Source organism: Streptosporangium sp. NPDC051023 (assembly GCF_040689595.1).
In the GTDB taxonomy this organism is placed as follows: domain Bacteria; phylum Actinomycetota; class Actinomycetes; order Streptosporangiales; family Streptosporangiaceae; genus Streptosporangium.
On the sequence record NZ_JBFBCE010000022.1, the window covers coordinates 57483 to 113734 of the forward strand.

Genomic DNA, 56252 nt, shown 5'->3' on the forward strand with positions numbered 1-56252 from the left:
CCTGGCCGCCCTCCCCGATCCGGCCGACAACGCGGAACTGCCCAAGCTGGCGCGGTTCCCCCGCCTCCAGCGGCGCGATCTGCGGCATCATCGTCCTCTACGATTCGGTGACTCCCCGACGAGCCAAACTTTACGACCCCGCGGCTCCATCTCCGCCGCGTTACGCGCAGGTGCCCCCATCCCGTACGGCCCACGCCCCGGCTGTGACAGCCCGGAGCAGGAGACATCGGACACGCCGACCCACCCGATTACCGACAAATCGCCTCAAGATGGCGCTCCACGCGCTTAGATCGCTACCGTTGACCGTTCCCTCAGTCAAAGCCGGAGCCAATCCCCAATGCGCCGATACACCGGTTATCGCGACTTCGTCCAGCGCGATCAACGTTCCCTCGTCGGCACCGCCCTGCTCCTCACCGGCAGCCACGAGCGGGCCATCCGGCTCGTTCTGTCGGCCCTGCGCTCCGTCGGGCTGAGCTGGCCTCCGACCCTCTGGGAGAACCCGACAACCCACGCCCAGATCACGATGTACCGCCGCTACCTGCGGCGACCCGCCTCGACGGGAGCGACCGCCCTGCTGCGGCTCCCGCCGAGGCGGCGGGTGCTCGTGGTCGCCTGCCTGCACGACGGCAGGACGCGCGAGGAAATGGCGACCGTCCTCGGCCTCCCCCTGGAGACCGTGGAGTCGGAGGTCAAGGAGGCGGTGACCGCGCTCAGCAAGGGCGACGCGAAACGGCTGACCGCGAGGCTGGCGGAGACGGCGGGCGAGGCCTCCGTTCCCGACCTCACCGCCAGGTCCGTGCGCGCGCTGCGGCGGCGCCGTACCAGGGGGACGGTCCTGACCACGGCCGCGGCGCTCGTCCCGATCGGTCTCATCGCCGCCTTCACCCTGCTCCAGCAGGGGCAGGTGTGGAACTCGGCGCTGGGCGAGCGCAACCAGCCGCCCTCCTCGCAGACGACGAACGGATCCAACGCCATGCGGGTCGTCTCGACCCCGGGCCCCGGCACGGGATTTCGGCCGTGGCAGACCCCCCGCACCTCCTTCACGATCCGCTACGCCGTACCGGGCAAGTGTCCGGACGACGGCGCGTCGACCGACGGCAAGCCGGCGCCCTCACGGGCGGGGAAGGTCACCTGCGCGGGCTGGACGCTGAAACTGGCAGGCGGCGACGAGGGCCGTCCCGCGCTCGAGTCGGTCGAGTGCGAACGTCCCGGCCACTGCGAGTCCACGGTGAACGTCCCCGACGCGGCCCAGCATCTGGCGTACGGCGACGACTGGAGCTACTGGCGCCTCGCGCCCGCCATCAGCAGGGACGGGCGGCGCATCGCCTACCTCAGCGCGGCCGAGGGGAGGTATGTCGCCCATGACCTGCGAAGCGGCGAGAAAAAGTACCTGTCCCCCGCGCTGGTCCCCGGCGACACCGAGACGGGCACCGGGGTGAGCGTCTCCCCCGACGGCCGCCTGTTCACCGTCGCGCTGGGCGGGCGGCGGCTGCGGACCGACTTCGCCACCGGGAACGTGACGTCCCTGCCCGCGGGACGGGCGACGGCCGTCGAGCGGTCGGCGGACTGGCTGCGCCAGAACTACCAGGTCTGGCGCGACTCCCCGAGCGGCAGATACTCGGCCGCGATCAGAACCGCGAAGACCGGCGGCGACAGCCTGCACATCATCGACGCCAGGACCCGTCAGGTGTTCAAGGACCTGCGGCTTCCCTCACTGGGAGACCCGACCTCCGGCGAGGTCGTCGGCTGGCTGAACATCCGCGAGGTCGTCGTCAAACTGACGGACAAGGCCGAGGGGGACCTTCTCGGCTTCTTCAGGGTCGACGCGGTCACCGGACGGATGCACCGGGTCCCCGGTCTCCCCGACGGAGAGTCGGTCGTGCTCGGCGCCCTGACGGGGCCGTGAGACGGGAGACGGGCGGGAAAACGAGAAGGGCCGCCGGAGGCGGCCCTTCCGCGAGACGACGGCTTTAGGCCATCTTCTTCTTGAGGTTCTCGTCAAGGGCCGCCAGGAAGTCCTGGGTGGTCAGCCACTTGGCGTCGCCGCCGACGAGGAGGGCGAGGTCCTTGGTCATCTGACCGCCTTCGACGGTCTCGACGCAGACCTGCTCCAGCTTCTCGGCGAAGTCGATCACCGCGGGGGTGTTGTCGAGCTTGCCGCGGTGGGCGAGACCCCGGGTCCACGCGAAGATCGAGGCGATCGGGTTGGTGGAGGTGGGGTTGCCCTTCTGGTGCTCACGGTAGTGACGGGTCACGGTGCCGTGGGCGGCCTCAGCCTCGACGGTCTGGCCGTCGGGGGTCAGCAGGACCGAGGTCATCAGGCCGAGCGAGCCGAAGCCCTGCGCGACGGTGTCGGACTGGACGTCACCGTCGTAGTTCTTACAGGCCCAGACGTAGCCGCCCTCCCACTTGAGCGCCGCGGCGACCATGTCGTCGATCAGGCGGTGCTCGTAGGTGATGCCGGCGGCCTCGAACTCGGCCTTGAACTCGGTCTCGAAGACCTCGGCGAAGATGTCCTTGAAGCGGCCGTCGTAGGCCTTCAGGATCGTGTTCTTCGTGGAGAGGTAGACCGGGTAGTTGCGGGCCAGGCCGTACCGCATGGACGCCCGCGCGAAGTCGCGGATCGACTCGTCCAGGTTGTACATGGCCAGCGCGACACCGCCGCCGGGGAAGTCGTAGACGTCGAGCTCGATCGGCTCCGAGCCGTCCTTCGGGGTGTAGGTGAGGGTCAGCGTGCCCTCGCCGGGAATCTTCAGGTCGGTGGCGCGGTACTGGTCGCCGAAGGCGTGACGGCCGACGACAATCGGCTTGGTCCAGCCGGGGACGAGCCTCGGCACGTTGGACATGATGATCGGCTCACGGAAGATGACGCCGCCGAGGATGTTGCGGATGGTCCCGTTCGGGGACTTCCACATCTTCTTGAGGCCGAACTCCTCGACCCGGGCCTCGTCCGGCGTGATCGTGGCACACTTGACGCCGACGCCGTACTGCTTGATCGCGTTGGCGGCGTCGATCGTCACCTGGTCATCGGTCGCATCACGGTGCTCGATCCCGAGGTCGTAGTACTTCAGGTCGACGTCCAGGTAGGGAAGGATCAGCTGGTCCTTGATGAACTGCCAGATGATCCGGGTCATCTCGTCGCCGTCAAGCTCGACGACGGGACCCTCTACCTTGATCTTGGGCATGCGTGGGGTTCCCCTTCTGAACTAACACTGGCCAGACAGTCCTTGAGGCTCACTGGCCGTTGAGGCTATCGGACGGGTTTGACTGTCCTGCGACGCCCCCGGTCATCCGCCGTATCGCGGCATGAGCCACGGATACTGCAGAAGCAACGAGCCGACCATCAGCGCGACGCCGAAGAGCGCCAGCGTGACGGTGTCGGTCGTTTTCCGCCGTACGGCGAGCTGCCCGCCTCCCGTGAGACGGAACAGCGCGCCCAGCGCCATGACGGCGCCGAGGGAGAATCCTCCCCATTCGGGGTCGACCAGGACAGCGAAGATCACTGCGAGGATGGCGCCCGCCAGCACCAGGGGATACGGACCCCAGCGGTTGCCGGCCGCGCTCGTCGCGCTCGCCGCGTTCACCGTGCGCTCCTGGGAGTGCCGGGCCCGGCGGCCCCCGGTGTCTCCGTGTTCCCGCACATCCGGCTCATCGCTCGCATCCATGCTCGCATCCGTTCGGGCACCCGTCGGCTCATCTCGCTTCTCGCACCCGGCTCATCGCTCGTCGATCGGCTTCCACTTCTGGTCGCGCTCGCCGATGTACTCGCTGTCCGGACGGATCAGACGGTTGTCGGCGTGCTGCTCGATGACGTGCGCGGTCCATCCTGACATGCGGCTGACCGAGAAGACCGGAGTGAACAGGTCGGTCGGGATGCCGAGGTAGTGGTAGACGGTCGCGGCGTAGAAGTCCACGTTCGGGTAGAGGCCCTTCGTCTCGAAGACGACCTCCTCCATCTCCTTGGACATCCGGTAGTACGTGTCGTCGCCCGAGGCCTCCGCGAGCTCCTGCGACATCCTGCGCAGGTGCGTGGCGCGCGGGTCCTCCGTCTTGTAGACCCGGTGCCCGAAGCCCATGATCTTCTCGTGGGCGGCGAGCCTGTCCCGCACGGACTGGGCGACGGCGCTCGGGTCGAGTGACTCGAGGGTGCGCATGACCTGCTCGTTCGCACCGCCGTGGAGGGGGCCCTTCAGGGTGCCGATGGCGGCCACGATGGCCGAGTGCATGTCGGACAGCGTCGCGGCGCAGACGCGGGCGGCGAACGTCGAGGCGTTCATGGTGTGGTCGGCGTGCAGGACCAGGCACGTGTCGAAGACCTCGACCTCGTGGCGGTCCGGGGTGCGGCCGGTGATCTGGAGAAGGAAGTTGGCCGCGACGCTCAGCTCGGGATCGGGCTCGGGGATCTCGGTGCCGGTCCTGGCCGCGTGGTAGCGAGCCACCAGGATCGGCTGCTGGGCGGTCAGTCTGGCGGCCTTGCGCAGGTTGGCCTCCGGGCTGTTGGAGTCCTTGTCCTGGTCGTCACCGGAGGCCAGCGAGACCAGCGTGCGCAGCGCCTCCATGGGCGCCTGCTTCTCCGCGATCTCCGGGATGTTCGCCTCTGCGAGCGCACCGAGGGTGCGCCCCCTGACGAGTTCCGCGCCGTAGACGGCGAGCTGTTCCCTGTTGGGGAGCCTGCCGTGCTGGAGCAGGTGCGCGGTCTCCTCGAACGTGGTGCGGCCGGCGAGATCGTGGATGTCGTAGCCACGATAGAAGAGACGACCGGCCTGCCCGTCGATGTCGCTGAGCGCTGTGGACGCAGCTACGACATCGGCGAGGCCTTTTGTGGGCTTGTCCGCCATGAGTGTTTCCTCCGCTTTTCTTCGACCGAAGTCTACCTGTGAGCAGGGGAAACCTTCCCGAGAGGTCCAGACCAATTTCACGTAGGATTCTCCTTCTGGCAAAGGCGATTCCCCATCCCCTCGTTTGGGTAAGCCGCAGCTGTAGGAATAGTTACGGCGGGCTACCTGGGGAGGAACTGCCGTGGAGGGGCCGTTCATACGCATCGAGGACACTGGCGAGGTGGTCCCGTTGCGCCCCGAGATCACGACGATCGGGCGTGGCCGGGGAGTAGACATCCGGCTCAACGATCCAAGTGTTTCCCGGCTGCACGCGGAATTCGTCCGGCGCGGTCCCTACCTGTATGTCGTTGATCTGGGCTTGTCCCGCAACGGCACACGGGTGAACGGCAGGCCGATTGCGAGGAGGGTGCTCGACGACGGCGACGTCGTCTCCTTCGGCGCCGCGAGGGGCAGAATCGGCGGAGTCCCGCGTGAGGACTTCGCTCCAGAGGTCGAGCTTCGCCGCGCGGCGGCTCCCGAGCTGACCCGGCGGGAGGTCGACGTGCTGACGTCGCTGTGCCGTCCCGCGCTCTCGGACGAGGCGTTCGTCGCGCCCGCGACGGCACGGGAGATCGCCGACGACCTGGTGGTGACGGAGGCCGCGGTCAAGCAACACCTGCTGCGCCTGTACCAGAAGTTCCGGATACCGGAGGGGACCAACCGTCGCACCAGACTGGCCAACGAGGTGGTCGCCCTCGGCCTGGTCAGGCCGACCCCGGTGGTGCCGCCGCAACGCGCGGCGGGCCCTGCCGAGGTCCAGGCCGCCGCCACCACGACCACGAGCCGCAGGGCTTCCTGAGCTCTGTCTCCGGCGACCCGTCCCACCCGGGCGGCGCGTTCTTCTCGGCATGCCCGCACTTCGGCGTGCCGCTCATCGGCGTGCCGGTGTCTCGGCACGCCGCCCTTCGGCATGCGCGTCGGTTCGGCATGCGCGCCGGTTCGGCATGCGCGCCGGTTCGGCGCGCTACCGGTTCGGTGTGCCGCCGGTTCGGTGTGCCGCCGGTTGCCTACCGCCGACGGCCTGCCGTCGGTGGCCTACTGCCCGGCGGCCTGCTTCTCCGCGGCCTCGACGACGTTGGTGAGCAGCAGGGCCCTGGTCATCGGGCCCACACCGCCGGGGTTGGGGGTGAGGAAACCGGCGACGTCCTTGACGTCGGGGGCCACGTCACCGGCGATCTTGCCGTCGACGCGGGAGACGCCGACGTCGAGCACGGCCGCGCCGGGCTTGACCATGTCGGCCGTGATCAGGTGGGGCACCCCCGCCGCGGCGACGACGATGTCGGCGCGCCTGACGTGGGCGGCCAGGTTCTGGGTGCCGGTGTGGCAGAGGGTGACGGTCGCGTTCTCAGAACGGCGGGTCAGCAGCAGACCGAGCGAGCGGCCGACGGTGATGCCGCGCCCGACCACGGCGACCTCCGCGCCCTTGATGGGCACGCCGTACTCCTGCAGCAGCAGGACGATGCCGTGCGGGGTGCAGGGCAGCGGCGCGTCGACCATGTGGACCAGGCGGCCGAGGTTGACCGGGTGCAGGCCGTCGGCGTCCTTCGCCGGGTCCATGCGCTCGATCAGCGCCAGGGTGTCGAGGTGCCGGGGAAGCGGGAGCTGGACGATGTAGCCGGTGCACTCCGCCGAGGCGTTGAGCTCGTCGATGACCGCCTCGACCTCGGCCTGGGTCGCGGTCGCCGGCAGGTCCCTGCGGATGGAGGCGATGCCGACCTCGGCGCAGTCACGGTGCTTTCCCGCCACGTAGATCTGGCTGCCCGGGTCGTCGCCGACGAGGACGGTGCCCAGTCCGGGGGTGACACCGCGCTCCCTCAGCACTGCCACCCTGGCCGTGAGGTCTGCCTTGATCTTCGCCGCGGTGGCCTTGCCATCCAGAATCTGCGCGCTCATGACGTCAATCCTTCCATGAGATCATCCGCGGCTCGCTTCCCTCCGCTCGATGATCCTGCGGGTGAAGGGGATGTACTCCACGATCTTCGCTCCCAGGTAGGCGGCGCCGAGGGCGAAGACGAGAAGCAGCCAGGGGCTCTGCCAGAACCCGTTCATGACCACGAAAGCATTCAGGACGGGACCGAGCAGGGGCATGGGAGATCTCCACGGGCACAGGGGAAGGAATGCTTCACCCTAACCGGGGTTCAAACCTTTTCCAGCCGGAAAATCGTGTCCGTTTCGCCACTTTCTTGTCTCCGGTTTACGGCTGCCCCACGGAGTGCGGCAGCCGTACGACCTGGGAAGATCCAAAAAATCAGTGGAAGAAGTGGCGGGTGCCGGTGAAGTAGAGCGTGATCCCGGCGGCCTCGGCCGCGGCGATCACGTCCGCGTCGCGGATGGAGCCGCCCGGCTCGACGATCGCCTTGATCCCGGCGCCGATGAGCAGCTCCGGGCCGTCCGCGAACGGGAAGAACGCGTCGGAGGCCGCGACCGAGCCCCTGGCGCGGTCGCCCGCGCGGGTGATCGCGAGCTGCGCCGAGTCGACCCGGTTGACCTGGCCCATGCCGATGCCGACGCTCGCGCCGCCAGAAGCCAGCAGGATCGCGTTCGACTTCACCGAACGGCAGGCCTTCCAGGCGAAGGCCAGGTCGGCGAGGACCTCGGCGGAGGCCGCGGGACCCGCCTTGAGCTCCCAGGTCGACGGGTCGTCGCCGGGGGCGTCCACCCTGTCGGTCGTCTGCACCAGCAGGCCGCCGTCGATCCGGCGGAACTCGGCCCGGTTGTCCGGCCCCTTCGGGCAGACGAGCAGGCGGATGTTCTTCTTCGCGGTGAGCAGCGCCAGCGCCTCGGCGGAGAAGCCGGGAGCCACGACGACCTCGGTGAACACCTCGGCGATCTGCCCGGCCAGTTCCTCGGTGACCTCGCCGTTGACCGCGATCACACCGCCGTACGCCGAGACCGGGTCACAGGCGTTCGCCCTGCGGTGCGCCTCGGCGACATCGGCGCCGACCGCGATGCCGCAGGGGTTCTGGTGCTTGATGATCGCCACCGCGGGGTCGGCGAAGTCCCACGCGGCCCGCCACGCGGCGTCCGCGTCGAGGTAGTTGTTGTAGGACATCTCCTTGCCGTGCAACTGCTCGGCGTTGGCCAGGCCGTCGCGCTGGCCGGAGTAGAGGGCAGCGCCCTGGTGCGGGTTCTCGCCGTAACGCAGCGGCGACCTGAGCGTCCACGCGGCGCCCATGTAGGTGGGCCAGGCGTTCTCCTCAGCGGCGTAGACGTTGGCGAACCAGGAGGCGACCGCCGTGTCGTAGGCGGCGGTGTGAGCGTAGGCGCCCGCGGCGAGACGGCGGCGCTCGGTGAGGGTGAAGCCGCCGACCGCCACCGCGGCGAGCACGTCGCCGTAGGCCGCGGGGTCGACCACGATCGCCGCGGTGCCGTGGTTCTTGGCCGCGGCGCGGATCATCGCGGGGCCGCCGATGTCGATCTGCTCGACGCACTCGCCGTCGGAGGCGCCGGAGGCGACGGTCTCCTGGAACGGGTACAGGTTGACCACGACGAGCTGGAACGGCTCGATCTCCAGCTCTTCGAGCTGCTTGACGTGGGCCGGGTTGCCGCTGTCGGCCAGCAGACCGGCGTGAACGCGCGGGTGCAGGGTCTTGACGCGGCCGTCCAGGCACTCGGGGAACCCGGTCAGCGACTCGACCGGAGTGACGGGGACACCGAACGAGGCGATCTTCGCGGCGGTGCCGCCGGTGGAGACGATCTCAACCCCGGCGGCGTCGAGACCACGGGCCAGCTCCTCCAGCCCGCTCTTGTCATACACCGCGATCAACGCGCGCCGGATGGCGATGCGGGTCACTTCGTGGTCCTCCTGTTTTGTTCAGGTTTTCCGGCCGCCCAGCTCATCCGCTGGGTCGTCCGAGACAAACGGTCCGTCCGGTAACCGTCCAGCCCTCGCGGGCCATCCGGCCGACGGTTTCGACGAGCAGGTTCCGCTCGACGGTCTTGATGCGCTCGTGCAACGTCTCCTCGTCGTCGCCGTCGAGCACGGGCACCGCCTCCTGGGCGACGATCGGCCCGCTGTCGACTCCCGCGTCGGCGAGTATCACGGTGCAGCCGGTGATGCGCACGCCGTACGCCAGCGCGTCGCGGACCCCGTGAGCGCCCGGGAAGGAGGGCAGCAGCGCGGGGTGGGTGTTGAGCACCGGGAAGGCGGCCAGCGTCGGCTGGCCGAGGATCTTCATGAATCCCGCGCAGACGACCAGGTCGGGACGGTACTCGGCGATCCGGGCGGCGATCGCCCTGTCCCAGGCGTCCCTGCTCTCGTGATCGGGCAGTTTCTCGACGAAGGACGGCACACCCGCGCGCTCGGCGCGGGCCAATCCCTCGATGTCGTGACGATCGGCTCCGACCGCCACGACGCGAGCCCCGTAAGCCTCGTCTGCCGAAGCGTCCAGTAAGGCCTGTAGGTTGGTTCCAGAACCAGATACGAGGACCACAAGCCGCGCGGCCTGGGATGACACCGACGCACTCCATTCGGACGGGGACTGATGCCGCTGCAAGGGTATCGGCCTGTGTGCTCGTACGACGCAAGGAGGTCAGTTGACGTCACCCGTCCAGGCACGGCCGGCGGAGAGCGCGGGACGGCGGGCCCTGTGGCTCGCGTTCGCCTCCGTGGTGATGACCTTCATGCTTCCCCTCGCGGGACTCGTCATGTCGGTTTTCGCGCTCGTCGTCTCGATCCGCGCGATCCCCGCCCTGCGCTCGGTGACCAAACCGGCCGGAATCGCCGTCGTCGGGATCGTCCTGTCGTCGCTGGCGCTGCTGGTCTCCCTCGGGGTGACCGCGATGCAGTTCTACTTCAGCAATGAGCTGGCCACGTACGCCGACTGCCGCGCGGGAGCGGGCACCGTCACCGCCCAGAACGAGTGCGTCGAGCAGCTCGAACGGGCGATGGAGAAGAAGATGCCCTTCGTCAGGCCCGGCGAGGTCCAGTTCCCCTTCCCGCCCTGACCGGTCCGCCTCCCCTCGGCCGGATTCGTCTCCCCGGCCGTCCGTGACAGCACCATGGGCGCCTCCGGTGAAGGCGCCCATGGTGATCTGCCGGGCCGGACCCCCGATGACCGGCCCGGCGACGGTTACCGTGATCGTCTAACCGGGGCTGGACGTGGGCTGGGACGTCTGCCACTGCAGTTGCTGGGCAGGGTTGTCCTTCCGCCAGATCTCCGTGCCCGTCTCGTCATAGCCGACGAGCTGGAAGCCTTCGAGGTAGATGTCACCGGAACGCCGGTAGGTTCCGGCGAACAACCGGATCCCGAAGCCCCACGAGTCGGCCCGCGTTTCGGCGATCTTCGACGTGCCGTCCTTGAACACCAGCGCGATCCGGGCGGTCCGGGCATCGGTGACGCCGAACCAGTGGCCGTCACGGTCCAGGAAGTCGACGGGGTACCTCCCACCGGCCGCGTCGGCCGTCAGGTTCTTCGCGTCCACCCCGTTCTGCCCGACCTCCTGGCCGTTCAGCGTCCAGATCAGCGTCTTGGTGCCGGAAAACGGGTAGACGCTGGCGACCATGCCCTCCGGCATGGTCATCGCGGTGCCGACGGGAGCGCCGGTCGCCATGGGCTGGTAGTGGTAGTCGTTCCTCACCCGCTCGACGACCCGTCCCGCGGCGTCGGTGAACTCGAACGCCGCCACCTGCGTCTTCGACGGCGCGGACACCGTCCAGAGCGACAGAGGCGCGCCCTCGGGACGCTGGATCTTGCCCGCGACCCTGATCCCGTCCTTCCCCACCGTCGAGACCCCGCTCACCCCGTCCCGCGTGGCCCCGTAGTACAGCACGGTCTCCGGCAGCGGCCACGCCACGGTCGATCCCGTGACCCAGGCCTGTTTCCGCTTGCCAAGGGGATCGCCGCACATCGCGCCGCCCGGACCGGTCCTGCCCTGCAGGGCCTCGCAGAACATGGGGCCGGTGTCGTCCTTCGCGTTCTCCGGCTTGGCGAACCACAGCACCATCGGCCTGTGCTCGGAGGGGTTGTCGAGAACCAGCCGGTCACCGAGCGGCGTCTTATCCTGCATGATCCCCTCGTAGATGTCCTCCTGCCCCTCTCCCGCAGGTTCCTCACCGGCGGGGGCGGTGCTGACGACGCCGGTGGTGACGCCGCCGCCCTTGCCGTTCTCCGCGGTCAGGAACAGCGGCACGGCCACCGCCGCCGCGGCCACGGGGATGAGCGCGAGCGGCCAGAACCGGTGGTAGGACGAGCGCGGCAGACGGTCACGCACCTCGCCCCACGCGTGGGCGCCGATCTCGTAGGTCTGGGCACGGGCGTCGAGCGCCGCGCGCAGACGATCCTCAAGTTCGTTCACCATGTCTCCTTCAGCGCCTTGCCGAGGGCTGCGAGACCCCGGCTGGCGTGTGTCTTCACCGAGCCGGGCGAAACGCCCATGGTCTCGGCGATCTCACGTTCGGACAGGCCCAGCCAGTAGCGCAGGACCAGCGCCTCGCGCTGACGGCGCGGCAGGCGGTCGAGGGCGGCGAGCAGTTCGCGATGCCTCTCCGCGACGAGCGTCATGTACTCGCCGTCGGGCACCGGGTCGGGTGGCTGCGGGCGGCGCAGCCGCACCAGCCGCAGATGACGCAGTCGCTTGCGGGTCAGGTTGCAGACGATCGCGCGTACGTAGCCGAGCGCCGCCCCGTCGTCCCGCAGCTTCCGCGAGTGCAGGCGGGCGAACGCCTCCTGGACGATGTCCTCGGGGTCGTCCGCACCGAGCAGCCCCGCCAGCCGTACCAGCGCGTGGTACTGCCCGGCAAACAGCTCCGCCAAGGTCGGAACCTCGGTCGCCGTCACGGATGTATCGATCACACCTGAGAGACCCCCACGGGGACGATGGGTTGACACCGGGGTGCGCGGGAAAGCGGGCCGCGGGTCCGCATATCATCGGCATCGGCGGCCAACGGCACACGGGTGGTGAGGACGACATGCGGCCTCGCGTGAACGCGATGCTCGACCACTGCACCCTCGAGGTCGCGATGACCGTCATCGGCGGGACCTGGAAGCTCAGCATCCTGAAGTACCTCTTTCCCGGTCCCCTCCGCTTCGGCGAGCTGGGGCGCACGATGCCGGAGATCACGCCGCGCATGCTGACCCGCCAGCTCAGAGAGCTTGAGGAGGACGGGATCGTCACCCGGACCGTCCACCCGGAGATCCCGCCGAGGGTGGAATACTCCCTGACCGACATCGGCATGAGCCTGAAGGACCTCGCGGAGCGGCTGGAGGAGTGGGGTCACTGGTACCGCCGGCAGGTCTGCGACCCCCTGGCCGGCTCCGAGCCCGCCCCACGACGGGTCCCGGGGTCTCCAGGAGGGCTTCACGACACGGGATCGGCCGACCGGGAGGCGGGTGAGCGCTCAGGCCGCCCCGCCGCCGAGGTGCGGACCGGTCGGAGCAGGATCGCGACCAGTACGGCGAGCACCAGCAGCGCGACGGCCGCCGCCGAGGTCGCGACCGAGAAGCCCGACTCGTAGGCCCGCCGCGCACCGGCCCGCAGCGCGGCGCCCGCGTCCCCCGGGATTTTCCCGGCGAGCTCCAGCGCGGCACTCAGCGAACCGGAGGCGGTGTCGAACTCGGCCCGCGACAGACTGCGGACCGGCGCGAGGGCGGCCTGGTAGGCCACGGTGATCATGATGCCCAGCATGGCGACACCCAGCCCGGCGCCGAGCGCGAACCCGGTCTCCTGCACCGCGCCCGCCTCGCCCGCGCGTTCCGGCGGCGCCGCGCCCATCATCGAGTCGGCGCCCAGCGTCATGATCAGCCCCGATCCCAGGCCCGCCGCCGCGAACGCGGCAAAGTTGCCCGCCACCCCGAACACCGACAGCGCGAGCAGCGAGAACGCGAGCAGGGACACCCCGCCCGTCACCGCCCACCGGTTCCCGGTGACCAAGGCCAGCCTGGGGGCGAGCACACCGCCGACGGCGCTGGCCACCGCGATCGGCGCCAGCGTCAGCCCGGCCTCCGCCGGGGAGTAGCCGTTGACCAGCTGCAGCCGCTGGGTCAGCAGGAACAGCAGGCCCGTGTAGGCGCCGTAGCAGGCCACGATGGCCGCGGCGGACACCGAGAACCGCCGGTCGGCGAACAGTCCCATGTCCAGCAGCGGGTCACGGACACGGCACTGGCGCACCACGAAGCCCGCCAGCAGCGCCACCCCCAGCAGGCCCGTGACCACGGTGGCCCACCCGAGCCCTCCCGGCTGCCCGATGTGCTGCAGCGCGTACATCGTTCCCGCCAGCCCGAGGATGGACATCACCGCGCCGAGCACGTCCCAGCGGCGCGGGTCGGGGACCCGCGACTCCGGCACCAGCACCGCGCCCGCGGCCACGGTGAGCAGCGCGATCGGCACGTTCACCAGGAACACCGCGCCCCAGGAGAAGCGTTCGACCAGCAGACCGCCCAGCACCGGCCCGAGCGCCGCGCCCGCGCTGGCTCCCGCCGTCCACAGCCCGTAGGCCAGCGCCCGCTCGCGGGCCGAGGGGAAGGCCACCCTGATGATCGCCACGGTGCTGGACAGCGTCATCGCCTCCCCCAGCCCCTGTACGGCCCTGGCCGCGATCACCTGCCCCGGCGCCGAGGCCAGCGCCGCCGCCGCGGAGGCCAGCCCGAAGGCGGACAACCCCGCCAGCAGCACCAGCCTGCGCCCGGCCCGGTCGCCGACCGCCGAGCAGACCACCAGGGTCGCCGCCACCGTCAGCGCGTAGGCGTCCACGATCCACAGCTGTTCGGCCCCCGACGGCAGCAGGTCACGGCTCATCGCCGGCAGCGCGACGTTGAGGATGGTGAAGTCCATGCCGCCCATGAGGATCCCGGCCAGGAGCACGGCCAATATCATCCAGCGACGGCCGAATGTCTGATCTTCCGCCATACGATCATCGTTGGGGACCGGCACCGCGAATCACAAGTACGGCATTTTTCATCCACTATGGACAATTTTTATACTGGTACCGGCCTGAAACCCCGGTCAGGACCACAGTTCCGTCAGTTCCAAGGCCTGCGCCGGCGAGGTCGCGTGCCGTACACCGGGCAGGGGCAGGCCCTCCTGGTCGAGGATCCGCCAGCCACCGAGCTGGACCACGGGAACACGGCCGTGCCGCATGGCGAGGGCCAGCTCGGACAGGGTCCCCCAGGAACCGCCGACGACGATCACGGCGTCCCCCGAGTTGACGATGATGAGGTTGCGCGCCTCGCCGACCCCGGTCGGGATCACGACGCTCAGGTCCGGGTTGGCCTGCTGCCTGTCGGACGCGCTCAGGATGCCCACGACCGTTCCGCCCGCCGACCGCGCCCCGGCCGCGACGGCGGCCATGACCCCGGTGTAACCACCGCAGATCACCACCGCGCCCCGCTCGGCCAGCAACCGCCCGACCTCGCGCGCGTCGGCCTCCTCCTTGGGAGTGCAGTCCCGCGGCCCGCAGACCGCCACCTGAACAACCACACCGTCACACGCCGAGAAGCAAAAGGGTGTAGGCGGCCAGGGTTGAGTCGTCGGTGATCACGCCGGTGCGGATCATCTCCTCCACCTTCTCCCGGGGGAACCATTGATGGCGCAGGTCCTGCTCCTCGATCTCCAGCTCCGCCTGGCCATGGACGAGATCGGTTGCCAGGAACACGTCGAATCCCTGGCTCGCCATGCCGATCGCGCAGTGCAGACGCCCCAGATGCCGCATCGTCCCGGCTGACAGGCCGGTCTCCTGGCGGAGCTCCTCCCTGGCCAGAAGCTCCGGGTCGGCGGTGGCCATGCCGGGCAGGGTCCCCTGCGGGAACTCCCACGACCGGCGGCGGACCGGGTAGCGGTACTGCTCGACCAGGTGGAATCCGTCATCCTCCAGAGGGACGACGAGCGCGAAGTCGGGTTTCTCGATATAGGAGTAAATACCCGGCGACCCGTCGGGACGCCGGATCCGGTCCTCACGCAGCCTCACGTACCGTGTCTCGTACACGACCTCCGTGGAGACCTGCTCGATCACCTGCTCGCCCGTGTCACTCACGCCGAGGCCCCCTGTCCGTAGCGGCGGATCACCATGAGATCGTGCCAGCAAGCCTCGCCCCCCTGCCAGGGGCACGGCGGGTCCGTGCCCGGAGATTTCAGGCCGCCACGAGGCCGCCGGTCTCTCACACGACGAGTACCGCCCGATGTCCAGTCTGCGTCCCGGTGGAGGAATCGATCCTGAAGCCGCTGAACAGGGTGGTCGTCTCCAGCTCCGCTCAGTGGGGAAGTCCGGCTCCGGCGGCCAGGCGTCCGAGGGTGTCGCGCAGGGCCAGCCGCTCGGACTCCGGCAGCGACGCGGTGATCTCGTCGTCGAGTTCGGCGGCGGCGGCCGCGCAGTCGTGCAGGAGCGCGGCCCCGCGCTCGGTCAGGGTGAGCGTCTGGCGGCGACGGTCATCGGGGTCGCGCACCCGCTCGACGGCGCCCAGGCGCTCCAGGTGGTCGGCAAGGGCGACGACCAGGCTGGGGGCGACGCCGAGCCGGGCGGCCAGGTCCTGCTGGGAGGCGGCGGTGGCGCCGCCCCTGAGCGCGGCCATGAGCCCCACGTGCTTCGGCTTCAGGTCGTAGGCCTCGATCCTGGCGGCGAAGCGGTCCTGCATGAGCGCTCCGAGCGTGCCCAGCCGGAAGGCGATCGTCTGCTTGACATCGTTCATGTCATGAATGATACCGTTGATTATCGATTCAGGACATGAATGATTTACGGGAAGAATGAATGAACACCGTACCCCTCGCCCTCAACGCCCTCGCCTCCATCGGGGCGGCGGGATCCAGCGTCGCCGGCGTCTTCAGGCCCGCCCTCGGGCTCAGGCCGACCGAGGAGGTCACCACCGGCGTGCACCTCTACACCAGGGCGTACGCCGCCCGGGCCGTCCCACTCGGCCTCGTCACCGCGTTCGTGCTCATATGGGGGCCTTCGGCCGCACTGGCGCCCCTGCTCGTCGTCTCGGGAGTCGCCCAGGTAGGCGACTCGGCGCTCGGGTTCATGCGCGGCAATCTCGGCATGGCACTGGGCGCGGGCGCCTTCGCCGTCGTCCACCTGCTGACCGCCGCACTGTGGAGCTGATCATGGATCTCATCTGGTTCGCCGCCGAGATGGCCGTCTACGTCTCCGTGGGCTACTGGGGCTTCACCCGGTCCACCTGGCCGCGCAAGCTGAGCGCGGGAATTGGAGGTATCGCCCTGTTCGCCACCGTCTGGGGGCTGTTCTGCGCACCCCTGGCCACCTATCCGCTGGGCGGAGCCGCCAAGGTCGCCGTCGAGGCCGTCTGGTTCGCCACGGGCGCGACGGCCTTCGTCGTCGCCCGCCGTACCAGGACACGGCCGACGACGAGTGAGCCTCCGCGCCGGGCCCCCTTCCGTTACGGCCCTTAGCTGACTCGCTCCACCTCGATCGCCGGCACCCCGAGCCGCTCCTTCTCCTGCGGATAGATGTCCCGGATGACCGCCAGCAGCCCCTCGCGACTCTCGCCCAGCTCTCCCACGATCGAATGGATGGGACGATCCCCGCCTCGCTGGAGGCGTGGGGATGCCTGAGGTCTTTCGGCCGCCGGGTGCAGGCTCAGCCGAAGACGCTGAACGTCGCCTCGGCGCGGTCGCGGGTTGAGTACAGGTCCCAGATGGCGTCGGCGAGGGTGTCGGGGTCGAGGGTCATGCCCACGGCGGAGCCGTACCGCTCCGGCTGGGAGGTGACCATCCGATGGATGTCACCGCGTTCGATGACACCGCCGATGATCAGGCTTCCGGCGTAGACCCCCTGCTCGGCCAGGGCCGCGTTGAGGGTCAGGACATAGTTGCGCAGGGCCGCCGAGGAGACCGCCAGGTTGCCGAGGGCGGGCATCGGCATGACGGCGCTGAGGCCTCCGGCGAACAGCAGGCCACCCGTGCCGCGTTCGATCATGCCGGGCAGCACCTTCTGGACCACGTCGGCGGCCGGGTAGACGGTCGCGCTCATCACCCGCTCGACGTCGGCCGCACCGGCCTGGAGGATCGGCGTGGGATGGGCGTCGGGATCGATCGAGGCCGGCCCGTAGTAGACCACGTCGACGCCGCCGTACCGCTCGACGACGGTGTCCAGGACGGACAGGAGCCGGTCGCGGTCGCGCACGTCGGCCGTGAAGGCCTCGGCCTTGACTCCCGCCTCCGCGCACGCCGCCCGCCGGCGCCGATCCAGCCGGTATCACCACCCGTCGTACCGGCGCCACGAAGGACCACGAAGACGACTGAACGGTAGGGGGTCAGTCGCGGTCCCAGGCGTAGGGGTCGAGGTAGATGACGTGGCCGCCCTTGTCGTCGGACTCGTCGACGATGTCACGCCGAGGCGGGCGTGGAGGCTCGCGCTTGACGGGTTTGCTCGGGGGGACGGTGTCGGCGGGAGCGTGCTCGTCCTGCCAGTCGTCCCTGATGATCGGGATCGGCTGGGTGTCGCACTCGGTGGCGTCGAGCCAGTGGCCGGGGAGCTTGCCGAGCTCGTCGGGCTCGGCGAGGCCGACCTTGCTCGCCATCGACCCCGCCGCCTTGGCGATCTTGACGCCTGCCTTGCGGACCGGCGCGGTGGCCGTGCCGACCTTCTCGGCGGCCCTGGTCACCGCGGCGTTGTGCCCCCGGAAGATCAGCCACCAGTTGGCCAGCCCTGCGGAGATCCCCGCTGCGACACCGACCTCCAGCGTCACCGAGAGCATCACCTCCCAGGCCGCGGGGCCGACCGCGGTGAGCCGCGCGCCGCCGAGCGAGCCTCCGGACAGCGCCGCCAGCGCCCCGGTCGCCGCGCCGGTGGCCAGCCCGCAGACGAACCCCCACAGCGGCGCGCCCTCGTAGGTCGGCGAGGGTGCGATCCGAACGCCCAGGACACCGGCGACCGCCCCCGCCGCGAACGGAACCGCGACGACCACCATCACCCACGCCGGGGTCGGCCCCGCCTCCGGCAGGGCCCCCAGGATCGGCAGGCTGGGCACGACGCCGAGCTGGACCCCTGTCGGCGCGACCAGCGTGCCGGTGCCGACGGCGAAACCGGGCCCGGCGATGTAGGCCGTTCCCCACACGACCGCGTTGGGCAGGTAGAGCGCCTGGATCAGCAGGAGCAACAGGCCCCCGACGAAGCCGGGTGCCAGGATCTCGGACAGCGCCCTGACCTGAGCGAAGTTCGCCACGACCGCGCCGAGCACCAGGACCGTGCCCGCGACGAGCATGATGCCCAGCGCCGCGGCCGAGCTCACCAGGACCGCGCGCAGCCGCTCCGGCAGCAGCCTCAGCATCGACCGCCACGGCCCGATCGTCCTGGCGGTGGCCAGCGAGCCCGCGATGAAGGCGAGCGCCAGATGGCTGAGCAGCGCGTCACCGAGGAAGGGCTGGGTGACCTCGTTGTCGGTGACCAGCGCGATCAGCCCGGCCAGCAGCGCGTACGGCGCCGCCAGCGAGATGCCCGCCTGGGCGACCAGCACCAGCTGGGCCCTGCGGCGGGCGTTTGCCTCGTCCTTCGGGCTGTTCTTCGGCAGCCTCGCGGGCAGCCTGAGCCGCAGGTCGGCGTCCCGCGCCATCCAGACTCCCGCGCGGTACAGCAGGAAGGCGGGAAGCACCGTCAGCCCCAGCGGGAGCAGTCCGACCACCCCGCCTGAGATCGCGAACCCCGCGTGGTGCGCCACCAGCCAGAGCTGCGCCGCGGTGCGGAACACCCCGGGCAGGCCCGCGCCGAACGCGCCCCTCGGGGAGGCGATCCAGCCGACCAGGGTGAAGGTGGTGAGCACCGCGAGACCCACGCCGAGCGTCCACGCCGCGGCGAGCATCCCGGAGACGGGAAGCGGCCTGCGGACGTCGTCGTCGTCACCCGTGACGCCGGGCAGGGGGATACGGCTGAGGACGTTACGGGGAGCCGCCCGGAGCTGATCGAGAATGGCCGTCACAATAGTCGATGGTCTCAGGATCTTCCACGTGGAAGAGACTCCTTCGCCCCGCGTGTCGCGCGTCGTGCGGTCTGGCGTGTGCCGTACGGGCCCGGTGCGGGCCACCACGCGTGCCGTACGGCCCGGCACGGAGCAGGACGGAACCGGCGAACGGGAGCGGCGGGAGCGGGAGCGGGAGCGGGAGGAGCGGGGAAACCGGACCGGGGAAACAGAAAAGGCGCCCGTGGGAAGACGGGCGCCTTCGTCTGTGAGCGGAGAGGGCCGGTAAGCCGTCGATCTCCGCCTTTGAGCGGAGAGACTAGCGGGCCTGCATGACCTCGCGCATCAGGCGGGCGGTCTCGCTCGGGGTCTTGCCGACGCGGACGCCGACCTTCTCCAGGGCTTCCTTCTTCGCCTGGGCGGTGCCGGCCGAGCCGGACACGATCGCACCCGCGTGGCCCATGGTCTTGCCCTCGGGGGCGGTGAAACCCGCGACGTAGGCGACGACCGGCTTGGTCACGTGCTGCTCGATGTAGGCGGCGGCGCGCTCCTCGGCGTCTCCGCCGATCTCGCCGATCATCACGATCGCGTCGGTCGCCGGGTCGTCCTGGAAGGCCTGGAGGGCGTCGATGTGCGTGGTGCCGATGACCGGGTCGCCACCGATGCCGACGGCGGTCGAGAAACCGAAGTCGCGCAGCTCGTACATGAGCTGGTAGGTCAGCGTCCCGGACTTCGACACCAGGCCGATGCGGCCCGCGGTGGTGATGTCGGCGGGGATGATGCCGGCGTTCGAGGCGCCGGGGGAGGCGATGCCGGGGCAGTTGGGCCCGATGATGCGGGTCTTGTTGCCCTTGGCGACGGCGTAGGCCCAGAACTCGGTGGTGTCGTGGATCGGGACGCCCTCGGTGATCACCACGCAGAGCGGGATCTCGGCGTCGATGGCCTCCTTGACCGCGTCCTTGGTGAACGCCGGGGGCACGAACACGACCGAGACGTCGGCGCCGGTCTGCTCGATGGCCTCCTTGACGGTGCCGAAGACGGGCAGGCCCTCGTGGACGGTGCCGGCCTTGCGGGCGTTGACGCCGCCGACGACGCGGGCGCCGGAGGCGAGCATGCGGCGGGTGTGCTTGGTGCCCTCCCCGCCGGTCATGCCCTGAACAATGATCTTGCTGTTCTCGGTCAGCCAGATAGCCATTACGCACCTACCGCAGCGAGCTCGGCGGCACGCTTGGCCGCATCGTCCATCGTGTCGACCAGCTCGACGCCGTTGAGCTTGGCGTCGGCGAGAATCTGCCGTCCGAGTTCGGCGTTGTTGCCGTCGAGACGGACGACCAGGGGGCGGCTGACAGCCTCGCCGCGGCCCTCCAGCAGCTGGAAGGCGGAGACGATGCCGTTGGCGACCGCGTCGCAGGCGGTGATCCCGCCGAAGACGTTGACGAAGATCGACTTCACGGCGGGGTCGGAGATGATGATCTCGAGACCGGCCGCCATGACCTCGGCCGAGGCGCCGCCGCCGATGTCGAGGAAGTTGGCGGGCTTGGGCTGGCCGGGGAAGGCCTCGCCCGCGTAGGCGACGACGTCGAGGGTCGACATGACCAGGCCCGCGCCGTTGCCGATGATGCCGACGCTGCCGTCGAGCTTGACGTAGTTGAGATCCTTCGCCTTGGCGGCGGCCTCGAGCGGGTCCTCCGCTGCCTTGTCCTCCAGGGCCGCGTGCTCGGCCTGGCGGAAGGAGGCGTTGTCGTCGAGGGTGACCTTGCCGTCGAGGGCCTTCACCTGGCCGTCGGCGGACAGGATCATCGGGTTGACCTCGACCAGGGAGGCGTCCTCGTCGACGAAGGCGGCCCACAGCTTCTCGATGAGCTCAGCGGCGCCGTCGAGCGCGACCTCCGGCAGACCACCGGCGACGGCGATCTCACGGGCCTTGGCGCGGTCCACTCCGTCCAGCGGGGAGACCGGGACCTTGGCGACCTTCTCCGGGGCGGTGTGCGCGACCTCTTCGATGTCCATTCCACCGGCGGCGGAGCAGATGGCGAGGAACGTGCGGTTCGCGCGGTCGAGCAGGAAGGAGAAGTAGTACTCCTCCGCGATCGCGCTCGCCTCCTCGATCAGGACCTTGTGGACCGTGTGGCCCTTGATGTCCATGCCGAGGATCTGGGTGGCCTTCTGCTCGGCGTCGGCGGCGTCGTCGGCGACCTTCACGCCGCCCGCCTTGCCGCGACCACCGGTCTTGACCTGTGCCTTGACGACGACACGACCGGTCAGCTCCTCGGCTGCCGCGCGTGCCTCCTCCACGGTGTGCGCGACGATACCGCGCGGCACCGGGATGCCGTACTCCGCGAAGAGCTCCTTCGCCTGATGTTCGAACAGGTCCACGAGGGTCCGTCCTTGCTTGTGCGGCTGGTGTACAGATGTGGGCGGGCCGGCTCCACGATCTCAGGGGGAGCCTGACGTATTTGCGCCAATGAAGCCTAGCCTCCTGAGCGGCATGGCCAGGTCACTGGGTCCTTATAGGCGGGACGGAATCATACGCGGGACGGGATCGCGCTCCGCACCCACTCGACGATCTCCTGGGTCGTCGCCCCCGGGGTGAAGACCCGGGCCACGCCCATGCGCTCCAGCTCGGGCATGTCCGCCTCGGGGATGATCCCGCCGCCGAACACCACGATGTCACTCGCGTCGTGTTCCGCCAGCAGCTCGATCACCTTGGCGAAGAGCGTCATGTGCGCTCCCGAGAGGACGGACAGACCGACCGCCGCCGCGTCCTCCTGGATCGCGGTACGGACGATCTGCTCTGGTGTCTGGTGCAGGCCGGTGTAGACGACCTCCATCCCGGCGTCCCGCAGCGCACGCGCCACGATCTTCACACCCCGGTCGTGCCCGTCCAGCCCGGGCTTGGCGATGACGACGCGAATCCTCGACTCGGCTTCCATGCAGACCTCCTTGTCCGCGCTCCACTCGCAACGGAAGAGCTGTCCGCAGCGTAACCGGCCGTGCTTCCAGCGAACTCCACGGGCCACCGCAAAACACACGACAACCATGATCCATATCTGGAAGGATGCCTTCCTCTCCCCCACAAAGCTCACGTAAAGGACAGTCACCCCCATGAGGCGATGGATCGCCCTGGTGGCCGCGAGACCGCTCCCCCCACCCTGGTCACCGTCCCCGCCGCCGCGCAGGCCGTCCCACCGGCCCACCGGCGGAGGCGCTCCGCCTCCCACCTCGATCTCGGCATCGAGCCACAGACCCCCTGAACCTCCCACCGAGTGCTCGTGGAACGACCGGCCTCCGTGACGCCCTGCCCTCCTCAGGGCGGGGCTGCGGACGGCTCCAGGCCCGGGCAGCGGATCACGCTCTTTCTCTTCCCCCAGAATTCACCCAAAGGACGACTCCCCATGAGGCGATCGATCGCCATGGTGACGGCGGCGCTGCTCGCGTCCGCGCTGGCCGTCGCGGCCCCCGCGACCGCGCAGGCCGCCGCCCCCGCCGACCCGGTGAAGGCACTCCAGCGGCAGCTACGCCCCGGACACGGCATTCAGATCACCGAGACGAACCGTTCCCACTGGAAACACGGCAGTGTGACCGTACGCCGCAGCGACATCCTGCAGTTCGACCGTTCGGGCATCGCCGCCGTGGACGTCGTGCGACGCGCCACGTCGTCGCCTCCCCTCGGCAAGAAGAACCCCGTCAACGTGCAGCGCACGATCACCGTCGGCGGGAGGAACTACCATTACGACCCCTCCATGAACGCCAGGCTTCCCAAAGGCAAGACATGGGTGCGTGACAGTCGGGAGAACGGGAAATGGAGTGCCGTCTTCGGTGACCAGGTCCTCAACGTGCTCGAGCCGGCCACGCTGGGGTTCATGCTGCGCACCTCGGCCCGCCGCCTGCCGGACCGGGGCGGCGTCCAGTACCGGGGCACGATCACCTGGGCGCAGCTGTTCAAGGTCTCCCGCTCCTTCCACGAGCAGTGGTCCTTCATACCGCTCGGCAAGGCTGGCCGATCAAAGATCAAGTGGCGGCTCTGGCTCGACGCCACGGGACTGCCCGCCCGCCTGGTGACCGAGGACACGTTCGGCGGTCTCGTCGACAACGCGGTGAACGACATCCGCTACACCGGCTGGGGATCCCGGGTCGTCGTCACCGCCCCACCCGCCGACCGGGTCATCGACGAACTCGACGTCGACTACACCCCCGAGCCGCCGACCCCGCTGAACGTCCTCATCGAGGGCGCGGGGACGACCGGCTCCGCCGATGCCCGCCTCTCTCCCCGGCCGGATGCCGGGCGTGAAGAGGTGTCACCCGAAGCGGACGGCGGACGTGAGGAAACGCCCCAGAGCGAGAACGACGGAGACGGCTCTTCTTCTCGCCCGACGTCCACCGAATGGTCCGGCGCCGACAGGCGGCAGTAAGGTCCGCGAAACGCGGAACGAATTCCGGCCGCATTCGGTTCCCGGTCGCCGAAAACCGGATGCCCGACGGATTTCCCCGGAGAAAACCCCTTATATCTTCTCCGACATATTCCCTGCCCGCCTTTCGGCCTCTCGGCCGCCGCCCCCCAACCCGCATGCCGTACGGCCCCGCACAGCACCCCAGCCCGCATGCCGTACGGCCCCGCACAGACGCCCCCGATCGACCGGCGCCCGCGGACCGGTCCGGCGGTCCCGAACCGTGGACCGCGAATTTCCGCCACCTTCACGGAAGGTGACGGAGAAGACACTGCACAAAAAATCCACAACTAATTCAGAATAGACACGCGGATACGATATTTCAGCGTGATCTCATCTGATAAGAATATCCAGATCCCTCCCACACGGGGCGGAGGGTATGTTCAGGAGGAATCCCCCTTTGAAGCGATACATCGCCGGTCTGGCATGCGCGGCCACGGCCGCACTGAGCGTCCCCGCGCTCGCGTCGACCGCGCACGCCCAGGCCGCCGACCCGGTCACCGCGCTGAAGAGCAAACTCGGCAGCGGGCAGGGAGTGACCTTCGTCGACAAGACGAAGATCTACACGGCCGGGAAGAGCGCGGTCATCGTCGACCGTACTGGCACCCTGCAGTTCGGCCCTTCGGGAATCGTCGCGTCCGACCAGACCGGAAAGCTGCGGCTCAGCGAGAAAGATCTCAAGGAGCTGAACGACGCCCTGGCGGAGGCCGACCAGGAGGACCAGGACGACGCCGCCTTCATCAGAGCGTTCGCCGGCCTGGCCAAGCCCGAGCGGGTCGTCCGTATCGGAAGGACGTCCTACATCTCGGGCGGCTTCTTCGGTGAGTTCCTGCCCGCGGGCAAGACCTGGCTCCGGTTTCCCGGTGACTCACTCGGCATCATGGGTTCGATGACCCAGTCGGTCAACGCCGCCGAGCCGGAGACGCTCAAGGCGCTGCTCGCGCACGCCACGACCAAGCGCACCGGGTTCTACTCCGGAAAGATCACCTATGGCGAGCTGTTCAAGGTCTCGCCGTGGTTGCGCGCCTCGCTGAGCGGCGAGCGACCCGGTGCGCTGAGCAAGACCGCCGTGAACTGGAAGCTGTACGTCGGCGCCGACCAGCTTCCCCAGCGTCTGACGACCACCTATGTCGCGTACCCGGACAAGACGGTGACGACCTACGACACCACCTACAGCGGCTGGGGCTCCAAGGTATCGATCAAGGCGCCCGCGCCCGAGACCGTGGCCAAGCCCCAGGAACTGCAGCTGACCAAGCCCGAGGCCCAGATCCCGATCATCCGCAGTGGGGTGGACGCTCTGGCCAACCGGTCGACGCCGGCCACGTCCCGCGGGCGGTAACCAGCGCCTCGCGATCCGGATCACCGCATCCCGCGCCCGGCAGGCATCGCCTGCCGGGCGCGTCCCGTTAATCAACTTTGATCACGCTTGTCGTGGATGTGGGCGAGAATCTCCTCACCTCTGCACCGACCCCCTGCGACGACGCGGGGACACCCACGGGAGGACCCTCGATGAGGCGAACGATCGCCGCCATGACCGGCGCCGCCGTCACGGCACTGACAATCCCCGCGCTCATGGCCGCCGCGCCCGCAAGCGCCCAGAGCGCACAGTCGGCCACCCACACGGCGCGGACCGACCCCGTGTCGGCGCTGAGGCGGCAGTTCAGGGCCGGTCACGGGGTGAGGCTCACCGAGCAGGCGAAGCTCATCGGCGAGGGCAAGCACCAGCGCACGGTCTACGCCCGTAACAGGGGCGTGCTGGAGTTCGGCGCGGCCGGAGTCGCGGCGTCGGATCTGACCAGCTCGTTCGAGCTGCCCGTCGAGGACAGGAAGGCGGCGGAGATGTTCGCCCCCTCCCGGACGATCACGGTGAAGGGCACCTCGTACACCCAGGGCGGGATCTTCAAGGACTCCCTCCCCGAGGGGAAGAAGTGGCTGCGCGGCCGTGACGACACGCTCGCCCTGATCAACCCCTCGCAGAAGCTGCTCAACCCCCTGGAACCCGCGACGCTGAAGGCGGCACTGGCCCACACCACCGCCCGCCGTCCCGGCGGAACATGGGACGGCACCCGGACCGTCGTCCACTCGGGCTCTCTCACCCTGGGCGAGCTGTACCGGATCTCCCCCACGGTCCGCGCGGTGCTCGGCGCGAAGCCCTCGGCCAAGTCCGCCCCGCTCAAGGTGACCTGGCAGCTCTACATCGGCTCCGACCAGCTCGTCCGGCGGGTCGTCTCCTCCTACACCCAGTCCATCCGTGGCCTGAGCAGCGTCGACATCACCTATCTCAACGACAGCCGCTACACCGGCTGGGGCACGCGGTCCGCCATCAAGGCACCGCCCGCCTCCGAGGTCGCCGACTTCGACGAGCTGAAGATCGGTGACACGACGTCCGGGGACGCCTACGTCCAGCTCTTCAACGGCTGATCCGCTCCAGCATCCTCCCGTACGGCCCGGCGAGCCTCACCCGCCGGGCCGTACGGGCTTCTCCCAACCGTCAGAGCTTCTCTATCGGCGCGTAGGTGAGCAGCAGGGTCTTCTCACCGCCGCTACCGAAGTCGATCTTCACCTTGGTCTTCTCCGCGACTCCGTCGACCGAGACGACCGTGCCCAGGCCGAACTGGTCGTGGGTGACCCGGTCGCCGGGGGTCAGGTTCGGGATCTGCCGCCCGCCCGGCTTCTTCGCCGGAGCGGACCGTGACTCGCGACGGGCGGTCGCGGCGTTCCAGGGGCTCTTGGCGGGGTCTCCGCGCCAGTCGACCAGCTCGATCGGGATCTCGGAGACGAACCGGGAGGCCGGGTTGAACGCGGGCGCCCCCCAGGAGCTGCGGACGGCCGCCCTGGAGATGTAGAGGCGCTGCTCGGCCCTGGTGATGCCGACGTAGGCCAGACGGCGCTCCTCCTCCAGCTCCTTGGGCTCCCCCAGCGAGCGCATGTGCGGGAAGACGCCGTCCTCCATGCCGGTGAGGAAGACCACGGGGAACTCCAGTCCCTTGGCCGTGTGCAGCGTCATCAGCGTGACCACGCCCTGACCGCCGTCGTCCGCCGGGATCTGGTCGGCGTCGGCGACCAGCGAGACCTGCTCGAGGAACTCCACGAGCACACCCTCGGGGTTGGCCTCCTCGAACTCGGAGGCCACCGAGATCATCTCGTCGAGGTTCTCCAGGCGGCTCTCGTCCTGCGGGTCGCCGGAGGCGGCCAGCTCCGCGCGGTAGCCGGTGCTCTCCAGCACCTCCTGGGCCAGCTCGGACGGCGGCATGCTCTCGGCCTTGACGATCAGGTCGTCCAGCAGCGCGACGAACTCCTTGATCGCGTTGAGCGACCGGGTGGCCATGCCCGGCGCCTCGTCGGCCCTGCGGAGCCCCTCCCAGAACGAGACGCGCTCGCGGGACGCGAACGCCTCGACCATGGCCTCTGCCCGGTCGCCGATGCCGCGCTTGGGCACGTTGAGGATGCGGCGCAGCGAGACCACGTCGTTCGGGTTGGACAGCACCCTGAGGTAGGCCAGCAGGTCGCGGACCTCCTTGCGCTCGTAGAAGCGCACCCCGCCGACCACCTTGTACGGCAGGCCGGTCCTGATGAAGATCTCCTCGAAGACCCGGGAGGCCGCGTTGGTCCGGTAGAACACGGCCACCTGACCGGGCACGACCCCCTCGTCGTCGGCGAGTTTGTCGACCTCCTGGGCGACGAACATGGCCTCGTCGTGCTCGTTGTCCGCGACATAGCCGACGATCTTCGGGCCGGCCCCCTGGTCCGACCAGAGGTTCTTCGGCTTGCGGCTCTCGTTGCGCGAGATCACCGCGTTGGCCGCGCTCAGGATCGTCTGGGTCGAGCGGTAGTTCTGCTCCAGCAGGATCGTCCTGGCATCGGGGTAGTCGCGCTCGAACTCCAGGATGTTGCGGATCGTCGCGCCGCGGAAGGCGTAGATCGACTGGTCCGCGTCGCCGACCACGCACAGCTCAGCCGGGGCGACGGTGCCCTCCCTGACCAGCTCGCCGTCCGCGGTGCGCAGCTCGGGGGAGCCGACCAGCTCGCGGATCAGGGTGTACTGGGCGTGGTTGGTGTCCTGGTACTCGTCGACCATGACGTGCCGCCAGCGGCGCCGGTAGTGCTCGGCCACGTCGGGGAAGATCTGCAGCAGCGTGACCGTCAGCATGATGAGGTCGTCGAAGTCCATCGCCCCGGCCTCGGTCAGCCTCCGCTGGTAGTTGCGGTACGCCTCGGCGAGGGTGCGCTCCAGGTGCGTCGCGGCCTGGTCGGCCGCCGTCTCGTAGTCGATCAGCTCGTTCTTGAAGTTGCTGACCTGTGCGGAGAAGGAGCGCGGCGGGTAGCGCTTGGGGTCGAGGTCCATCTCTCTGCAGACCATGGCCATCAGCCGCTGGGAGTCGGCCTGGTCGTAGATGGAGAAGCTGGTGGGGAAGCCGAGGCGCTTGGCCTCCCGGCGCAGAATTCGCACGCACGCGCTGTGGAAGGTCATCACCCACATCGCGGCGGAGCGTGGGCCGATGAGGGCGTCGACCCGGTCCTTCATCTCCCTGGCCGCCTTGTTGGTGAAGGTGATCGCCAGGATCTCCTGCGGCTGGACGCCCCGCTCTCCCAGGAGGTAGGCGATGCGGTGGGTCAGCACCCGTGTCTTGCCGGAACCCGCGCCCGCGACGATGAGCAGCGGGCTGCCGTGGTGCACGACGGCCTCGCGCTGCTGGGGGTTGAGCCCGTCGAGCAACGGGTGGGTCAGGGAAGCGGCTGGGATCGACACGTCCCTAGGGTAAGGCGGTCCACCGACAGCCGGATCCAGCGGCGCAAAGGAATGTCGGCGAACCTGCCGGTGGTTGTGAGAATTCGTCGACATGTAAAAAGCGAAGGGGCCTCGCATGCTTTCCGACAACGAGATCAACCGGGTGCTCGTGGTGACCGCACACCCGGATGACGTCGACTTCGCCGCGGCGGGCTCGATCGCGCGGTTCACCGACAGGGGCGTTGAGGTGACGTACTGCGTCGTCACCGACGGCGACGCGGGAGGCTTCGACCGCGCGCTGGACAACGGCGGCATGGCCGAGCTCCGCCGTTCCGAGCAGGTCGGCGCCGCCAAGGCCGTCGGGGTGACCGACGTGCGTTTCCTCGGCTACCCCGACGGGACCGTGGTGCAGAGCCTGGACCTGCGGCGCGACATCACCCGGGTCATCCGCCAGGTCAGGCCGGACCTCGTGATCACCCACACCCCCGAGCGCAACTACAGGTTCGTCGCCCCCAGCCATCCCGACCACCGCGCCGTCGGCGGCGCCACGCTTGACGCCGTCTACCCGGACGCGCGCAACCCCTACACCTTCCCCTCCCTCCTGCAGGAGGAGGGCCTTGAGGCGTGGACGGTCAGGGAGGTCTGGCTCAACGGCGGCCAGACCCCCAACCACTACATCGACATCACCGACACCTTCGACCGCAAGCTCAGCGCGCTGCGCGCCCACGCCAGCCAGGTGAGCCACCTGGAGGACGCCGAGGGCTTCGTGCGGGGCCGTTTCTCCCAGGTCGCCACCGAGGGGGGCCTCGGCGAGGGCCGTTACGCGGAGGCCTTCCAGCGTGTTCCGACCGCCTGACCAGCGTGTCCTGACCTACTGAGATAAAGATCGCGCGCGTCTCTTGTAAGCTTTACCGGCATTACCTATTATTCAGGTAGGTAATGCATGCTTAATCCTCGGATGGAGACAAACGTGCGCAAGAGAGTGCTCGCCACCGCAGTCGTCGCCCTCACCGGCATGCTCACGACCCTGCCCGCCACCCTGCCCGCCAATGCCGTGGCCGCAGGCCAGGGCGCCCCTGGCGTCGGTGACCCGTACTACCCCGACTACGGCAACGGCGGTTACGACGTCGCCCACTACGACTTGAGGCTGAAGTACCAGCCCGCCGACGACCACCTGGAGGGCACGGCGACCATCACGGCCACCGCGACCCAGGACCTGACCCGGTTCAACCTCGACTTCGCGTTGACTGTCGGTGAGGTCCTCGTCAACAGCCGTAAGGCCACCTTCGCACGCACCGGCGCCCACGAGTTGGAGATCACCCCCTCGCAGCCCCTGCGCAGGAACCAGCCGGTCACCATCGTGGTCAGGTACTCGGGCACGCCGTCCCAGGTGACGGTCAACGGGTACAACCCCTGGCTGCGCACCCCCGACGGCGGCGTGGCCGCGGGCGAGCCCGAAGCCGCCTGGTGGTGGTTCCCGAGCAACGACCACCCATCCGACAAGGCGACGTACGACGTCTCCGTCCTGGTCCCCGACGGCACCCAGGTCGTCAGCAACGGCACCCTGCAGTCGACCCTCTCCCGCCTGGGCTGGACCCGTTACAACTGGCGCTCCGCCAAGCCCCAGGCGACCTATCTGGCCACCCTCGCGGTCGGCAAGTTCGAGATCGTCACGGACACCACCGAGAGCGGGCTGCCGGTCTTCAACGCCTACAGCAGGGACCTCGGCGCCGACGAGGGCGCGGCCAAGGCGAGCGTCGGGCGCACCGCGGAGATCGTCGACTGGGAGAACGGGGTCTTCGGCCCCTACCCGTTCGAGGCGATCGGCGGCTACGTCCCCAACGTGCCCACCGGCTACGCCCTGGAGACCCAGACCCGGCCCTTCTACAGCCCGCGCCACTTCCGCAACGGGGCCAACCCCTACGTCGTGGTGCACGAGCAGGCGCACCAGTGGTTCGGCGACGACGTTTCGGTCAAGACCTGGCGCGACATCTGGCTCAACGAGGGCTTCGCGCGCTACGCCGAGTGGCTCTGGTCGGAGAAGGAGGGCGAGGGCACGGCCGCGGAGCTGGCCGCCTACACCTACTCCCTGTACCCGTCCGGCGACCCCTTCTGGCAGGTCAAGCCCGGTGACCCCGGAGCGGAGAACCAGTTCCACGGAGCGGTGTACAACCGTGGCGCGGTCGCCCTGCAGGCCCTGCGCGCCGAGGTCGGTGACCAGGCCTTCTTCACGATCCTGAAGGGCTGGCCCACCGTCTACAAGTACGGCAACGCCCGGATCGAGGACTTCATCTCCTACGCGGAGCGCGTCTCCGGCAAGCAGCTCGGCGCGCTCTTCCAGACCTGGCTGTTCACCCCGAGCAAGCCCGCGTCCGCCCCGCAGGCCTCGAACGCGAGAAGCGCCGCCCCGACCGGCGCGATCCAGGAGCCCAAGTCCTGGAAGAAGATCCAGCGCGAGGGCCTGTCCGACCACGCACCTCGCTAACCACCCTCACGGGCCCGGCGAGATCGGCGCCCCATAGTCCCCGTGCCCGGTCGGGCACGGGGACCTCCGTATTTCCCGGCGGTCGCCGCGGCCCATGGACGAACGGCTTTCGAGTACGGCGAGCCGCCCACACGCCCCCTTGTCCAGCCGGAAGGCCCGCCCGCACGGAAAGTCCTGACCGCGGGGAAAGCTTGATGCCATGAGCACCATCGCCCTTTCCCCTCTCACCGCCGCGATCGTGGCTCTCCTGGCCGTGGCGGGCGCGGCCGTCGCCCGGCTGGGCCACCTCGGACACGGGCGTGCCGTACTCGTCGCGTGCCTGCGCGCCGCCGTCCAACTCGGCGCGGTCGCGCTGATCATCGTGTGGGCCGTCGAGCGGCCGTTGGCGGTCACCGCCTTCATCGCGGTCATGTACGGCGTGGCGAGCCTGACGGCGGGACGAAGGATCACCTCGGGCCCCGCGGTCAGGTGGGCGGCCGTCCCCATCGCCGCCGGAACCCTTCCGGTGCTCGCCCTGCTCGTCGGCACGGGAACCGTGCCGCTCAGGGGCATCACGCTGATCCCCGTCGCGGGCATCCTGCTCGGCGGGTGCCTGACGGCCACGGCGCTCGCGGGGCGGCGGGCGGTCGAGGAGCTGACCCAGCGGCACGGCGAGGTCGAGGCGGCGCTCGCCCTGGGCCTCTCTGAGCGGGACGCGGCCCTGGAGATCTGCCGTCCGGCCGCGGCCCAGGCGCTGGTGCCTCCGCTGGACCAGACCTCGACCGTGGGGCTGGTCACGCTCCCGGGAGCCTTCGTGGGGATGCTGCTGGGCGGGGCGAGCCCCGTCCAGGCCGGGGTGGTTCAGCTCGTCGTGCTGGTCGCGCTGCTGGCGGCTGAGGCGGTGGCCGTGCTCGTCACGATCGAACTGGCGGCACGGGGCCGATTCCCGCTGCCACGATGAGACGGCTCCCCGCCCGCGTGATCGGGGCCCGCCGGGGCGAGGCGCGCGAACAGGTAGCCCAGGGAGTTGGTGGCGAAGTGGAACAGTGACGGCGCGGCCAGGCCTCCCCTGCGTCTCAGCTCGCAGAAGAACACCCCGGCGACCGCCGTCGCGGCCACGGAACCGGCCACGACCCGCGACACCTCACGCGCCGACGGCCCGCCCCGCCGCCCCGGCACGGGGCCCTCCCCCGTGGGGCCGCCCTCCCCGGCCTCCCCCGATGCCAGGCGGCTCAGCGCCGGGTTCGCGGCCATCATGTCGATCGCGGGCAGCACGTGCCAGAGGCCGAACAGGGCCGAGGAGACGGCGGTGGCCGTGACGGGCCCGTGAGAGCGTGCGACAAGGGCGTGGAGCACCCCGCGAAAGCCGACCTCCTCCAGCAGGACCGTGCCGACGGGGACCTGGAGCAGTGCCTCCTCGATCGCGCGGGCACGGGACAGTGACAGCGCCCGCTCGTCGCGGAAGAAGCGCCGGGTGGCCGGGATGGCGATCCCCGCGGCGTAGACCCCGGCGACCGCCGAGGCGAGGACGCCACCGATCAGCAGGCCGCGGGACCGCTCGTGGAACCCGACCTCGGACCACGAGACCCCGGAACGGCGGGCCATGGCGAGCAGGGCTGCCACGGTGACAGCCGAGGTCAGCGGGGCCAGCCTCGGCGCGACCCGGTTGTTGAGCACGTTGGCCGCGGCCAGCGTGGCGACCGCTCCCGCGAGCGTGGCCCACCGCTCCGGTGTCACCGCCTCGCGTTCGCCCCCTGCCCCCCGCACGACTCCGAGCGCCACACGGCCGGAGCACGCCCTCCGCGTCGCCCTCACCGCCGTCACCCGGCCGCGGGCTGTCGCCATCCGGAGGGGAAACGCAGGCTGCGCCTCTCCTGGACGGTGAGGCCGCCCCAGATCCCCTCCGGCTCGGCCACCCGCAGGGCGTACGCCCTGCACTCGGCCAGCACCGGGCATCCGGAGCAGACCGCCTTCGCCCGCGCCTCCTGCTCCGCCGACTGCGCCAGCGGGAAGAACAGTTCGGGATCGCTCGCCCGGCAGGCCCCCCGTACGACCCAGCCGATCTCGCGGACCATCCTCCGCATGACGTCACCCCCTGGTGGATCACCGGCCCTCAGACTAGGCGGATCACCGGGCCCCGGCATCAACCTCTCGGCGGATTTCCCGGTAGGCGCGTCGGCGTACCCGGCGAGATGGGTCTCCAGCGGAACGAAACGTCCCGGCGAGGTGGGTTTCCGGCGGAACGACACATCCCGCCGGAACAGCTCGCCTCGGACGTTCCCCAGAGGACATGCCTCAGAAGGCGGCCCCGGCAGGCGTGCCTCAGCAGGCGGCGGTGCCCTGGTTGTAGCCCTTCGCGAAGACCGCCTGGCGCTGCACGGCCGTACCGTGGGCGTCGGGGCGCAGCCAGTCGTCGGTCGGGTCTCCCGCCGCGGCGAGGTTCATCAGCAGCTCGTCCTCGTCACCGGGATCCGCCTGGAGCGCCCCTCCGTTGACGAGCGCACTCAGAGTGCCGCCCGCATAGCAGTCGGCCTGGAGCTCCCGCTCAACGTTGAGCCTGAAATCGTTGGTCAGCTGCGCCTGTACGGCGTGCCCGAACTCGTGCGGGATGATCACGTAGACCGAGCCGTCGCCCATCTCGTTGTAGAGCTTGCGCATCCAGGTCTCGTCGTAGGCGATGAAGTGCCCGGCGGGGCAGTAGAAGGCGTTGTTCGGCACCGAGGGTTCACCCCCGCAGTCGGGGCCGTCCTCTCCCCGGTAGGGGACGAAGGAGGCGACGGGACGGTAGGTCCGCCCGTTCGCGGCGAAGGTCTGTTTCCAGTAGGCCTCGGTGAGCTCCCTGGCCAGCTCGACGTCCGACTCGAACGTCTGCCCCCGCGCGCTCGGGGACGCCGGGGTCGCCCCGGCCGCGGGGGCCTCGCCCGTTCTGACGACACCCCCGCAGGACGCGACCGTGACCGCCAGGAACATGACCGCCGGGAGGACGAGAAGGTGGCGCAGGCGCTTCATGGACTTATCGTGACCCAACCGGAGATTCCAGCGCGAGGAAATCCACGAGCCGTGGCGAGAACGTTCCCTGACCACGCGCCGCGCATCGGCGCCGAACATGCGGTCATCACCACTCGCCGTACCGGCGCCTGGGAGAAGCCACCCGGTGAAGGCATCACACGAGTCGCACAGAGGCTGGAGGTCAGTGGGACGGCCAGGTGTGGACGGGCTGGTTGGTGTGCATGTGCTCGATGTAGCGCAGGGTCATCCGGCGCAGTGCCTCGTGCCTGTCCAGGCCGCCCAGCGCGTCCACGGCGTCGACCTGCCAGTTCGCCCCCGTCCTGCCCGTCACGCACCGCCGTTCGATGATCGTGAGCAGCCTGTCACGTACCCCCGCGTCGACGCCCCGCAGGTCGAGGCCCTCCTGGGCGAGGGGCAGCAGGCGGCGCAGGATCAGCTCGGAGGCGGTGACCTCGCCGACTCCGGGCCAGTAGAGGCGGGCGTCCAGGCCGTCCCTGGCGGCGGCGTGCAGGTTGTCCCGCGCGGCGGCGAAGGACATGCGCGTCCAGACCGGGCGCTCCACGTTGGGGAGCACGCGCATGAGGCCGTAGTAGAACCCCGCGTTCGCCGCGATGTCCGCGACCGACGGGCCTGCGGGCAGCACCCGGTTCTCGACCCTCAGGTGCGGGATACCGTCGACGACCGCGTAGACCGGCCGGTTCCACCGGTAGATGGTCCCGTTGTGCAGGGTCAGCTCGCCGAGCTCGGGCGGAACCCCCCGGTCCAGTTCCTCCTGCGGGTCCGCGTCGTCGCACAGGGGCAGCAGCGGAGGGAAGTAACGCGCGTTCTCCTCGAACAGGTCGAAGACCGAGGTGATCCACCGCTCACCGAACCACACCCTCGGCCGCACCCCCTGGGCCTTCAGCTCGACAGGGCGGGTGTCGGTGGCCTGCTCGAACAACGGGATCCTGGTCTCGTGCCACAGGTGCCTGCCGAACAGGAACGGTGAGTTGGCCGCAACCGCGACCTGGACCCCGGCGATGGCCTGGGCCGCGTTCCAGTTGGCCGCGAACGCCGAGGGGGCGACCTGGAGGTGGAGCTGGACGCTCGTGCAGGCCGCCTCAGGGGTGATGCTGTCGGCATAGGTGTCGAGGTTCTCGTCACCCTGGATCGACAGGTGCATGTCCTCCCCCCTGGCCGCGAAGATCTGCTCGTTCAACAGCTTGTAGCGGGGGTTGGCGGACAGGGTTCCCTCGTGCACGTCGCTCTCGCGCAGCGTGGGCAGGATGCCGACCATCACCAGGTGCCCACCGACCGTGTCCGCCCGCTCCTCCGCGTGGTTGAGCCGGTCCCGCACCGTCTTCTCAAGACGTACGGCGCCGTCCCCCTCGAGCGGTTCCGGCAGGACGTTGATCTCGACGTTGAACTGGCCGAGCTCGGTCGCCCAGTCGGGCTGCGCGATCGCCGCCAGCACCTCGGCGTTCTTCATCGCGGGCTCACCCCGGTCGTCCACCAGGTTGAGCTCGATCTCCAGGCCGGCCCTCGGCCGGTCGGCCTCGAACCTGAACTCGCGCAGCATCCGCGCCAGGGCGTCGAGAGACCGGCGGATCTTGTCCCGGTACCGTCGGCGGTCCTCCGGGCTGAACACCATGGCAGGTACGTCACGACCCATACTTCGCAGAGTCGCACATAAGTTACAGGTAGTACAGATCACACCAAACGTCGCGCTGTCGCCCAGCGTGAGAGCTCGTGCCGGTTGGAGAGCTGGAGCTTGCGCAGGACGGACGAGACATGGGTCTCCACCGTCTTGACCGAGATGAACAGCTCCTTGGCGATCTCCTTGTAGGCGTAGCCTCTGGCGATCAGGCGCAGCACCTCGCGCTCCCGCTGGGTCAGCGAGTCGAGTTCGGGGTCGATCGGCGGGGCCTCGCTCGAGGCGAAGGCGTCCAGCACGAAACCCGCCAGCCTCGGGGAGAAGACCGCGTCACCCTCGGCAACTCTGCGGATCGCGTCGGTGAGCTCACGGCCGCTGATGGTCTTGGTGACGTATCCCCTGGCGCCCCCGCGGATCACGCCGATGACGTCCTCCGCCGCGTCGGAGACCGACAGGGCGAGGAAACGGACCTGCGACCCCGACCCGAGGACGCGGCGCAGCACCTCCTGGCCCCCGCCACCGGGCATGTGCACGTCGAGCAGCACCACGTCGGGCTGGAGCTCGGCGATGGCCTTGACCGCGGACTCCACGTCCTCGGCCTCCCCGATCACCTCGACCGAGTCGCCCAGCTCGGCGCGGACGCCGGAGCGGAAGAGGCGGTGGTCGTCGACGATCAGAACCCTGACGGTGCTCATGAAAACTCCCTCGCCGCCCACGTGCGGTACCTGCAGGACCGCTCGTTCACGCCTTCTCCAATTTCATGGTCAACATTACTTCCGTCCCCTCACCCGGTTCGGTCCGCACCCGGGCGCTGCCGCCGTGGCGTTCCATTCTGCCGATGATCGACTGACGGATGCCCATCCGGTCCTCCGGGACGTCCTTCATGTCGAAGCCGACACCCCGGTCACGGATGAAGATGGTGACCTCATCCGGCTCCACCTCGGCGTAGACGGAGATGACCGACGATCCAGAGTATTTCGCGGCGTTGACCATAGCTTGCCTCGCCGCCTGCATCATCGCGGAGAGCTCGGGGGTCAGCGGGCAGTCACCGACGCAGACGATCTCGATGGGCACGCCGTGGGCGTCCTCCTCCTCGGCCGCGACGCGCCGCACGGCCGCGGCCACCGTCGCGTCCGCGTCCTGCTTCGGCTGGTAGAGCCAGTTGCGCAGCTCACGCTCCTGGGAGCGGGCCAGCCGCATCACCTCGCGTGAGTCGTGGGCGTTGCGCTGGATCAGCGTCAGGGTGTGCAGCACGGAGTCGTGCACGTGCGCGGCGAACTCGGCGCGTTCCTCCTGCCGGATGCGCTCGCGACGCTCCCGCTGGAGCTCCTTCCACAGGGCCGCCAGCCAGGGGGCCGCGATGAACGCGACGCCTCCCACGACGACCAGCGTGAACATGATGCCCGGACGGGCGTTGTCCAGCTCGTTGGTCGCCGCCAGGAAACCGATCGCGCCGACGACGACGAGCACCAGGCCGACGAGCGTGCGGACCCGGTTCTGGCGCACCTGCCCGACCGTGTTGCTCATCCAGCGCCGCCGCCGGTCGGGGTCGGCCTGCTGCCACAGGATCAGCGAGCCGATGCCACCGACCGCGATCGGCCACGCGCCGATCCCGCCCGTCGAGGCGCCGGTCAGCCAGCCGAGGGCCAGCAGCGCCAGTCCGATCGCCCCGTAGGCGGCGAGCTGGCTCCAGTCCCTGGAGGGCTCCCGCCCCTCGTACGGCTCGCGCGGGGTGAACATCCACAACGCCGCGTAGGCCACGGCGCCGATCCCGCCCAGTACGGTGAGCAGCACGAAGGCGAGCCGCAGCACGACCGGGTCGAGCCCGAGCTGGGCGGCGGCGCCCTCGGCGACCCCGGCGACCAGACGCCCCTCGACCGGCCTCATCAGCCGGGGGAAGGCGGGTTCCTGGGAGGTCGCGGGTGCCGCGTCGCGAACTGTCTTTCTGTCAGCCATATCATCAGCATCGTCACATGTCGGGGGCGGTCCTCGCATCAGGCCTTCCCCTGAAGGGACCCTGAGAGAGGCGGATCCGCTCGGGGACGACTCAGGGGTCTCCCGGATACGATCGCGGCCCCAGAAGGACCACGATAGGAACATGAACGACACCGGGAACGCACAGGACCCGGCGAGCACACCGTCCGACTCGCCGCCCTTCTTCTCCCAGCACGAGGAGAGAACCCTCAGCCGCGGCGAAGAGGGCCGGATGCTCACCGGCGTCTGCGCGGGCCTCGGCCGCTACGCGAGGGTCGACCCGGTGCTGTTCCGCGTCGGCTTCGCCGCGCTGGTCCTGGGTTCCGGGATCGGCGTCATGCTCTACGTGGCCGCCTTCCTGCTCATGCGGGAGACGAATGGCGGCCCGGGATACATGGAGCAGTGGACCAGGAGAAGCTTCGACAGCGAGACCGTGCTGGCCCTGCTGACCGGCGTCTTCGCCTTCGGCCTGATCATCAACGTGTCCTCGGAGGGCATCGGCACCGGCACGGTCGTGGTCGCCACGCTGTTCGCCATCGCCCTGCTCACCGCGCACTCGCGCGGTGTCGACCTGCTGGCCGTCGCCCGCTCCCTGCCCGACCGGCTGCGTGGCCGCCGGGGCTTCGGGACGCAGCAGCCGCCCGCCCCGTTCGCCCAGGACGCCGCCCCCGGCAGGCCGTCCGTCAAGGAGCCAACCCCGCCCGCGCAGACGCCCCTGGTCACGGAGCCGGAGCCGTATCCGGGGACGCGGGAGCATACCGCGGAGCCGTACCGGCAGCCGACGTCCCATCCCGCGACGTGGGAACGAGCCGAGACGTTCACGACCGCGCACGCGGCCCCGCCGCCGGAACCACCGGAACCACCGCCGGCGCCACCGCCGCCACCGCCGCCGTCAGCACCGCTGTCGGCACCGCCGCAGCCCGGCACATCGCAGACGGGGAGCGCCTCGCCGGCCGGACCGGCGCAGGCGGCCTCGTACGGCTCGGCGACGGTGTCGTTCGACTCCTCGGGGGAGCCGTTCTCACCGTACGGGCCCTACCAGCCCCTGGATCCCCGCAGGAGGCAGCAGCCCCACTCTCCCTACGACCTCTCCAGGTACGGCTCGCCGGTCGCGACAGCGCCCGCGCGGAAGCGGCCAAGGTCGTTCGTCGGGGGCATCACCATATTCCTGGCCATGATCGTCGGAGGAATCATCGTGGCGATCCAGTCCACGTCCGGGTCGGTGAACATGACGGCCGTCGGCGGCGCGATGCTCATCACCGTCGGAGCAGGCCTCCTGGTCGCCACCTGGTTCGGCAGGGGCGCGGCCCTGGTGGCGGCGGGCACCGTCATCGCGCTCGCCCTCGTCGCGGGGTCGACGATCACCGGCATGCCGAGAAAGTTCGGCAGCTACCGCTGGGAGCCGTCCAGCCTGTCGGAGGCGGCCCGCACCTACTCGGTCGGCATCGGCGAGGGCACCCTGAACCTGAGCGATCTGTCGCTGCCTCCGGGGTCGCGGACCGTCTTCGAGGCGTCCGTCTCCGTCGGCCAGATCGAGGTGATCCTTCCTGCTACGGCCCGCGTCGAGGTCAACGGGTACACCAAGCTCGGCGACGTCAAGATCGACCACTCGGTCGCAGGCGGGGCCGACGTCCACCACGACAAGATTCTGGAGCCCGAGGTGCAACCGCGGGGCGACGTCGCGACCATCGTCCTGAACGTCAAGGCGGGCATCGGAGACGTGGAGGTACGGCGTGCGGCCTGAGACCGACCCCGCCGTGCGCGGACGATGGCACCGCACCGACTGGATGGCCCTGCTCAGCGGCCTGCTGTTCATCGTCTCAGGGATCCTCTTCATCAGCCTGCCGGACATCGAGCCGCTGGTCATGCTTCCCGTCATCCTGGGCGGACTGGGCGTGGCCGGCCTGGCCGCCATCCTCGCCAGGGCGTTCAGGCGCCGATAGACCTCACGGGTAATGCCCCTAGAAGGCGTTAGACTGCGGACATGCTGGTCCTGGAATTCGTGAACACGGTCCACGCGAGGCGAGGCAGGCCGGGGGACGACCTCTCGGACGTCGAGGGCATGACCGCCTGGGGCCTGGCGCACGCGGCGGAGCTGGGGCTCGGCCCGTCCTTCGCCGCCTCTGAGGAGTTGCGGCACGAGGTGGTCAGGCTGCGGCAGGCCGTACGGGCCCTGTTCGCGAGGGCGGTGGCGCCCGGCCCGGCGAGCGGGGCGGACGTCACCCGGCTTCCCGGCTTCACCGAGTCCCTCGCCCTGGTCAACGCCACCGCGCTGGCCGCACCGGTCGCCCCTCGGCTGGAGTGGCCGCGAGAGGGCGCCCCCGTGGCCACGCGCGTCCTCACCGGTGAGAGCGGGGAGTCGGCACGCGTCCGCGCCGTCCTCGCGACGGCGGCGATCGAGTTCCTGGCCGGGCCGTACGGCGAGCAGCTTCGCACCTGCGGCTCCTCGCCTTGCGTGCTCTATTTCGTCAAGGAGCGCCCCCGCCAGGAGTGGTGCTCGGTCAGGTGCGGCAACCGGGCCCGCGCCGCCCGCCACTACCACCAGCACAAGGCGCACTGACCCCCCCGGGCCCCGGGCACCCCTCGTCACGGTTCGCCGACCGCACTCGCGCCAAGCACGCCAGGATCCATGAACTGAAGGTGGCAGGGCACAGCCTTCGAGTACCTGCGCCCCAGCGAGTGCCGGGACGGAATGCCATCCACCGAAGCCTATGTGCGTCAGATATCGGCGTACGCGGACGGCGATCCGTGCGCGTGGAAGGTGCGCCGGTAGGCCATCGGCGAGACGCCGATCGCCGCGTGCAGGTGGTGGCGGAGCGAGGATGTCGTGCCAAAACCGGTCTGGTGGGCGATGAGGTCGATGGGTAGGTCGCTCGCTTCCAGCAGATGACGGGCCCGGTCCACGCGCTGCCGGATCAGCCACTGCCCCGGCGGCATGCCGACCTCCTCGCGGAAGCGGCGGATAAACGTGCGTGCACTCATCCGCGCGTGCGCGGCCAACTCCGACAACGGCAGCGGCTCGTGCAGACGTTCCAGGGCCCAGGCGCGGGTGTGCGCGGTGCCGGCCGTCGACGGTGCCGGCACGGGCCGTTCGATGTACTGGGCCTGGCCGCCCTCGCGCCACGGCGGGACAACACAGCCACGAGCCACCTTGTTCGTCACCTCGCTGCCGTGGTCGCGGCGGACAAGGTGCAGGCACAGGTCCACCCCGGCCGCCGCGCCCGCCGAGGTCAGCACATCGCCGTCGTCGACGAACAGCACGTCCGGATCCACCCGTACACGAGGGAAGAGCCGCTGGAAGTGCTCGGCGTGGTGCCAGTGCGTGGTCGCCGGACGGCCGTCGAGCAGACCCCTCGCCGCCAGCACGTACGATCCGACGCAGATCGACACCATGCGGGTGCGCGGCCGCACGGTCGCGAGCGCGGCGTCGAGCGGCTCCGGCAGCCGTCCCAACTCGTGGATCATCCCGGCACCGAAGGCGGCGGGGATGACCAGGGTGTCCGCCGTGGCGAGCGCCTCCGCTCCATGCTCGACGGCGACGCTGAAGTCCGCGCTGGTCCGTACGGGGCGGCCGTCGACGGTGCAGGTGATGACTTCGTACAACGGTTCACCGTTCGGGCCCTCGGCGATACCGAAGATCCGGGACGGGATGCTCAGCTCAAACGGGATCACGCCGTCGAGGGCGAGTACGACGACGCGATGCATGGCGTGATCCTTGCGCACAATGGCAATCATGCCACTTCTTCAACGTCCGTCCATCGCGGAGGCTGGTCACGGGTGCCGCAGTCGGCGGCGCACTCATCCCGGCACTAACGGAGCGTTCTCCCATGAGCGAAGACACAACGACGACGGCACGGATGCGCGCGATCATCCAGGAGTCCGCGGGCGGCCCCGAGGTGCTGACCCCGGCCGAGGTGGACCGTCCTGAGCCGATGCCGACGGAGGTCCTCGTACGGGTGCACGCGGCCGGCGTCAACCCCACGGACTGGAAGTCACGGGCGCAAGGCAGACTGCTGGGCGACCCGCCCGCCATCCTCGGCTGGGACGTGTCCGGGGTGGTCGAGGCCGTGGGACTCGGGGTCACCCGCTTCCGGCCGGGTGACGAGGTCTTCGGCATGCCGCGCTTCCCGCACAAGGCGGGCGGCTACGCGGAGTACGTGACCGCCCCGTCGCGGCACTTCACCCGTAAGCCGGCCGGACTCGACCACGTGCACGCCGCGGCGCTGCCGCTGGCGGCGCTCACCGCGTGGCAGGTTCTCGACACCGCGAATGTGCAGCCGGGCCAGCGCGTGTTGATCCATGCCGCAGCCGGCGGGGTCGGCCATCTGGCCGTGCAGCTCGCCAAGCATCTCGGCGCGTACGTGATCGGGACCGCTCGTACGCCCAAGCACGCCTTCGTACGTGCGCTGGGCGCCGACGAGGTGATCGACTATACCGAGGAGGACTTCGCCGACACGGTCCGCGACATCGACCTGGTCATCGACAGCATCGGTGGCGACTATGGGACGCGTTCCCTGCGGACGCTGCGCGACGGTGGCACCCTTGTCCAGCTCGCTTTGGAGCCTGACGAGGACCTCCTTCGGCAGGCCGGGGAGCGCGGCATCTGGGCGGGCTTCGTCCTCGTCGAGCCCGACAACGCCGCGATGGCAACGATCGCCGAGCTGGTCGAGGCGGGGCGGCTGCGCGTCGAGGTCGACACCGTCCTGCCGTTCGAGCAGGCGGCCAAGGCTCACGAGCTCGGCGAGACCGGCCGTACCACCGGAAAGATCGTGCTCACCGTCGCCGGATGACCGGCCAACACCACCGCGTTCGACAGGGCCAAGCCCCCTGTCGTCTCCTTCGACCCGTACTTCGGCCACGTCATGAACAGCGCCAGGTCGACGGCCGCGGTCCGCCGATCTCGCCCCGTCCGAGCGCACCAGCGCACGTACAGCACGATGTGCCCCGCGTACGCATGAGTCGTCAGCTCAGCCTGATTCTCATCCGGCGATCCCCCGCGGCCTCCAGCAGGCTCCCGTCGCCATGCCCCCTCTCAAGAGTGACCTACATCACATATTTCTAACGGGCAAACTCATGAAATCCCGTTATATTGGGTCACATGACTTCTATCGGGCTCAGCCGCTGGAAGCCGTGAGAGGAGAACAGTGATGTCCTTCCAGACCGGCCATGTCGGCCTCAACGTCTCCGACCTCGACAGGTCGAAGGATTTCTATCTGAAGGTCTTCGGCTTCGAGGTCTTCGGCGAGTCGGACCAGGCGGACCGCCGCTACGCCTTCCTCGGTCTCGACGGCAAGCTCCTGCTGACCCTCTGGCAGCAGAGCGAGGGCCGCTTCGCCGCCGGGCTGCCCGGCCTGCACCATCTGGCGTTCCAGGTGCCGGACATCGAGACGGTCCGCGCGGCGGAGTCCGTGATCAGGGAGCTCGGCACGACCCTCCACCACGACGGCGTCGTGCCGCACCGTGAGGGCGCCTCCTCGGGAGGTGTGTTCTTCGAGGACCCCGACGGGATCCGGTTGGAGATCTACACCGCCGACGGCGCCGATGAACGTCCCGCACCGAGTGCGGGCGCCCCCACCTGCGGCTTCTTCTAAAACGGCCATGAGACACGTGGGAGAGCTCGCGGTGCAGCAGCGGGCCGGGGTCCGCGGGAAGGAGCTTGGCTCCGCGAGGGCCAGGCCGGAGATCCCGGCGGTGGCGGCCGAGTTCCTGCTGCGGCAGCGAATGCTGCTGATCGGGGCCGAGGACCGGGACGGACGGCTGTGGGCGACCGTCCTGACGGGGGAGGAAGGGTTCGCCGAGGCCGTCGACGAGCGGACGCTCGTGATCGGAGCGGTGCCCGGCGAGCACGACCCGCTGACCGGGCTTGAGGAGGGAGAGATAGGGATGCTCGCGATCGAGCCGGGCACCAGGCGCAGGATGCGGGTCAACGGCACGGTTCACCGGCAGGAGGGGCGCCTGGTCGTACGCACCGAGCAGACGTACGCGAACTGCCCGAAGTACATCCAGGCGCGGGACGTCTCCGAGGAACGCGGAGGCCTCCCCGGAGAGGCGACGGCCGGACAGACACCGACCGCCGGGCACCGGGCGTGGATCGAGCGCGCCGACACCTTCTTCGTCGCCACCCGTGCGCCCGGCCTCGGAGCCGACCTGTCGCACCGGGGCGGCAACCCCGGGTTCGTACGGATGACCGGCGAGCGGCGGCTGGTCTGGCCGGACTACGTCGGCAACTCCATGTACATGACGCTCGGGAACCTGGAGCTGGACGAGAGCTGCGCCCTGCTCTTCCTCGACTGGGAGAGCGGCGACGCGCTGCACCTGACGGGGCGGGCACGGGTCGACTGGGATCCGGGTGACGTCCCCGGCGCGCAGCGTCTCGTGGAGTTCGACGTGGACCGGTTCGTTCACGTCAGGGGGGCGAGCCCGCTCCGCTGGACGTTCGACGGGTATTCCCGTTTCAACCCGCCGGTCGCGAGGTCCGTGCGGATCACCTAGCCCCGGCGAGCGGGCGGGAAGGAGAAAGATCATGAACTTCACCGAGGAGACGGCCAGGGCCAAGGTGCGGGCCGCGGAGGACGCCTGGAACACGCGGGACCCCGAGCGGGTCTCCCTCGCCTACACACCCGACTCGGTCTGGCGAAACCGGGACGAGTTCCTCACCGGGCGCGAGGAGATCAGGGAGTTCCTCACCCGCAAGTGGGCCAGGGAACAGGACTACGCGCTCCGCAAGAACCTGTGGACGTTCGGCGGGAATCGCATCGCCGTACGGTTCCAGTACGAATGGCACGACGCGGACGGCCAGTGGTGGCGCAGTTACGGCAACGAGCTGTGGGAGTTCGCCGACGACGGGCTGATGCGGCGGCGCGAGGCGAGCATCAACGACGTCCGGATCGACGAGGCGGACCGCCGCATCCTGGGCGCCCGCGCCCAGGATGACCAGGAGGACCTCCCGCTTGCCTGACCCCGGCCCGGTATGAGCCCTGAGCCGGACATCCGCCCGTCCCCCTGCCCGGCGGGGGCGGGCGACCGGCTTGAACAGGGCCTTGACCGGGCAGGACAGGGGCGTACGTTCACTTCTGGCGGCTCTCACGTTCCGGGCCGTCACAGGTGCACCGGGGAGGACGTATGCCGCGAATCACCGTCAGCGTCGACGGAGTCACCTACGAGGAAGAGGCCGAGCCGCGCCTCCTCCTCGTCCACCTGCTCAGAGACCGGCTCGGCAAGACCGGGACCCCGGTCGGCTGCGACACCGGCAACTGCGGTGCCTGCACCGTGACGCTCGACGGCAGGAGCGCGAAGAGCTGCTCCGTGCTCGCCGTACAGGCGGACGGGAGCGAGATCGTCACGATCGAGGGCCTGGCGCGGGGGCAGGAGTGGCATCCCATGCAGGAGGCCTTCCACGCCGAGCACGCGCTGCAGTGCGGATACTGCACCCCAGGCATGATCATGGCCGCGATCGACCTGGTCAGGGACGATCCCGACCCGTCCGAGGAGGCGGTGCGCCAGGGGCTCGAAGGCAACCTGTGCCGGTGCACGGGATACTCCAACATCGTCAGGGCGGTACGGCGCGGCGCCCGGGAGATGGCCCGGCGGGAGTCGCACCAGGAGGCGACGACGTCATGACCGAGCAACTCGACGCGGGCCTGGTCGCCGAGCGGATCGCGGAGGACGACCGGCTCGGCCGCCCCTCCGACAGGCGCGAGGTCGGCAGGGCCCGCAGGCGCAAGGAGGACGCCCGGCTGCTCACGGGCAGGACCACCTGGACCGACAACATCCAGCTCCCGGGCATGCTGTACGTGGCGTTCCTGCGCAGCCCGATGGCGCACGCGAGGATCACCCGGGTCGACGTCTCCGCGGCGCGGGCCAGGCCCGGCGTCGTCGCCGCCTACGGCGGCCAGGACCTCGCGGGCGAGCAGGGCAGCCTGCCGTGCGCGTGGCCGGTCACCGAGGACATCGTCATCCCCGACCATCCGCCGATGGCGGTGAGCGAGGTCCGCTACGTCGGCGAGGCGGTGGCCTGCGTCGTCGCGACCGACCGCTACAAAGCCGTGGACGCCCTTGAGGCGATCGAGGTCGACTACGAGCCACTCGAGGCGGTCGTCGACATGACCGAGGCGCTCGCCGAGGGCGCCCCCAAGGTCCACGAGTCCGGCAACCGGGCCTTCACCTGGAAGTTCGCCCAGGGCGACATCGACGCCGCCTTCCGCGACGCCCCCGTGGTGATCGACCGCACCTACGTGCAGCAACGGCTCATCCCGACCGCGATGGAACCCAGGGCGGTCGTCGCCGCGACCGACGGCGAGACCTTCACCCTGCACTCCTCGACCCAGATCCCGCACGTGCTGCGCGTGATGCTGGCCATGACCACCGGCATCCCCGAGCACAGGCTGCGGGTGATCGCCCCCGACGTCGGCGGCGGTTTCGGCTCCAAGCTCCAGGTCACCGCCGAGGAGGTGCTCGCGCTGCTGCTGGCGCGCAGGCTCGGCAGGCCGGTGAAGTGGACCGAGTCGCGCTCCGAGGGCAACCTGACCGTGCACCACGGCCGCGACCAGCTCCAGCGGATCAGGATCGCGGCCGAGCGGGACGGGCGCATCAGGGGCGTCAAGGTCGAGCTGCTCGCCGACATGGGCGCCTACCTGATGCTGGTCACGCCGGGCATACCACTGCTGGGCGCGTTCATGTACAACGGCATCTACAAGATGGACGCCTACGACTTCACCTGCACCGGCGTCTTCACCACCAAGATGCCCACCGACGCCTACCGGGGCGCGGGACGCCCCGAGGCCACGTTCGCCATCGAGCGGGCCGTCGACGAGCTGGCGCACGAGCTGGGCCTGGACCCCGTCGAGGTACGGCGCCGCAACTGGATCGCCCACGAGGAGTTCCCCTACACCACGGTCTGCGGCCTGACCTACGACTCGGGCAACTACGAGGCCGCGACGGACAGGGCGCTCGCGCTGCTCGGCTACGACGCGCTCAGGGCGGAGCAGGCGGAGCGGCGGGCCAGGCGCGACCCGGTCCAGCTCGGCATCGGCGTCTCGACCTACACCGAGATGTGCGGCCTCGCGCCCTCGCGCGTGCTGGGCTCGCTCAGCTACGGCGCGGGCGGCTGGGAGCACGCCACGGTCAGGATGCTGCCGACGGGCAGGGTTGAGGTGATCACCGGGACGAGCCCGCACGGCCAGGGGCACGAGACGGCCTGGAGTCAGATCGCGGCCGACGCGCTCGGAGTGCCGTTCGAGGACGTCTCGGTGCTGCACGGCGACACGGCCGTCTCGCACAAGGGCATGGACACCTACGGCTCCCGCTCGCTGGTCGTGGGCGGCGTCGCCGTACTGTCCGCCTGCGAGAAGGTGAAGGACAGGGCCAGGGAGCTGGCGGCCCACATGCTGGAGGCCTCGGCCGACGACCTCGAGTTCCGCGACGGGTCGTTCACGGTGCGCGGGACCGCGGAGGGGCGGACCATCCAGCAGCTCGCGCTGGCCGCCTTCGCCGCGCACGACCTCCCGGACGGCTTCGAGCCCAGCCTGGACGCCGAGACGACCTTCGACCCGGACAACTTCTCCTTCCCGCACGGCACCCACCTGTGCGCGGTCGAGGTGGACACCGAGACCGGCGAGTCCAGGATCAGGTCGTACGTCGCCGTCGACGACGTGGGCTCCGTGGTGAACCCACTGATCGTCGAGGGTCAGGTGCACGGCGGCATCGCGCAGGGCATCGGACAGGCGCTGTTCGAGGAGGCGATCCACGACCCCGAGGGCAACCTGCTCACCACGACGATGGCCGACTACCTGATCCCGTCCGCCGCCGACCTGCCGGAGTTCGTCACCGACAGGACCGAGACCCCCGCGACCAGCAACCCGCTGGGCGTCAAAGGCGTCGGCGAGGCGGGCACGATCGCCTCGACCCCCGCCGTCGTCAACGCGATCGTGGACGCCCTGCGCCCGTACGGCGTGCACGACGTGCGGATGCCCTGCACCCCGGCACGCGTCTGGCAGACGATCACCGACGCCGGCCCGCCGGAGGCCTCCGGCCCCGACGAGACGACTGACTTCGGACCCGCGCAAACGCCCGAGGGAGGTGCCCGTTGATTCCCGCACCGTTCGACTACATCAGACCCACGTCCCTCGACGAGGCCTGCCGCGTGCTCGCCGAGGCGGAGGACGCGGGCGACGACGTCAAGGTGCTGGCGGGCGGCCAGTCACTGCTGCCGCTGCTGCGCCTGCGGCTCGCCTACCCGTCCGCGCTGGTCGACGTCGGACGGCTGCCCGAGCTGCGCGGCGTCGAGGACAGGGGCGACCATGTGTTCGTCGGCGCGCTCACCACGCACGACGAGGTGCTGCGTTCCAGCGTGGTCAGGGAGCTGATCCCGCTGGTCGCGCTGGCCACCGCGACCGTCGCCGATCCCGCGGTACGGCACCGCGGCACGTTCGGCGGGTCACTCGCCCACGCCGACCCCGCGGGGGACCTGCCCGCCGTCGCCCTGGCGCTGGACTGCGTGTTCGTCGTCAGGTCCGGCGACGGCGAGCGGGAGATCCCGGCCTCCGAGTTCTTCGTCGACTACCTGGAGCCCGCGCTCGAACCCGGCGAGGTGCTGGTCGGAGTGCGGGTGCCCAAGCTCGGCCCCGGCTGGGGCTTCCGCTACGAGAAGTTCCACCGCACCGCGCAGTCCTGGGCGACCGTGGGGGTCGCGGTGGCCGTACGGCTCGGCGAGGGGGTCGTCGAGGAGGTGCGGATCGCGCTGACCAACATGGGCTCGACACCGGTGCGGGCACGGGCGGCCGAGGCCGCGCTGCGCGGCGCCGACCTCACGCCGTCCGGTTCCAACGGCGCGCACGACCCGCTCAGACAGGCCTGTGACCTGGCGGACGAGGAGAGCTCACCCCCGACCGACCTGCACGGCGGCCCCGCCTACCGCCGCCACCTGGCCCGGGTGCTGACCCGCAGGGCGGTCAGGGCGGCGAGCGGCTGAGCGGCCTCCTCCGGTCCCGGGCCCGCCTCGGTCAGGGACCGGAGCGGCCCCGCGAGAAGGGCACGACTCCGGTGGGATCGGGAGTTCAGGTGCCCTCCGGCGGGGCAGGCAGACTGGTAGTGCCGACGCACGACGGTGACGCCGCGCGGACGGTTGATTGACAAGGAGCGGATCGATGGCGATGCGATTCGAGCATGAGTTCACGGTTCCGGTGCCGGTCGAGCAGGTGTGGCCGGTGTTGCTCGACGCCGAGCGGGTCGCCCCCTGCCTGCCGGGAGCCGCGCTTGAGACGGTCAGGGACGACGACCTGACCGGGCAGATGAAGGTGAAGGTCGGGCCGATCACGCTCACCTACCGGGGCAGAGCCACGTTCGAGGACGTGGACAAGGAAGCCCGCACCCTGACCATCAACGCCTCCGGCAAGGAGTCGCGCGGCTCGGGCACGGCCTCCGCCACGGTCGCCGCGCGGTTGCGGCCGGAAGGCCCCGGTGACTCCGCGACCCGGGTGACGGTCGAGACCTCCTTCACCGTGACAGGACGCCCGGCCCAGTTCGGCAGGGGGGTGATGGCCGAGGTCGGCGCCAGACTGATCGAGAGGTTCGCGGCGAACCTGTCCGAGTTGCTGAAGGGCCCCGGGGCGGAACCGGCCGCGCCGCCGGGCGATGTCTCCGTCTCTCCCCCGCAGGCTCCCTCGCCGGAGACGTGGGCCGGTGAGACGGCCGGGCCTTCGCCGTCCCCCGAGGAGCCCAAGGGGCCGGTGGATCGCGAGGGTCTCGCGTCTCCCGAGGGCGGGGAGCGCGTCACGGCCCCGAGCCTGGACGATCGTGGCAAGGCCTCCGAGCAGGAGCCCCCGCACCGCCACCTCACCGCCGTGCCCTCCACGCGCGAGACCGCCACCATCGAGGAGGCCCGTGGTCGCGACACCCATCCTGCGGGCACCTCCCGTACCTCCCGCACTCCCGACGAGGAGGCCCTCGACCTCCTGGAGGTCGCGGGTATCCCCATCCTCAAACGCGCCGCCCCGCTGGTGGGCGCCCTCGCCGGTCTCGTCCTGGCCGGATGGCTGATCCGCCGCGCCCTGCGCCGCCGGAGGACGACCCACCCCTAAGCATTTCCGACACAGCTCTACAAAAGGCGCGAACTCTATAAGTAGGTGTTATGGAGCCGCGATGGCCTGAAAAGTCCAGGTATCGCGCCGCCCTCCCCCCTCAACCCTAGGAGCTGCGGCTATTCCGCATATGTCACAACAAGTCAGTTAATTTCCAGAACTGCTAGTGAACGCGGATGCTATGGCGGATAACGTCCTTCTGTCGGGGAGGCAGAAGCCGTATCGTCAGGAGCAGCCCATGAGGAGCCCGGCATCACCCGAACTGATCGGCCGCGTCGGTGAGCTGCGGTCGCTGATCGACGCGATGATCGGGCCGCCCGCCGTGGTCCTGATCGAGGGTGAGGCCGGGGTCGGTAAAACCCGGCTCGTCCGCACCGCGCTCGCCCGCCTCCCTGCGGGCGACCGGTGCGTCCTGCTCGGCGGCTGCCACCGGATCCGTGAGCCCTTCCCCTACGGGCCGGTGTTCGAGGCGTTGCGGGATCTGGCGGGCAGGCTTCCCCCCGCCGAGGAGCTGAACCCGGTGATCGGGGCGCTTCGCGACTACCTGCCCGAACTGCCGCTGCCGCCCGCGCCGCCGCCGCTCGGCGACTCCAGGACGGAGCGGCACCGGGTGTTCCGCGCCGTCCACGCCCTGCTGGCCGCCGTGGGGCCCGCCGTACTGGTGGTCGAGGATCTGCACTGGGCCGACGACGGGACCAGGGACCTGCTGCACTTCCTCACGGGCCGGCCGCCGGAGGAGCTGACGCTGGTCGCGACCTACCGGCGCGACGGGCAGGGCCAGGCCTCGCTTCCGCTCGGCCACGCCTACCGGCACCCCGTGGGCATGACCAGCCTGGTGATGGCCCTGAGGCCGCTGGAGGTGTCCGACGTGCGCGACATGGCCGTCGCGCTGCTGAAGGGCGCCGACCCGCCGGACGCGTTCGTCACGAGTCTGCACGAACGCACGGCGGGCATTCCCTTCCTGATCGAGGAGGTCCTCAGGTCGCTGCCCGCGAAGGACGGCTCGGCGCCGGAGGGGCCGGACGCGCTTGACCACGTCGGCGTCCCGCTGCTGCTGCGCGAGGCGATGGCCGACCAGCTGGCCGGGCTCTCCGAGGCCGCGGTCAGGGCGGTCAGGACCGCCGCCGTGTTCGGGATACCGGTGGACGAGCGGCTGATCGCGGCGGCGGGCGGCGACCCCGTGGGCCTGGGCGAGGCCCTGTCGGCGGGCGTCCTGCACGAGCATCCCGCGGGCCGGTACGGCTTCCGCCACGCCCTGGCCCAGCAGGCCGTTTACGAGGCGATCCCCGGCCCGGAGCGGCGCGCCGCGCACGAACGCGCGATGACCTCGCTGGAGGAGGCCGACCCGCTCGCGCTGGTACAGCTCGCCTTCCACGCCAGGCAGGCGGGGATGCCGGACACCTGGCTGCGGTACGGCACGGCGGCCGCCGACCGCGCCGCGATGCTCGGCGACCTTCCCGTGGCGGTCGAGTTGATCGAGGGCATGCTCGCCGACCCCGGCCTGCCCCCGCGCGACCGGGGCCCGCTGGTGCTGCGGCTGAGCCGCCTGGCCACGACGGGGTTGTCGTACCAGCGGGTGGTGCGGCTGCTGCGCCGCCTGCTCAGCGACGACTTCCTGGCCCCGGACGTGCGCGGCGAGGCGCGTCTCAACCTCGGGTTGCTGCTGTGCAACCAGGCGAACAACAACGCGGCGGGCAGGCCGGAGATCGTCATGGCGGTCACCGAGCTGCGGGACCGGCCGATGCTGGCCGCCCGCGCCTGCGCCGCGCTCGCGATGCCGTGGTGGGGCACCGAGCCCCTGGCCGCCCACCGGGAGTGGATCGCCCGCGCCGAGGAGCTCGCGGCGACCGCCGACGACCCGGTTCCCGCGACCGCGGTGCTGGTCAACCGGGTCTCGTTCGAGATGGCGGTCGGCTCCCCCGGCGCGTTCGCCATGGTGGCCGCGCTGCCGGTCGTCGACCGGCGCGCGGACGTGCGCCGGGAGGTGGCCAGGGCCTACGCCAACATCACCGACGCCGCGGCGACCCTGGGGCATCTGGCGCAGGCCGAGCGGTTCGGGCAGGAGGGCGGACGGCTGGCCGCGGAGAGCAACTCACCGGTCTCCGTCTACCAGCTCAACGCGTCGGCGGTCCGCAGGGATTGGCTGACCGGGCGCTGGGAGGGATTGCGCGAGCGGGCGTCCGCCCTCGCGGAGCTGGCCACGGAGTCGCCCCTGATGGCGGTCGACGTCTGGCTGGTGCTGGGCATGCTCGCCCTGGTCAGGGGCGAGTGGGAGGAGGCGGCCGAGCACCTGCGCGCCACCGGCGTCGACGAGCCGGACAGCCACTTCCTGCCCGCCGTACTCGCCGCGGCTGCCGGGATGGTCGAGCTGCGCCTGGCCGAGGGACTGCCGCAGGAGGCGGTCCGCGAGGCTGGGCGCGCGGTCGCGCGGCTGCGTCACAAGGGCGTGTGGGTCTGGGGCGCTCCCCTGGTCCCCGCCGCCGTCACCGCGCTCACCAGGACCGGGAGAACGGACGAGGCGACCGCCCTGGTGGCCGAGTTCGCCGAGGGGATCTCGGGGCGGGACGCGCCCGCGGCGCGCGCCGGGCTCGACGCCGCCAGGGGAACGGTGGCCGCGGCGGCCGGGCGGCACGCCGTCGCGGCGGACCGCTTCGCCGAAGCCTGCGAGGCGTATGCCGCGCTGCCCCAGCCGTACGAGGCGGCCAGGGCCGAGGAGGGAGGGGCGCGTGCGCTGCTCGCCCTCGACGACGCCGCGGCCCCCGCGCTCCTCGCCGAGCTGGCCGAGCGGTACGACGACCTGGGCGCCGTCCACGACGCCGCCCGATGCAGGCGGACGCTGCGCGACACGGGGGCCACCGTCCCGCCGCCGCGCGTCCGGAACAGGAACGGGTCGGGCGCGCTGTCACGGCGTGAGCGGGAGGTGGCCAGGCTGGTCGCGCTCGGTAAGACCAACCGGGAGATCGCCGACGTGCTGTTCCTGTCTCCCCGCACGGTCGAGACGCACGTGGCCACCGTGCTGCGCAAGCTCGGCGTCCGTTCCCGAACCGAGGTGACGCCGTTCCTGACGATCTGAGGCTGACGAGCTGAGGCCAGAAAGCCCCAAAACCCCGCCCAAGGTTTACAAAACGGACAATGACCATCTCACCTCAAAGAAAGCCCCATAGTGTGATTAATGCGCCCGATTACAGTGCGGCGGATAGTCCCAGGCGGGCGGTTCACAAGAGACGGTTCCGGGTGGACTGAAAGGCGTGCCAGAGCGTGAGCCAAAGCGCGGCCGCAGGCAGAAACCATAACCCACCTCCCAGTTGATCATTTAGCGATGTCCGAATCATCGACAATTGCATTACTCGCAATTGACGCAACTCCGCACTACACTGGATAAACAGGACAAGTAGCCGATTCGATCAAGCGATCACCGCCACTTAATAATCAAGATTAGTTAGCATATTACCTATCAAAACGGCCAACACCTTCAACCCTATACATGATCTTGAAGTCCATGTCATACTGATTGCCCCATCCGCACAAGGGTGACCGTTTTGAGTTTCAAAAGACATACTCAACGCAGAGTACGACGCATACTGTGGGCAGTTCCCCTCCTTGCCGTCGCGGCCGCCTGCTCTGGCGCAAACACCGATGACGGCGAGACACAGCCAAGCATTCCCGCTGTTTCCAAGAACACTTATCCTGGAACCGAAAGCGGCGCCAGAGACCTCATGGAGAAAGTCGGCGCGGAAGGTGGCGCCAACTTGATCGAGTCAATGCGGCCCACCAGCGCCGACTACCGAGCCGTTTTCCGGCCGGAGTTCGCCGTCCGGGCCGAGCGGTTTTATCACACCCGGTTCTGGGGGGGCTCCCCCATACCTTCCGCCCCCTGGGCGGAACCCGGGCAGACCGTACTGCGGACCTGGAAGGCAACCACCGAGGAAATACGATCCTGGACACCCCAGGTGCGGGCAAACTTCCCCAGCGGCTACGAGAGAGTCAAAGACGAATTCAATCCGGGGCTGACGATCTACACCTGGAATTACACAAAGCCCGGCGCGGAGTACGGCATGGCCTTCAACGGCCTTGTCTTCGTTAACGGGCACTGGACTCTGTTCCCCAAGCCATGGTACGTACTGGAACAGTAAGGATTCGATGACGGTGTTGGTGAGGATACCGCTCGACGGCGGCGGCGTGATTCTGGTGGAAAGCACGGAGGTCGACGACGGCCCGGTCAAGGCGCGCCGGATCCGCGATGCCGTTCACGAGGTGCCACGGACGTTGGGAGAGATCCTCCAGCCGGTTGCCGAAAGCGCCAGGATCCTCCTCCATCACCTCGGCCGGGCCAAGCCGGCCGAACTCGAGGTGGAATTCGGAATCGATCTGACCGCGGAAGCCGGTGCGGTGATCACCAAGAGCAGCGTCGGCACCAACGTAAAGGTGAGGATGGTGTGGAAGCAGTCCGAGGGCGACTCGGGCACTCCACAGCTCTGAGAGCCGCACCATGGTCGCAGAAATCCCCTCAACGGCCCAGAAGACGACGAGGTGGGCCGCGTCGGTGGCACAGGTGCTGGGCCGAGACGGCACCGTCGCCGGTGCGGGATTCCTGGTGGCCGACGATGTGCTGGTCACCTGCGCCCATGTCGTGGATGCCGCGACCGGTGGCGCGAAGGTGCCCCTGCTGCTGCGGTTTCCGCAGGCGGAGGGGGCGCCCGAGGCAGGCGGAGAGGTCGTCCACGAGGGACCGGCCGACTCGAACGCCGACGACGTCGCGATCGTCCGTCTGGACGGCCCGCCCCCGGGGACTTTCCCGTTGCCACTGGCGGACGCGAACGGCTGCCGGGGACATCGAGTCCGATCCTTCGGATTCCCGAGACAGGCCGTTCCGGGCGGCCACCACGGTTACGGTCGCACCGGCGACATCCTGTCGGCGGACTCGGGCTCCGGCGTCCTGCTGCAGCTGACCGACGCCAACGACCTGACCGAGGGGTTCAGCGGTGGACCGGTGTGGAACGACACCATCGAGGCGGTGATCGGCATGATCACCGCCATCACCCCGCCCGATCGGCACCAGCGGGGTACAGGGGTCGCATACGCCACGCCCACCGGCCGCCTGCGCGAGATCTGGCCTGAGCTGACCGTCGGGCTGGTGTGCCCTTACCGGGGACTGGAGCCGTTCGCCGCCGAGCATGCCAGCTGGTTCCACGGTCGTACCAGTGCGGTGGAGAGAATCCTCACCGGTATATCAGCCAGCCCAGATGCCCTGCTGCTCCTCGGTCCGTCCGGCGCCGGCAAGTCGTCGCTGATCCAGGCGGGCGTCATCCCCGCGCTCGCCGCCGCAAGACTGCCTGGGAGCGACCGCTGGCAGGTCGTTCTGGCCCGGCCGGGCCGGAATCTACTCGACGCGCTGAAGGCAGTCGACCCCCCGAACCTCCCCGACGTGCCACGTCGGCTGCTTGTCGTCGATCAGTTCGAGGATGTCCTCACCCCGCCGTCCGCAGGCGAGTCACCGGACCCGATCTCGCGCGGTACGCTCGAACGCCTAACCTCGATGATCGGAACTCCCGGCCTCAGCGTCCTGCTGGTGATGCGTGACGACTTCTACCCCCGCCTGGCTGCGGAGGCCCCCGAGCTGTTGGAGACCGTCACCTCCGGACTGGTGAACATCCCGGCCACGCTAAGTCGGCAGGACCTGCACGAGATCATCACCAGGCCCGCGCACACCGTCGGCGCCCGCTGCCAGGACGGTCTCCCCGAGCGGATCATCGCCGACGTCCTGGAGGCCGACCATCTCGTCGGCGCGCACCGGCAGGCACCGACGACGGTGTTACCGCTGTTGGAGGTGACGATGAGTCAACTCTGGGCGCGCCAGCGCGACGGTGTGCTGACGCACCACGCCTACCAGAGCATCGGCGAACTCAGCGGCAGCATCACCGCCTGGTGCGACGCCGCCAGAGCCGACCTTCCACAGACGGATGCCTGTCGCCGTGCCACCCGGCAGATCCTCACCGCACTGGTCCGGCCGGCTGACCCCGTTCGCAGCATCCCGGCCCTACGCCAGCAGGTCCCGCTGTCCGTGTTGCGCGACCTGGCCGGCGACGACGCGCGGACCGGCGACGTCACGGCCGACCGGATCGTCGACAAGGTGCTGGCAGCACTGATCAGACATCGTGTGGTCGTGACCCGTGGGATGCATCCCCACGGCGAGCCCGTCGCGGAGCTGGTTCACGACGCGCTGATCCGCGACTGGGGCGTTCTGCGTGACTGGGTCGACCAGGACCATCGCTTCCACGAGTGGCTACACCGCGCCGCAGAACAGCATCGTCGCTGGCGGGACCGGCACGACAACGCCGACCTGCTGCGCGGTAGCGACCTTACGGACGGCCTCACCTGGGCGGCCCACCGTCGGCTGCCTCGCGCCACGGTCGAATTCCTGGATGCCAGCCGCCGCGCCGCCGAACGGGCCGCGTGGATACGCCGTATCTTCACCATCGGCATGGTGCTGCTCACGCTCGCGGCCGCAGGAGGAGCGGGAGTCGCCGTCCAGAACGCGGCCGAGGCCAGGAGACAGCACGCTGCCGCCCGGTCGCGACAGCTTGCCGCCCAGAGCCGAGGCATCGCGGCGACGCAGCCGGTGACGGCTCGCCGCCTGGCCGTGACGGCGTGGCACACAGCTCCCACCGCTGAGGCGGGCCTCGCCATGACCGAGCTGCTGCGCCAGCAGCAATCGGTTCTAGTCGGCCACACGGGAGCGGTGAACGCGGTGGCGTTCAGCCCCGACGGCACCCGGATCGCCTCCACCGGTGACGACGGCACCGTAAGGCTCTGGTACGCGTCCACCGGCCGGCCGTTCCGTGTGTGGCCGTCCGGACATCGACGGCAGGTCACCGCTGTCGCCTTCAGCCCCGATGGAAAGACGCTGGCCACCGCGGGCTGGGAGGGCACCATACGGTTGTGGGACACGGAGACCGGGCGGCTGACGGGCACACCGCTCACCGGTCACGCCAACCTGGTCAGCAGTGTGGCGTTCAGTCCCGACGGCGGGCTTCTGGCGTCGGCGGCCTGGGACGGCACCGTACGACTGTGGAACCCGAAAACAGGCAGAGCGATGGGTGACCCGCTCATCGGTCACACCAGTCAGGTCAACGGCGTGGCGTTCAGCCCTGACGGCGGGCTTCTGGCGTCGGCGGGCCGGGACAGCACCGTACGACT

Annotated in this window: 54 protein-coding genes and 1 pseudogene (2 of these 55 cut by a window edge); 28 read left to right on the forward strand and 27 right to left on the reverse strand. The window is 69.9% G+C overall.

What is annotated here, in order from left to right:
- A protein-coding gene (locus AB0395_RS16845; protein WP_366281458.1) for a transporter substrate-binding domain-containing protein crosses the window boundary here: on the reverse strand, positions 1–91 show its start. The gene continues 2237 nt to the left of window position 1, outside the view; 91 of the gene's 2328 nt are visible here — the first part of the coding sequence; its start codon is at positions 89–91; its stop codon lies beyond the left edge, outside the window.
- Positions 92–337: 246 nt separating this feature from the next.
- On the opposite strand from AB0395_RS16845, the gene AB0395_RS16850 reads away from it, so the two are divergent.
- Positions 338–1906 (forward strand): sigma factor-like helix-turn-helix DNA-binding protein, encoded by a 1569-nt coding sequence (locus AB0395_RS16850; protein WP_366281459.1) that lies wholly within the window; start codon positions 338–340, stop codon positions 1904–1906.
- Between the two features lie 64 nt (positions 1907–1970).
- Here AB0395_RS16850 and AB0395_RS16855 read toward each other — a convergent pair whose 3' ends face one another.
- From AB0395_RS16855 to AB0395_RS16865, 3 genes are all read right to left on the reverse strand, one after another.
- Positions 1971–3185, reverse strand: a complete 1215-nt coding sequence (locus tag AB0395_RS16855; protein WP_366281461.1) for an NADP-dependent isocitrate dehydrogenase — start codon at positions 3183–3185, stop codon at positions 1971–1973.
- Positions 3186–3287: 102 nt separating this feature from the next.
- Complete coding sequence (locus AB0395_RS16860; protein WP_366281462.1) at positions 3288–3665, reverse strand: DUF3017 domain-containing protein; 378 nt, start codon at positions 3663–3665, stop codon at positions 3288–3290.
- 51 nt (positions 3666–3716) lie between these two features.
- On the reverse strand, positions 3717–4838 hold the full coding sequence (locus AB0395_RS16865) for a citrate/2-methylcitrate synthase (protein ID WP_366281464.1): 1122 nt from the start codon (positions 4836–4838) through the stop codon (positions 3717–3719).
- Positions 4839–5019: 181 nt separating this feature from the next.
- Between AB0395_RS16865 and AB0395_RS16870 the strand changes: the two genes are divergently transcribed.
- Positions 5020–5676 carry an FHA domain-containing protein gene (locus AB0395_RS16870; protein ID WP_366281465.1) on the forward strand — a complete coding sequence of 219 codons (657 nt, stop codon included), beginning with the start codon at positions 5020–5022 and terminating at the stop codon, positions 5674–5676.
- A gap of 236 nt (positions 5677–5912) precedes the next feature.
- On the opposite strand, the gene AB0395_RS16875 is transcribed toward AB0395_RS16870, so the two are convergent.
- The 4 genes from AB0395_RS16875 to purN all read right to left on the reverse strand — a co-directional run bounded on the left by AB0395_RS16875 (position 5913) and on the right by purN (position 9334).
- The gene (locus AB0395_RS16875) at positions 5913–6770 is read right to left on the reverse strand and encodes a bifunctional methylenetetrahydrofolate dehydrogenase/methenyltetrahydrofolate cyclohydrolase (protein ID WP_366281467.1); all 858 of its coding nucleotides are present in this window, start codon (positions 6768–6770) and stop codon (positions 5913–5915) included.
- A 21-nt stretch (positions 6771–6791) separates the two neighbouring features.
- A complete protein-coding gene (locus tag AB0395_RS16880; protein WP_366281469.1) occupies positions 6792–6965 on the reverse strand; it encodes a hypothetical protein in 174 nt (57 codons plus the stop codon).
- Positions 6966–7125: 160 nt separating this feature from the next.
- Positions 7126–8670: a bifunctional phosphoribosylaminoimidazolecarboxamide formyltransferase/IMP cyclohydrolase gene (purH, locus tag AB0395_RS16885; RefSeq protein ID WP_366281471.1), complete on the reverse strand. Its 1545-nt coding sequence runs from the start codon at positions 8668–8670 to the stop codon at positions 7126–7128.
- Between the two features lie 43 nt (positions 8671–8713).
- On the reverse strand, positions 8714–9334 hold the full coding sequence (gene purN, locus AB0395_RS16890; RefSeq protein ID WP_366281473.1) for a phosphoribosylglycinamide formyltransferase: 621 nt from the start codon (positions 9332–9334) through the stop codon (positions 8714–8716).
- A 79-nt stretch (positions 9335–9413) separates the two neighbouring features.
- Here purN and AB0395_RS16895 point away from each other — a divergent pair, with 79 nt between their 5' ends.
- Positions 9414–9824, forward strand: coding sequence for a hypothetical protein (locus AB0395_RS16895; RefSeq protein ID WP_366281475.1), 411 nt, complete (start codon positions 9414–9416; stop codon positions 9822–9824).
- Between the two features lie 138 nt (positions 9825–9962).
- Here AB0395_RS16895 and AB0395_RS16900 read toward each other — a convergent pair whose 3' ends face one another.
- Complete coding sequence (locus tag AB0395_RS16900) at positions 9963–11177, reverse strand: hypothetical protein (RefSeq protein WP_366281476.1); 1215 nt, start codon at positions 11175–11177, stop codon at positions 9963–9965.
- Complete coding sequence (locus tag AB0395_RS16905; protein WP_366281478.1) at positions 11171–11632, reverse strand: sigma-70 family RNA polymerase sigma factor; 462 nt, start codon at positions 11630–11632, stop codon at positions 11171–11173. Before AB0395_RS16905 ends, AB0395_RS16900 begins: the two co-directional genes overlap by 7 nt.
- 206 nt (positions 11633–11838) lie before the next feature.
- Between AB0395_RS16905 and AB0395_RS16910 the strand changes: the two are divergent.
- Positions 11839–12096: pseudogene (locus tag AB0395_RS16910) on the forward strand (helix-turn-helix domain-containing protein); the annotation flags it as partial.
- A gap of 80 nt (positions 12097–12176) precedes the next feature.
- Here AB0395_RS16910 and AB0395_RS16915 read toward each other — a convergent pair.
- From AB0395_RS16915 to AB0395_RS16930, 4 genes are all read right to left on the reverse strand, one after another.
- On the reverse strand, positions 12177–13724 hold the full coding sequence (locus AB0395_RS16915; protein WP_366281480.1) for an MFS transporter: 1548 nt from the start codon (positions 13722–13724) through the stop codon (positions 12177–12179).
- 96 nt (positions 13725–13820) lie between these two features.
- Positions 13821–14294 (reverse strand): TIGR00725 family protein, encoded by a 474-nt coding sequence (locus tag AB0395_RS16920; RefSeq protein ID WP_366281483.1) that lies wholly within the window; start codon positions 14292–14294, stop codon positions 13821–13823.
- A gap of 4 nt (positions 14295–14298) precedes the next feature.
- Positions 14299–14847, reverse strand: a complete 549-nt coding sequence (locus AB0395_RS16925) for an NUDIX hydrolase (RefSeq protein ID WP_366281485.1) — start codon at positions 14845–14847, stop codon at positions 14299–14301.
- Positions 14848–15064: 217 nt separating this feature from the next.
- Positions 15065–15499: a MarR family winged helix-turn-helix transcriptional regulator gene (locus AB0395_RS16930; protein WP_366281486.1), complete on the reverse strand. Its 435-nt coding sequence runs from the start codon at positions 15497–15499 to the stop codon at positions 15065–15067.
- Positions 15500–15558: 59 nt separating this feature from the next.
- Here AB0395_RS16930 and AB0395_RS16935 point away from each other — a divergent pair, with 59 nt between their 5' ends.
- The gene (locus AB0395_RS16935) at positions 15559–15909 is read left to right on the forward strand and encodes a hypothetical protein (protein WP_366281488.1); all 351 of its coding nucleotides are present in this window, start codon (positions 15559–15561) and stop codon (positions 15907–15909) included.
- A 2-nt stretch (positions 15910–15911) separates the two neighbouring features.
- A complete protein-coding gene (locus tag AB0395_RS16940; RefSeq protein ID WP_366281490.1) occupies positions 15912–16217 on the forward strand; it encodes a YrdB family protein in 306 nt (101 codons plus the stop codon).
- Positions 16218–16404: 187 nt separating this feature from the next.
- On the opposite strand, the gene AB0395_RS16945 is transcribed toward AB0395_RS16940, so the two are convergent.
- From AB0395_RS16945 to AB0395_RS16965, 5 genes are all read right to left on the reverse strand, one after another.
- Positions 16405–17016, reverse strand: a complete 612-nt coding sequence (locus AB0395_RS16945) for an SDR family NAD(P)-dependent oxidoreductase (protein WP_366281574.1) — start codon at positions 17014–17016, stop codon at positions 16405–16407.
- 64 nt (positions 17017–17080) lie between these two features.
- A complete protein-coding gene (locus tag AB0395_RS16950) occupies positions 17081–18742 on the reverse strand; it encodes a DUF6350 family protein (protein ID WP_366281492.1) in 1662 nt (553 codons plus the stop codon).
- A gap of 298 nt (positions 18743–19040) precedes the next feature.
- The gene (sucD, locus tag AB0395_RS16955; RefSeq protein WP_366281494.1) at positions 19041–19916 is read right to left on the reverse strand and encodes a succinate--CoA ligase subunit alpha; all 876 of its coding nucleotides are present in this window, start codon (positions 19914–19916) and stop codon (positions 19041–19043) included.
- The gene (gene sucC / locus AB0395_RS16960; RefSeq protein ID WP_366281496.1) at positions 19916–21097 is read right to left on the reverse strand and encodes an ADP-forming succinate--CoA ligase subunit beta; all 1182 of its coding nucleotides are present in this window, start codon (positions 21095–21097) and stop codon (positions 19916–19918) included. Before sucC ends, sucD begins: the two co-directional genes overlap by 1 nt.
- A gap of 149 nt (positions 21098–21246) precedes the next feature.
- Positions 21247–21654 carry a cobalamin B12-binding domain-containing protein gene (locus AB0395_RS16965; protein ID WP_366281498.1) on the reverse strand — a complete coding sequence of 136 codons (408 nt, stop codon included), beginning with the start codon at positions 21652–21654 and terminating at the stop codon, positions 21247–21249.
- 180 nt (positions 21655–21834) lie between these two features.
- Between AB0395_RS16965 and AB0395_RS16970 the strand changes: the two genes are divergently transcribed.
- The 4 genes from AB0395_RS16970 (at position 21835) to AB0395_RS16985 (ending at position 25590) form a co-directional block, all read left to right on the forward strand.
- Positions 21835–21975 (forward strand): hypothetical protein, encoded by a 141-nt coding sequence (locus tag AB0395_RS16970; RefSeq protein WP_366281500.1) that lies wholly within the window; start codon positions 21835–21837, stop codon positions 21973–21975.
- Positions 21976–22116: 141 nt separating this feature from the next.
- A complete protein-coding gene (locus tag AB0395_RS16975; protein WP_366281502.1) occupies positions 22117–23133 on the forward strand; it encodes a hypothetical protein in 1017 nt (338 codons plus the stop codon).
- Positions 23134–23569: 436 nt separating this feature from the next.
- Complete coding sequence (locus tag AB0395_RS16980) at positions 23570–24508, forward strand: hypothetical protein (protein WP_366281504.1); 939 nt, start codon at positions 23570–23572, stop codon at positions 24506–24508.
- A gap of 170 nt (positions 24509–24678) precedes the next feature.
- Positions 24679–25590: a hypothetical protein gene (locus tag AB0395_RS16985; protein ID WP_366281506.1), complete on the forward strand. Its 912-nt coding sequence runs from the start codon at positions 24679–24681 to the stop codon at positions 25588–25590.
- A 70-nt stretch (positions 25591–25660) separates the two neighbouring features.
- Here AB0395_RS16985 and pcrA read toward each other — a convergent pair whose 3' ends face one another.
- The gene (gene pcrA, locus AB0395_RS16990; protein WP_366281576.1) at positions 25661–27886 is read right to left on the reverse strand and encodes a DNA helicase PcrA; all 2226 of its coding nucleotides are present in this window, start codon (positions 27884–27886) and stop codon (positions 25661–25663) included.
- A 148-nt stretch (positions 27887–28034) separates the two neighbouring features.
- On the opposite strand from pcrA, the gene AB0395_RS16995 reads away from it, so the two are divergent.
- The 3 genes from AB0395_RS16995 to AB0395_RS17005 all read left to right on the forward strand — a co-directional run bounded on the left by AB0395_RS16995 (position 28035) and on the right by AB0395_RS17005 (position 31323).
- The gene (locus AB0395_RS16995) at positions 28035–28754 is read left to right on the forward strand and encodes a PIG-L deacetylase family protein (protein ID WP_366281508.1); all 720 of its coding nucleotides are present in this window, start codon (positions 28035–28037) and stop codon (positions 28752–28754) included.
- 114 nt (positions 28755–28868) lie between these two features.
- Complete coding sequence (locus AB0395_RS17000) at positions 28869–30383, forward strand: M1 family metallopeptidase (protein WP_366281510.1); 1515 nt, start codon at positions 28869–28871, stop codon at positions 30381–30383.
- Between the two features lie 199 nt (positions 30384–30582).
- Positions 30583–31323 (forward strand): ABC transporter permease, encoded by a 741-nt coding sequence (locus AB0395_RS17005; protein WP_366281512.1) that lies wholly within the window; start codon positions 30583–30585, stop codon positions 31321–31323.
- On the opposite strand, the gene AB0395_RS17010 is transcribed toward AB0395_RS17005, so the two are convergent.
- From AB0395_RS17010 to AB0395_RS17035, 6 genes are all read right to left on the reverse strand, one after another.
- Positions 31224–32177: a CPBP family intramembrane glutamic endopeptidase gene (locus AB0395_RS17010; RefSeq protein ID WP_366281514.1), complete on the reverse strand. Its 954-nt coding sequence runs from the start codon at positions 32175–32177 to the stop codon at positions 31224–31226. The genes AB0395_RS17005 and AB0395_RS17010 overlap by 100 nt on opposite strands.
- Positions 32178–32182: 5 nt before the next feature.
- Positions 32183–32446 carry a WhiB family transcriptional regulator gene (locus tag AB0395_RS17015; protein WP_366281516.1) on the reverse strand — a complete coding sequence of 88 codons (264 nt, stop codon included), beginning with the start codon at positions 32444–32446 and terminating at the stop codon, positions 32183–32185.
- A gap of 238 nt (positions 32447–32684) precedes the next feature.
- Positions 32685–33371, reverse strand: a complete 687-nt coding sequence (locus AB0395_RS17020; protein ID WP_366281518.1) for a neutral zinc metallopeptidase — start codon at positions 33369–33371, stop codon at positions 32685–32687.
- A gap of 181 nt (positions 33372–33552) precedes the next feature.
- Complete coding sequence (locus AB0395_RS17025) at positions 33553–35022, reverse strand: glutamate-cysteine ligase family protein (RefSeq protein ID WP_366281520.1); 1470 nt, start codon at positions 35020–35022, stop codon at positions 33553–33555.
- A 38-nt stretch (positions 35023–35060) separates the two neighbouring features.
- Positions 35061–35699, reverse strand: a complete 639-nt coding sequence (locus tag AB0395_RS17030) for a response regulator transcription factor (protein ID WP_366281522.1) — start codon at positions 35697–35699, stop codon at positions 35061–35063.
- Positions 35700–35745: 46 nt separating this feature from the next.
- Positions 35746–36960: a PspC domain-containing protein gene (locus AB0395_RS17035; RefSeq protein ID WP_366281524.1), complete on the reverse strand. Its 1215-nt coding sequence runs from the start codon at positions 36958–36960 to the stop codon at positions 35746–35748.
- A gap of 142 nt (positions 36961–37102) precedes the next feature.
- On the opposite strand from AB0395_RS17035, the gene AB0395_RS17040 reads away from it, so the two are divergent.
- From AB0395_RS17040 to AB0395_RS17050, 3 genes are read left to right on the forward strand one after another with little or no spacing between them, the layout of a single operon-like run.
- Complete coding sequence (locus AB0395_RS17040; RefSeq protein ID WP_366281526.1) at positions 37103–38722, forward strand: PspC domain-containing protein; 1620 nt, start codon at positions 37103–37105, stop codon at positions 38720–38722.
- Positions 38712–38921: a hypothetical protein gene (locus tag AB0395_RS17045; protein WP_366281527.1), complete on the forward strand. Its 210-nt coding sequence runs from the start codon at positions 38712–38714 to the stop codon at positions 38919–38921. The genes AB0395_RS17040 and AB0395_RS17045 overlap by 11 nt, the downstream gene beginning before the upstream one ends.
- A 41-nt stretch (positions 38922–38962) precedes the next feature.
- Positions 38963–39538 (forward strand): CGNR zinc finger domain-containing protein, encoded by a 576-nt coding sequence (locus tag AB0395_RS17050; RefSeq protein ID WP_366281528.1) that lies wholly within the window; start codon positions 38963–38965, stop codon positions 39536–39538.
- 158 nt (positions 39539–39696) lie between these two features.
- Here AB0395_RS17050 and AB0395_RS17055 read toward each other — a convergent pair whose 3' ends face one another.
- Positions 39697–40683, reverse strand: coding sequence for a helix-turn-helix domain-containing protein (locus AB0395_RS17055; RefSeq protein ID WP_366281578.1), 987 nt, complete (start codon positions 40681–40683; stop codon positions 39697–39699).
- A 122-nt stretch (positions 40684–40805) separates the two neighbouring features.
- Here AB0395_RS17055 and AB0395_RS17060 point away from each other — a divergent pair, with 122 nt between their 5' ends.
- From AB0395_RS17060 to AB0395_RS17115, 12 genes are all read left to right on the forward strand, one after another.
- On the forward strand, positions 40806–41768 hold the full coding sequence (locus AB0395_RS17060) for an NADP-dependent oxidoreductase (protein WP_366281530.1): 963 nt from the start codon (positions 40806–40808) through the stop codon (positions 41766–41768).
- Between the two features lie 357 nt (positions 41769–42125).
- Entirely contained in the window at positions 42126–42569 is a 444-nt protein-coding gene (locus AB0395_RS17065) for a VOC family protein (RefSeq protein WP_366281532.1), read from the forward strand.
- Between the two features lie 7 nt (positions 42570–42576).
- A complete protein-coding gene (locus AB0395_RS17070; RefSeq protein WP_366281534.1) occupies positions 42577–43470 on the forward strand; it encodes a pyridoxamine 5'-phosphate oxidase family protein in 894 nt (297 codons plus the stop codon).
- Positions 43471–43501: 31 nt separating this feature from the next.
- Positions 43502–43936, forward strand: coding sequence for a nuclear transport factor 2 family protein (locus AB0395_RS17075; RefSeq protein ID WP_366281535.1), 435 nt, complete (start codon positions 43502–43504; stop codon positions 43934–43936).
- Positions 43937–44100: 164 nt separating this feature from the next.
- A complete protein-coding gene (locus tag AB0395_RS17080) occupies positions 44101–44598 on the forward strand; it encodes a (2Fe-2S)-binding protein (protein WP_366281536.1) in 498 nt (165 codons plus the stop codon).
- The gene (locus AB0395_RS17085) at positions 44595–47066 is read left to right on the forward strand and encodes a xanthine dehydrogenase family protein molybdopterin-binding subunit (RefSeq protein ID WP_366281538.1); all 2472 of its coding nucleotides are present in this window, start codon (positions 44595–44597) and stop codon (positions 47064–47066) included. The genes AB0395_RS17080 and AB0395_RS17085 overlap by 4 nt, the downstream gene beginning before the upstream one ends.
- Positions 47063–47947 carry a xanthine dehydrogenase family protein subunit M gene (locus tag AB0395_RS17090; protein ID WP_366281539.1) on the forward strand — a complete coding sequence of 295 codons (885 nt, stop codon included), beginning with the start codon at positions 47063–47065 and terminating at the stop codon, positions 47945–47947. Before AB0395_RS17085 ends, AB0395_RS17090 begins: the two co-directional genes overlap by 4 nt.
- 175 nt (positions 47948–48122) lie before the next feature.
- A complete protein-coding gene (locus AB0395_RS17095; RefSeq protein ID WP_366281541.1) occupies positions 48123–49055 on the forward strand; it encodes an SRPBCC domain-containing protein in 933 nt (310 codons plus the stop codon).
- A 238-nt stretch (positions 49056–49293) separates the two neighbouring features.
- A complete protein-coding gene (locus AB0395_RS17100) occupies positions 49294–52128 on the forward strand; it encodes an AAA family ATPase (RefSeq protein WP_366281543.1) in 2835 nt (944 codons plus the stop codon).
- Between the two features lie 643 nt (positions 52129–52771).
- Positions 52772–53188 (forward strand): hypothetical protein, encoded by a 417-nt coding sequence (locus tag AB0395_RS17105; RefSeq protein ID WP_366281545.1) that lies wholly within the window; start codon positions 52772–52774, stop codon positions 53186–53188.
- 7 nt (positions 53189–53195) lie between these two features.
- Positions 53196–53534 (forward strand): CU044_2847 family protein, encoded by a 339-nt coding sequence (locus AB0395_RS17110; protein WP_366281547.1) that lies wholly within the window; start codon positions 53196–53198, stop codon positions 53532–53534.
- A gap of 10 nt (positions 53535–53544) precedes the next feature.
- A protein-coding gene (locus tag AB0395_RS17115; protein ID WP_366281549.1) for a trypsin-like peptidase domain-containing protein crosses the window boundary here: on the forward strand, positions 53545–56252 show its 5' portion. Its footprint extends 1411 nt past the window's final position; the window shows 2708 of its 4119 coding nt (coding positions 1–2708); the start codon lies at positions 53545–53547; the stop codon falls past the right edge of the window.

What these genes read in the sequence shown, in the direction of transcription:
- AB0395_RS16850 (WP_366281459.1), top strand. Translation starts at nt 338, where the DNA reads ATGCGCCGATACACCGGTTATCGCGACTTCGTCCAGCGCGATCAACGT.
- AB0395_RS16855 (WP_366281461.1), bottom strand. Translation starts at nt 3,185, where the DNA reads ATGCCCAAGATCAAGGTAGAGGGTCCCGTCGTCGAGCTTGACGGCGAC.
- AB0395_RS16860 (WP_366281462.1), bottom strand. Translation starts at nt 3,665, where the DNA reads ATGGATGCGAGCGATGAGCCGGATGTGCGGGAACACGGAGACACCGGG.
- AB0395_RS16865 (WP_366281464.1), bottom strand. Translation starts at nt 4,838, where the DNA reads ATGGCGGACAAGCCCACAAAAGGCCTCGCCGATGTCGTAGCTGCGTCC.
- AB0395_RS16875 (WP_366281467.1), bottom strand. Translation starts at nt 6,770, where the DNA reads ATGAGCGCGCAGATTCTGGATGGCAAGGCCACCGCGGCGAAGATCAAG.
- AB0395_RS16880 (WP_366281469.1), bottom strand. Translation starts at nt 6,965, where the DNA reads ATGCCCCTGCTCGGTCCCGTCCTGAATGCTTTCGTGGTCATGAACGGG.
- AB0395_RS16900 (WP_366281476.1), bottom strand. Translation starts at nt 11,177, where the DNA reads ATGGTGAACGAACTTGAGGATCGTCTGCGCGCGGCGCTCGACGCCCGT.
- AB0395_RS16915 (WP_366281480.1), bottom strand. Translation starts at nt 13,724, where the DNA reads ATGGCGGAAGATCAGACATTCGGCCGTCGCTGGATGATATTGGCCGTG.
- AB0395_RS16930 (WP_366281486.1), bottom strand. Translation starts at nt 15,499, where the DNA reads ATGAACGATGTCAAGCAGACGATCGCCTTCCGGCTGGGCACGCTCGGA.
- AB0395_RS16935 (WP_366281488.1), top strand. Translation starts at nt 15,559, where the DNA reads ATGAACACCGTACCCCTCGCCCTCAACGCCCTCGCCTCCATCGGGGCG.
- AB0395_RS16940 (WP_366281490.1), top strand. Translation starts at nt 15,912, where the DNA reads ATGGATCTCATCTGGTTCGCCGCCGAGATGGCCGTCTACGTCTCCGTG.
- sucD (WP_366281494.1), bottom strand. Translation starts at nt 19,916, where the DNA reads ATGGCTATCTGGCTGACCGAGAACAGCAAGATCATTGTTCAGGGCATG.
- AB0395_RS16965 (WP_366281498.1), bottom strand. Translation starts at nt 21,654, where the DNA reads ATGGAAGCCGAGTCGAGGATTCGCGTCGTCATCGCCAAGCCCGGGCTG.
- AB0395_RS16970 (WP_366281500.1), top strand. Translation starts at nt 21,835, where the DNA reads ATGGATCGCCCTGGTGGCCGCGAGACCGCTCCCCCCACCCTGGTCACC.
- AB0395_RS16975 (WP_366281502.1), top strand. Translation starts at nt 22,117, where the DNA reads ATGAGGCGATCGATCGCCATGGTGACGGCGGCGCTGCTCGCGTCCGCG.
- AB0395_RS16985 (WP_366281506.1), top strand. Translation starts at nt 24,679, where the DNA reads ATGAGGCGAACGATCGCCGCCATGACCGGCGCCGCCGTCACGGCACTG.
- AB0395_RS16995 (WP_366281508.1), top strand. Translation starts at nt 28,035, where the DNA reads ATGCTTTCCGACAACGAGATCAACCGGGTGCTCGTGGTGACCGCACAC.
- AB0395_RS17005 (WP_366281512.1), top strand. Translation starts at nt 30,583, where the DNA reads ATGAGCACCATCGCCCTTTCCCCTCTCACCGCCGCGATCGTGGCTCTC.
- AB0395_RS17015 (WP_366281516.1), bottom strand. Translation starts at nt 32,446, where the DNA reads ATGCGGAGGATGGTCCGCGAGATCGGCTGGGTCGTACGGGGGGCCTGC.
- AB0395_RS17020 (WP_366281518.1), bottom strand. Translation starts at nt 33,371, where the DNA reads ATGAAGCGCCTGCGCCACCTTCTCGTCCTCCCGGCGGTCATGTTCCTG.
- AB0395_RS17025 (WP_366281520.1), bottom strand. Translation starts at nt 35,022, where the DNA reads ATGGGTCGTGACGTACCTGCCATGGTGTTCAGCCCGGAGGACCGCCGA.
- AB0395_RS17030 (WP_366281522.1), bottom strand. Translation starts at nt 35,699, where the DNA reads ATGAGCACCGTCAGGGTTCTGATCGTCGACGACCACCGCCTCTTCCGC.
- AB0395_RS17035 (WP_366281524.1), bottom strand. Translation starts at nt 36,960, where the DNA reads ATGGCTGACAGAAAGACAGTTCGCGACGCGGCACCCGCGACCTCCCAG.
- AB0395_RS17040 (WP_366281526.1), top strand. Translation starts at nt 37,103, where the DNA reads ATGAACGACACCGGGAACGCACAGGACCCGGCGAGCACACCGTCCGAC.
- AB0395_RS17050 (WP_366281528.1), top strand. Translation starts at nt 38,963, where the DNA reads ATGCTGGTCCTGGAATTCGTGAACACGGTCCACGCGAGGCGAGGCAGG.
- AB0395_RS17055 (WP_366281578.1), bottom strand. Translation starts at nt 40,683, where the DNA reads ATGCATCGCGTCGTCGTACTCGCCCTCGACGGCGTGATCCCGTTTGAG.
- AB0395_RS17060 (WP_366281530.1), top strand. Translation starts at nt 40,806, where the DNA reads ATGAGCGAAGACACAACGACGACGGCACGGATGCGCGCGATCATCCAG.
- AB0395_RS17065 (WP_366281532.1), top strand. Translation starts at nt 42,126, where the DNA reads ATGTCCTTCCAGACCGGCCATGTCGGCCTCAACGTCTCCGACCTCGAC.
- AB0395_RS17070 (WP_366281534.1), top strand. Translation starts at nt 42,577, where the DNA reads ATGAGACACGTGGGAGAGCTCGCGGTGCAGCAGCGGGCCGGGGTCCGC.
- AB0395_RS17075 (WP_366281535.1), top strand. Translation starts at nt 43,502, where the DNA reads ATGAACTTCACCGAGGAGACGGCCAGGGCCAAGGTGCGGGCCGCGGAG.
- AB0395_RS17080 (WP_366281536.1), top strand. Translation starts at nt 44,101, where the DNA reads ATGCCGCGAATCACCGTCAGCGTCGACGGAGTCACCTACGAGGAAGAG.
- AB0395_RS17085 (WP_366281538.1), top strand. Translation starts at nt 44,595, where the DNA reads ATGACCGAGCAACTCGACGCGGGCCTGGTCGCCGAGCGGATCGCGGAG.
- AB0395_RS17095 (WP_366281541.1), top strand. Translation starts at nt 48,123, where the DNA reads ATGGCGATGCGATTCGAGCATGAGTTCACGGTTCCGGTGCCGGTCGAG.
- AB0395_RS17100 (WP_366281543.1), top strand. Translation starts at nt 49,294, where the DNA reads ATGAGGAGCCCGGCATCACCCGAACTGATCGGCCGCGTCGGTGAGCTG.
- AB0395_RS17105 (WP_366281545.1), top strand. Translation starts at nt 52,772, where the DNA reads ATGGAGAAAGTCGGCGCGGAAGGTGGCGCCAACTTGATCGAGTCAATG.
- AB0395_RS17110 (WP_366281547.1), top strand. Translation starts at nt 53,196, where the DNA reads ATGACGGTGTTGGTGAGGATACCGCTCGACGGCGGCGGCGTGATTCTG.